At 55.7% G+C, this 57671-nt stretch carries 47 protein-coding genes and 1 pseudogene (2 of these 48 cut by a window edge); 24 read left to right on the top strand and 24 right to left on the bottom strand.

What is annotated here, in order from left to right; genetic code table 11:
- Nucleotides 1-833, top strand: the end of a protein-coding gene (locus tag L888_RS0105780; protein ID WP_027952197.1) for a carboxypeptidase-like regulatory domain-containing protein. Its footprint begins 1975 nt before the window's first position; only the last 833 of its 2808 coding nucleotides appear in the window; its start codon lies beyond the left edge, outside the window; the stop codon is at nucleotides 831-833.
- Between the two features lie 143 nt (nucleotides 834-976).
- Here L888_RS0105780 and L888_RS0105775 read toward each other — a convergent pair whose 3' ends face one another.
- The 5 genes from L888_RS0105775 to L888_RS0105755 all read right to left on the bottom strand — a co-directional run bounded on the left by L888_RS0105775 (nucleotide 977) and on the right by L888_RS0105755 (nucleotide 14376).
- The gene (locus L888_RS0105775) at nucleotides 977-4450 is read right to left on the bottom strand and encodes a GH92 family glycosyl hydrolase (protein ID WP_027952196.1); all 3474 of its coding nucleotides are present in this window, start codon (nucleotides 4448-4450) and stop codon (nucleotides 977-979) included.
- A gap of 120 nt (nucleotides 4451-4570) precedes the next feature.
- Complete coding sequence (locus L888_RS13440) at nucleotides 4571-7915, bottom strand: GH92 family glycosyl hydrolase (protein WP_027952195.1); 3345 nt, start codon at nucleotides 7913-7915, stop codon at nucleotides 4571-4573.
- Nucleotides 7916-7987: 72 nt separating this feature from the next.
- Nucleotides 7988-9598 (bottom strand): RagB/SusD family nutrient uptake outer membrane protein, encoded by a 1611-nt coding sequence (locus tag L888_RS0105765; RefSeq protein WP_027952194.1) that lies wholly within the window; start codon nucleotides 9596-9598, stop codon nucleotides 7988-7990.
- A 21-nt stretch (nucleotides 9599-9619) separates the two neighbouring features.
- Nucleotides 9620-12613, bottom strand: a complete 2994-nt coding sequence (locus L888_RS0105760; protein ID WP_027952193.1) for a SusC/RagA family TonB-linked outer membrane protein — start codon at nucleotides 12611-12613, stop codon at nucleotides 9620-9622.
- A gap of 440 nt (nucleotides 12614-13053) precedes the next feature.
- Nucleotides 13054-14376: a glycoside hydrolase family 28 protein gene (locus L888_RS0105755; protein WP_027952192.1), complete on the bottom strand. Its 1323-nt coding sequence runs from the start codon at nucleotides 14374-14376 to the stop codon at nucleotides 13054-13056.
- A 402-nt stretch (nucleotides 14377-14778) separates the two neighbouring features.
- On the opposite strand from L888_RS0105755, the gene argR reads away from it, so the two are divergent.
- The 13 genes from argR (at nucleotide 14779) to L888_RS0105690 (ending at nucleotide 27407) form a co-directional block, all read left to right on the top strand.
- Nucleotides 14779-15255, top strand: a complete 477-nt coding sequence (gene argR / locus L888_RS0105750) for an arginine repressor (protein ID WP_005845836.1) — start codon at nucleotides 14779-14781, stop codon at nucleotides 15253-15255.
- A 3-nt stretch (nucleotides 15256-15258) separates the two neighbouring features.
- Nucleotides 15259-15861 carry a GNAT family N-acetyltransferase gene (locus tag L888_RS0105745; RefSeq protein WP_027952191.1) on the top strand — a complete coding sequence of 201 codons (603 nt, stop codon included), beginning with the start codon at nucleotides 15259-15261 and terminating at the stop codon, nucleotides 15859-15861.
- Nucleotides 15862-15921: 60 nt separating this feature from the next.
- Complete coding sequence (locus tag L888_RS0105740; RefSeq protein ID WP_027952190.1) at nucleotides 15922-17127, top strand: argininosuccinate synthase; 1206 nt, start codon at nucleotides 15922-15924, stop codon at nucleotides 17125-17127.
- Nucleotides 17128-17210: 83 nt separating this feature from the next.
- Nucleotides 17211-17399 carry a PspC domain-containing protein gene (locus L888_RS0105735; protein WP_027952189.1) on the top strand — a complete coding sequence of 63 codons (189 nt, stop codon included), beginning with the start codon at nucleotides 17211-17213 and terminating at the stop codon, nucleotides 17397-17399.
- A 6-nt stretch (nucleotides 17400-17405) separates the two neighbouring features.
- Entirely contained in the window at nucleotides 17406-18410 is a 1005-nt protein-coding gene (gene argC / locus L888_RS0105730) for an N-acetyl-gamma-glutamyl-phosphate reductase (RefSeq protein ID WP_027952188.1), read from the top strand.
- Between the two features lie 12 nt (nucleotides 18411-18422).
- The gene (locus L888_RS0105725; RefSeq protein WP_027952187.1) at nucleotides 18423-19562 is read left to right on the top strand and encodes an aspartate aminotransferase family protein; all 1140 of its coding nucleotides are present in this window, start codon (nucleotides 18423-18425) and stop codon (nucleotides 19560-19562) included.
- A gap of 225 nt (nucleotides 19563-19787) precedes the next feature.
- Entirely contained in the window at nucleotides 19788-20576 is a 789-nt protein-coding gene (locus tag L888_RS0105720) for a pyrroline-5-carboxylate reductase family protein (RefSeq protein WP_005845824.1), read from the top strand.
- A 140-nt stretch (nucleotides 20577-20716) separates the two neighbouring features.
- Nucleotides 20717-21271 carry a helix-turn-helix domain-containing protein gene (locus L888_RS0105715; protein WP_005845822.1) on the top strand — a complete coding sequence of 185 codons (555 nt, stop codon included), beginning with the start codon at nucleotides 20717-20719 and terminating at the stop codon, nucleotides 21269-21271.
- Between the two features lie 11 nt (nucleotides 21272-21282).
- Nucleotides 21283-22947 (top strand): AMP-binding protein, encoded by a 1665-nt coding sequence (locus tag L888_RS0105710; protein WP_027952186.1) that lies wholly within the window; start codon nucleotides 21283-21285, stop codon nucleotides 22945-22947.
- Nucleotides 22948-22981: 34 nt separating this feature from the next.
- Nucleotides 22982-24055, top strand: a complete 1074-nt coding sequence (gene proB / locus L888_RS0105705) for a glutamate 5-kinase (protein ID WP_027952185.1) — start codon at nucleotides 22982-22984, stop codon at nucleotides 24053-24055.
- 7 nt (nucleotides 24056-24062) lie between these two features.
- A complete protein-coding gene (locus tag L888_RS0105700; RefSeq protein WP_027952184.1) occupies nucleotides 24063-25313 on the top strand; it encodes a glutamate-5-semialdehyde dehydrogenase in 1251 nt (416 codons plus the stop codon).
- Nucleotides 25314-25365: 52 nt separating this feature from the next.
- Nucleotides 25366-26331, top strand: a complete 966-nt coding sequence (locus L888_RS0105695) for a Rossmann-fold NAD(P)-binding domain-containing protein (protein WP_027952183.1) — start codon at nucleotides 25366-25368, stop codon at nucleotides 26329-26331.
- 44 nt (nucleotides 26332-26375) lie between these two features.
- On the top strand, nucleotides 26376-27407 hold the full coding sequence (locus L888_RS0105690; RefSeq protein ID WP_005845812.1) for a threonine aldolase family protein: 1032 nt from the start codon (nucleotides 26376-26378) through the stop codon (nucleotides 27405-27407).
- On the opposite strand, the gene L888_RS0105685 is transcribed toward L888_RS0105690, so the two are convergent.
- From L888_RS0105685 to L888_RS0105665, 5 genes are all read right to left on the bottom strand, one after another.
- On the bottom strand, nucleotides 27404-28081 hold the full coding sequence (locus L888_RS0105685) for a NigD1/NigD2 family lipoprotein (protein WP_027952182.1): 678 nt from the start codon (nucleotides 28079-28081) through the stop codon (nucleotides 27404-27406). The two genes, L888_RS0105690 and L888_RS0105685, sit on opposite strands and share 4 nt — an antisense overlap.
- On the bottom strand, nucleotides 28044-29195 hold the full coding sequence (locus L888_RS0105680) for a 1-acyl-sn-glycerol-3-phosphate acyltransferase (RefSeq protein ID WP_027952181.1): 1152 nt from the start codon (nucleotides 29193-29195) through the stop codon (nucleotides 28044-28046). Before L888_RS0105680 ends, L888_RS0105685 begins: the two co-directional genes overlap by 38 nt.
- A 322-nt stretch (nucleotides 29196-29517) precedes the next feature.
- Complete coding sequence (locus L888_RS0105675; RefSeq protein WP_027952180.1) at nucleotides 29518-30519, bottom strand: D-alanine--D-alanine ligase; 1002 nt, start codon at nucleotides 30517-30519, stop codon at nucleotides 29518-29520.
- 53 nt (nucleotides 30520-30572) lie between these two features.
- Nucleotides 30573-31676, bottom strand: a complete 1104-nt coding sequence (locus tag L888_RS0105670; protein WP_027952179.1) for an RluA family pseudouridine synthase — start codon at nucleotides 31674-31676, stop codon at nucleotides 30573-30575.
- A 22-nt stretch (nucleotides 31677-31698) separates the two neighbouring features.
- Nucleotides 31699-32418 (bottom strand): PASTA domain-containing protein, encoded by a 720-nt coding sequence (locus L888_RS0105665; protein WP_027952178.1) that lies wholly within the window; start codon nucleotides 32416-32418, stop codon nucleotides 31699-31701.
- A 497-nt stretch (nucleotides 32419-32915) separates the two neighbouring features.
- On the opposite strand from L888_RS0105665, the gene L888_RS0105660 reads away from it, so the two are divergent.
- Nucleotides 32916-34145, top strand: coding sequence for a site-specific integrase (locus tag L888_RS0105660; RefSeq protein ID WP_027952177.1), 1230 nt, complete (start codon nucleotides 32916-32918; stop codon nucleotides 34143-34145).
- A 60-nt stretch (nucleotides 34146-34205) separates the two neighbouring features.
- On the top strand, nucleotides 34206-35546 hold the full coding sequence (locus tag L888_RS0105655) for a site-specific integrase (protein ID WP_027952176.1): 1341 nt from the start codon (nucleotides 34206-34208) through the stop codon (nucleotides 35544-35546).
- Nucleotides 35547-36087: 541 nt separating this feature from the next.
- Here L888_RS0105655 and L888_RS14035 read toward each other — a convergent pair.
- The 6 genes from L888_RS14035 to L888_RS14455 all read right to left on the bottom strand — a co-directional run bounded on the left by L888_RS14035 (nucleotide 36088) and on the right by L888_RS14455 (nucleotide 42753).
- Nucleotides 36088-36507, bottom strand: a complete 420-nt coding sequence (locus L888_RS14035; protein WP_075261847.1) for a very short patch repair endonuclease — start codon at nucleotides 36505-36507, stop codon at nucleotides 36088-36090.
- A gap of 4 nt (nucleotides 36508-36511) precedes the next feature.
- Entirely contained in the window at nucleotides 36512-38044 is a 1533-nt protein-coding gene (locus tag L888_RS0105645; RefSeq protein ID WP_027952175.1) for a response regulator receiver domain, read from the bottom strand.
- A 4-nt stretch (nucleotides 38045-38048) separates the two neighbouring features.
- Nucleotides 38049-41021, bottom strand: a complete 2973-nt coding sequence (locus L888_RS0105640; protein ID WP_027952174.1) for an ATP-binding protein — start codon at nucleotides 41019-41021, stop codon at nucleotides 38049-38051.
- On the bottom strand, nucleotides 41008-42075 hold the full coding sequence (locus tag L888_RS14030) for a DNA cytosine methyltransferase (RefSeq protein ID WP_027952173.1): 1068 nt from the start codon (nucleotides 42073-42075) through the stop codon (nucleotides 41008-41010). The genes L888_RS0105640 and L888_RS14030 overlap by 14 nt, the downstream gene beginning before the upstream one ends.
- Nucleotides 42056-42286, bottom strand: coding sequence for a helix-turn-helix transcriptional regulator (locus L888_RS14025; protein ID WP_075261848.1), 231 nt, complete (start codon nucleotides 42284-42286; stop codon nucleotides 42056-42058). The genes L888_RS14030 and L888_RS14025 overlap by 20 nt, the downstream gene beginning before the upstream one ends.
- A 296-nt stretch (nucleotides 42287-42582) precedes the next feature.
- Nucleotides 42583-42753, bottom strand: coding sequence for a hypothetical protein (locus L888_RS14455; RefSeq protein ID WP_169732669.1), 171 nt, complete (start codon nucleotides 42751-42753; stop codon nucleotides 42583-42585).
- A gap of 314 nt (nucleotides 42754-43067) precedes the next feature.
- On the opposite strand from L888_RS14455, the pseudogene L888_RS0105630 reads away from it, so the two are divergent.
- The 3 genes and pseudogenes from L888_RS0105630 to L888_RS0105620 all read left to right on the top strand — a co-directional run bounded on the left by L888_RS0105630 (nucleotide 43068) and on the right by L888_RS0105620 (nucleotide 45335).
- Nucleotides 43068-43482: pseudogene (locus L888_RS0105630) on the top strand (DUF3408 domain-containing protein).
- A gap of 403 nt (nucleotides 43483-43885) precedes the next feature.
- Nucleotides 43886-44317 (top strand): plasmid mobilization protein, encoded by a 432-nt coding sequence (locus tag L888_RS0105625; protein ID WP_027952171.1) that lies wholly within the window; start codon nucleotides 43886-43888, stop codon nucleotides 44315-44317.
- A complete protein-coding gene (locus L888_RS0105620) occupies nucleotides 44301-45335 on the top strand; it encodes a relaxase/mobilization nuclease domain-containing protein (protein WP_027952170.1) in 1035 nt (344 codons plus the stop codon). Before L888_RS0105625 ends, L888_RS0105620 begins: the two co-directional genes overlap by 17 nt.
- A gap of 375 nt (nucleotides 45336-45710) precedes the next feature.
- Here the strand turns inward: L888_RS0105620 and rpmH are convergent, their stop codons facing one another.
- A complete protein-coding gene (gene rpmH, locus L888_RS0105610; RefSeq protein WP_004351099.1) occupies nucleotides 45711-45866 on the bottom strand; it encodes a 50S ribosomal protein L34 in 156 nt (51 codons plus the stop codon).
- A 213-nt stretch (nucleotides 45867-46079) separates the two neighbouring features.
- Here rpmH and efp point away from each other — a divergent pair, with 213 nt between their 5' ends.
- The 5 genes from efp (at nucleotide 46080) to L888_RS0105585 (ending at nucleotide 50176) form a co-directional block, all read left to right on the top strand.
- Nucleotides 46080-46649: an elongation factor P gene (gene efp / locus L888_RS0105605; RefSeq protein ID WP_005845791.1), complete on the top strand. Its 570-nt coding sequence runs from the start codon at nucleotides 46080-46082 to the stop codon at nucleotides 46647-46649.
- 207 nt (nucleotides 46650-46856) lie between these two features.
- Nucleotides 46857-48008 carry a glycosyltransferase gene (locus L888_RS0105600; protein WP_084567344.1) on the top strand — a complete coding sequence of 384 codons (1152 nt, stop codon included), beginning with the start codon at nucleotides 46857-46859 and terminating at the stop codon, nucleotides 48006-48008.
- Between the two features lie 98 nt (nucleotides 48009-48106).
- Complete coding sequence (gene radC / locus L888_RS0105595; RefSeq protein ID WP_027952167.1) at nucleotides 48107-48793, top strand: RadC family protein; 687 nt, start codon at nucleotides 48107-48109, stop codon at nucleotides 48791-48793.
- A gap of 263 nt (nucleotides 48794-49056) precedes the next feature.
- Nucleotides 49057-49377, top strand: coding sequence for a metal-sulfur cluster assembly factor (locus L888_RS0105590; protein WP_005845783.1), 321 nt, complete (start codon nucleotides 49057-49059; stop codon nucleotides 49375-49377).
- A gap of 34 nt (nucleotides 49378-49411) precedes the next feature.
- Nucleotides 49412-50176 (top strand): UDP-2,3-diacylglucosamine diphosphatase, encoded by a 765-nt coding sequence (locus L888_RS0105585; RefSeq protein WP_027952166.1) that lies wholly within the window; start codon nucleotides 49412-49414, stop codon nucleotides 50174-50176.
- Between the two features lie 21 nt (nucleotides 50177-50197).
- On the opposite strand, the gene L888_RS0105580 is transcribed toward L888_RS0105585, so the two are convergent.
- From L888_RS0105580 to L888_RS0105550, 7 genes are all read right to left on the bottom strand, one after another.
- Entirely contained in the window at nucleotides 50198-51367 is a 1170-nt protein-coding gene (locus L888_RS0105580) for an anaerobic sulfatase maturase (RefSeq protein ID WP_027952165.1), read from the bottom strand.
- 11 nt (nucleotides 51368-51378) lie between these two features.
- Entirely contained in the window at nucleotides 51379-52395 is a 1017-nt protein-coding gene (locus tag L888_RS0105575; RefSeq protein WP_005845779.1) for a sugar kinase, read from the bottom strand.
- A 73-nt stretch (nucleotides 52396-52468) separates the two neighbouring features.
- Nucleotides 52469-53677 carry an acetate kinase gene (locus tag L888_RS0105570; RefSeq protein ID WP_027952164.1) on the bottom strand — a complete coding sequence of 403 codons (1209 nt, stop codon included), beginning with the start codon at nucleotides 53675-53677 and terminating at the stop codon, nucleotides 52469-52471.
- Nucleotides 53678-53707: 30 nt separating this feature from the next.
- Nucleotides 53708-54757 (bottom strand): phosphate acetyltransferase, encoded by a 1050-nt coding sequence (gene pta, locus L888_RS0105565; RefSeq protein WP_027952163.1) that lies wholly within the window; start codon nucleotides 54755-54757, stop codon nucleotides 53708-53710.
- Between the two features lie 114 nt (nucleotides 54758-54871).
- Nucleotides 54872-55651 carry a diadenylate cyclase CdaA gene (gene cdaA / locus L888_RS0105560; RefSeq protein WP_005845776.1) on the bottom strand — a complete coding sequence of 260 codons (780 nt, stop codon included), beginning with the start codon at nucleotides 55649-55651 and terminating at the stop codon, nucleotides 54872-54874.
- A 182-nt stretch (nucleotides 55652-55833) separates the two neighbouring features.
- Complete coding sequence (folP, locus tag L888_RS0105555; RefSeq protein WP_027952162.1) at nucleotides 55834-56691, bottom strand: dihydropteroate synthase; 858 nt, start codon at nucleotides 56689-56691, stop codon at nucleotides 55834-55836.
- Between the two features lie 44 nt (nucleotides 56692-56735).
- On the bottom strand, nucleotides 56736-57671 hold the 3' portion of the coding sequence (locus L888_RS0105550) for an AAA family ATPase (protein ID WP_027952161.1). The gene runs 183 nt beyond the window's last position; the window shows 936 of its 1119 coding nt (coding positions 184-1119); its start codon lies off the right edge, out of view — the gene reads right to left on this strand; the stop codon is at nucleotides 56736-56738.

Below are 57671 nucleotides of genomic sequence, written 5' to 3'. Positions count from 1 at the left end.
GCCGCGAAACGAGCTCGGCCAGCCATACGCGCATCAGCAATCCGGGGCTGAAAAGCCAAAGCTCGCACACGCTGGCAGGGAGCTTCTCCATCAAAACCAAGAAGGCAGGATGGTGGGGCATAGGCACGGGCGTGCACCTGACGCACAACGCCTGGGGCACGCAGACCTGGTATGACCGGCTGACCGGCACCTACACCTACCGCCAGGCCAACGTCGACGGCCACATGGCGGTGCAGTGCCGGGTGGACAACACCAGCACGCTCGACCGTAAACAGCGGCTCACCCTGAACGCGAGCCTGACCGAACTATACGACCACAGCGTGGATTTCGACCTGGGCTACAACCTCGACAAGACACCCGACCTGCGCAAGGTAGACAACTACAGGACCATCGGCGAGGCCCGGCTGACCTACGCCCTGGGCAGCGTCACGGCCGCGGTTCTGGGCAATGCCACCTGGTACAGGGCCTCGAGCCGCAGCCAGAACTTCCAGGCCATCAACGCATGGGACTATACTTGCGGGGCCACGCTCAACTGCACGCTACCCTGGCACCTCACGCTCGGCACCGACATCAAGCTGTTTTCGCGCCGCGGCTATCAGAGCAGCGAGATGAACACCAGCGACCTGGTGTGGAACGCACAGCTCTCGCGCACGTTCGCCAAGGGGCGGCTCACGGCCAAGGTGCAGGCCTTCGACCTGCTGCAACAGCTCTCTTCGACCACCTACACCGTCACCGCGCAGGGCCGCACCGAGGTGTGGGAGAAGAGCCTGCCCCACTATGTAATGGGCACCGTGGCCTGGCGATGGCAGAAAAGTCCGAAGAAGCAACCCTGACCTCGCCACCCCGCCCCAACGTTTACGGGCCCATCGCCGTGCGACGAGCCCGTAAACGCCAAACGTTCAGGCCGTAATCGCGTCGCGATTACGGCCTGTTCTTTGTGCGATGACGGCGCAATGGGCAGAGGACCGCCCGGCGGTCACTGCATCACGTCGGGCGGACAGTCCTCGGGCCGGCTGCCCCACGCCTTGTTGGGACGCGGCCCCATGTCGAGCCGCAACGTGCCGCCGCCGGCCAGCATGTCGTGGGAGATGTAGTTGCGGGTATAGGGACGGCCGTTCCAGGTGGCGCGCTGGATGTAGATGTTCTCGGCCGACGCGTCGGGGGCTTCCATCACCAGGCGGCCGATGCGCGCCCGGCGGAACGTGGGCGAACCCAGAATATAATAAGGTGTGGCCGGACAAACGGGATAGAATCCCAGGGCCGAGAAGATGTACCAGGCCGACATCTGCCCGGCATCGTCGTTGCCCGAGAGGCCGCCCGGCAGGTCGAGGTACTCGGTCTGGAGGATGCGGCGCACCAGCTGCTGCGTCTTCCAGGGCTGGCCGGCCCAGGCATACATGTAGGGAATCTGGTGGCAAGGCTCGTTGCCGTGCCAGTAGAAAGCCTCACCCGAAGCACTGCTCAAAGCTCCATCCGAAGCCTCTCCGGCCCCGTCCCGGCCCTCCCCGGTGGAGGATGGGGAAGAAATGCCGAACAACGTGTCGAGCTTTTGGATGAACTTCTCCCGTCCGCCCATCGCCTCCATGAGGCCGTAGATGTCGTGGGGCACGTAGAACGAGTAGTGAATCACGGCCCCCTCGGTGATGAACGGCACACGATTGGTGAGGTCGCGGTTGCCCAGCCAGCGGCCGCTGCGGTGGCGGCCGTCGGCCCAGCCCGTGCGCGGGTTGATGACGTTGCGCCAGTTGCGGGCCCGCTTCATCAGGGCCTCATAGTCGGCCGTGCGGCCCAAGGCCTTGGCCAGCTGGGCGTCACAGAAGTCGTCGTAGGCATATTCCAGCGTGCGGCTCACCTGCTCGTGGGTGTGGAAAGCCTCCTGCACTGAGTCCTCCATCGGGATATAGCCGTAGCGCAGATAGCTCTCGAGGGCGCGTCGGCCCATGCCGTCCTTGTACTCCGCAAAGGTGGCGGGACGCTCGAAAGCGTTGCGCCGCAGCCCGGCATAGGCCCCGGCGAGGTCGAAGCCGCGCGTGCCCCGCACCCAGCTGTCGGCCAGCGCGGCCGCGGCGTGGTCGCCAATCATGGCCGCTGTGTACGAGTTCCAGCAGGGAAAGATAGGCATCCAGCCGCCCTCGCGGTACATCTGCACCAAGCTCTGCATCATCAGGGGCATGCGCTCGGGAGCCACAAGGCTGAGCAGGGGCAGCTGGGCGCGGTAGATGTCCCACATGGAGAAGTCGCCGTAGGCCGTGGCCCCGCTCACGGGGCGGCCCGTGGCAAAGGCTGGGCGGCGGCCGTCCACGTCGCTCATCTCGTGGGGCAGGAAGCTGGCGCGGTAGAGCGCGCCGTAGAACTGGCTGGCGGCGGCCTCGTCGGCAGCCTCCACCGGGAGGGTTTGCAGCCGCTGCTGCCAGATGCTGTCGAGGGCAAGGCGCGTGCCGAGGAAGTCCCACGCGGGCAGCTCGGCCCGCAGGTTGGCCCACGCCCCGTCCACATCGACAAAGCTCGAGGCCGCCCGCACCAGCACGGGCTCGCCGGCCCGCGCGTCGAGGGTGACGTAGGCCACGGTGTCGCGCACGCCAAAGGCCTTGACGGGCTGCTGGAACTCCACCACGAACCAGCCGCTGAAGCCGGCCCGTTCGCCCCATCCCTGATAGATGCGGTGCACGGGATTGTAGCCCCAAATGCAGCGGCGGGCGGTGTCTACGGCCACGAAGCCCTCGCGCTCGTCGCTGTTGGGATGCACGGCCACGTGCATTTCGCCCGAGCGGCCGGGCGTGAAGCGGAAGAGGGCCGAGTGGCTGCGCGCCGTCATTTCGGCCAGCAGCTGTTCGGCCGGCAGGTTGGCGGCATAGTAATAAGGATGGGCCGTCTCGCCGGTGTGGCTGAAAGGCGTGGCCCGCTCTGCGGGGCGCAGCCGCAGGCGGCCCGTCATGGGCATGAGCGTGAACGAGCCGTAGTCCTGCGTGCAGCCGCCCACGAGCCAGTGGCTGGAGCGGAATCCCTGAAACAGCGAGTCGCGGTAGTAGTAGGGCGCCACGCACTTCTGCTCGGTGTCCTGCGTCTGCGGCGTCCAGAACGTGTGGCCGTGGGGCTCGAGCACGGCCGGCAGCGTCTGCCCGTGCTCCTCGGAGCCCTTGCCGTAACGGCCGGCCGCCTGGGTCACGGCATAGTCGGTGCCCACCAAAGTGTTGATGCCCTGCGTGCGGTCTTTCCACAACTGGCGGTCCAGCCACGGGCGGGCGGCCCGCTTCACGGCCGTCCAGCTGTAATAGTCCACGCCGTCCTGCCGGGCCACGGGCTGCAAGGCGGTGAGCCTGGCGGGCAGCTCGTTCAGCCAGAAGCCCACCAGCACGTCGTCGTCGCCCTGTCCCACGGCGGCGTGGGGGGCGGCGCCGGCCCGCCGGCAGAAGAGCATCTGCAGGTTGGCAGCCATCGGCACAATGCGGTCGAGCTCGCCGCGGCCCTCCGAGGGGTCGGCCACACCGAGCAGGCTGAGCAGCCGGTAGAGGGCCGTGTCGTGGCCAAAGCGCAGCGTGGCCGCCGGCCGGCCCGTGGCGAGGGCGGCGTCGGCCTCAGCCGAAATGTGCCGCCACAGGCGTGCGGCACACAGGGCGGGAATGTCGTGGTTGCCGGGCACGCGCCCGTTCTGCCACTTCATGCGCGTGCAGTTCTGCCGGTAGAGGGCCTCCATCTCCTCACGGGTGAAGAGGTCGAAGAGCGAGACGCGCAGCCCGTCCACGTCCTGCATGTCGGTGGCGATGGTGAACACCTCGGAGAAAAGCCGCTCGGCGTCGGCCACGCGGGCCGGTTCTCGAAACACCGCGGCGGCCCACCGCTGGGGCGAGACGCCGAGAGGCACACGGGTGTCGCGTTGCAACAGCAGTTCGTCGGGCGAGTCGTAGCTCATCCAGCGCATGTCGGCCGAGTCGGTCACGGCGGTCAGACCGATCCCCGGGCAGCGGCGGCCCAGCTCCGTGCAGAAAGCCTCCATGCTGCGGCGGCACCGGCCCACCACGCTCGACCGCGCCTCCACGCGCGCCCCCGACTGCATGAGCAGGGGGAAGCGGGCCGCCATCCTGACGGCCAGGCCCTGCTGCTGACGCTCGCCCACGGGCGTGAGCTCGCCGCCGTGGCCGCGCGCATGGTCCCACACGCGGAGCATGCGGCGGCGCAAACTGCGGCCGCGGCGGGTGAGGTTGGCCTCGTCGGCCAGCTGGGCCACGACCCATTCGTAGCGGCTGTCGCTGGGCAACCAGCGCGAACCGTGGCGGCCATAGTGGCTCACATAGCAGGGCACGTAGCCCTGCGGGGCCGTGGCCGCGGCCGGAACAGGCACGGCAGGATAGGCGTAATACACGCCCCCCAGCTGCTCGGGCGACTTCTGGGCCAAGACCGCAACGGCCAGCAACAGGGAGAGGAGGAGGGGAAAGAGGCGTTTCTGCTTCATGGAAAAGGGTTGGATAAGGCGGACGGCGGGGCCCGCAACGTCAGTTTGTTGGATTCAAAATAAGCCAAAATATCCCGAATGCCGCGTGGGCATTAAGGATATTTAAGGAAAAAGGGCGTTTCAGCGCAGCCCATCGGTGGGGGTGCGGGGAGTCGGCGGGATACGGTTGAGCCGCCAGTCGATGCCCAAGGGATTGCTGGCCATGCGCACCACCCAGGGCAGCGGCCCGCGCCGGGCTATCCACATCTCCGTGCCGTCCACGTCGGCCCGAAGGTGTATCAGGCTGTCCGTGCGCCCCTGCTCGCGCCAGGTGATGCCGTCGTAGACCATTTTTCGCGTGCGCAGGAGGTTGCGCCGGGCCCGTCGCGACACCATGAGGAACGTGCCCCGGCAGTCGTAGCGCTTGCCCGGCCGATAGGCACTGTCCCAGCAGAAGCCGCTCCCCTGCTCCACCTCGCGGCGCAGCATGCGGTAGAGGCAGCCGTTGCAGGTCAGCCGCAGCGTGTCGCCCTGCCAGCGGGCATCGAGCGGCCAGGTGCGGAACTGCCGGTTGAGAGTGAAGAACACCTCGCCCGCCGCTGCTGCAAGCCCCTGCTCCGGCGAAGCTTTCCTTTTCGGATTCGGCTTGGCGGGAGAGGAAGACGTGTCATTCCAAGCAGCATCTTCCTGTATTCTGACCGGAGGAATCGTCAGGTAGTGCGCCCCGCGTCGTTCTCCTCCTCCCACAGGAACGGGCTGGGGAGAGGCCGGATACTTCCCCAACATCGCCCACACGAGCCAGCTCGACATGGCCCCGCTGTCGTCGTTGCCGGGCAGTCCGTCGGGGCGGTCGGAGAAATGGTGGTTCACAATTTGCGTCACACGGCGCGCACTCAGGTCGGGACGGCCGATGTAATGATATAAATAAGGTGTGAGAAACGAGGGCTCGTTGCCCACGTTGTAGTGTCCCCGGTCGAAGAATGTGTCGAGCCGGCGGCGGAAAGCCGAGTCGCCGCCGCAGAGGCTGGCGAGTCCCGGCACGTCGTGGGGCACACAGAGCGAGTATTCCGCCGACAGCGCCTCGTAGAAAAAAGTGTTCCACCAAGGCAGGTTCCACGGGGCCGCGTTGGTGTCGGGACGGTAGGGAATGTGCGGGTGGAACAGCTGCGAGCGGCCCCAGGGCACGGAGTCGAGCCAGCGGCCCCGGGCGTCGCGCGGCATGATGAAGCCGCGCATGCCCTGCCACTCGTAGTCGGCCCGCCACAGGTTGCGCCAGTTGCGCGAGCGCGCCATGTACTTGGCATGGAGGTCTTCGCGGCCCAATCCGCTGGCCAGCAGGGCGATGCACCAGTCGTCGTAGCTGTATTCCACGGTGCGCGTGCCGGCCCGCGGCGTGCCGTAGGGGATGTAGCCCAGCCGGTTGTACTCGGCCAGGCCGCCACGGCCCTCCTTCTCATCGTCGGCGGGCAACACCTCGGCGTCCTTCACCATGGCCTCCAAGGCCAGGCCGTAGTCTATGCCTTTCAGGCCCCGCGCATAGGCGTCGGCCAGCACCACCTCGGCATTCGACCCGCCCTGCGTGCGTCCGTTGCAGTCGCCGCTGCGGGCGTCGGGCAGGTAACCGTCGTGCTTGTAGATCTCGAGCAGGGCCTGAACCATCGGCGCGGCCCGCTCGGGATAGTAGTCCATGAGCAGCGGAAACGACGTGCGGTAGGTGTCCCACAGGGCGTAGTAGTCGTCAAAGTAGGGGCCGCCCTCCCATCGCGGGTTCTCGTTGGTCTTGTCTGTGGGCATGAGCAGCGTGTGATAGAGAGCCGTGTAGAACATGCGCATTTCCTTGCGCGTGCCCTGATAGGGGATGCGCGCCAGCATGCCGGCCCACGTGCGGCGGGTCTCGGCCAGCTGTTCGTCGAAACTACGTGACACGATGTTGCGGCGCGCCTGGTCGATGGAGACGTAGGAGATGCCCACTTTGACGTTGGCCACGGCGGCCGTCCACCGCACGAGGGCATAGAAAGACCGGTTGCGGACGGCCGTGTCGGCGGGCAGCGCAGGATCCGTGCCCACGGGCAGCTCGGGCATGAGGGGCGTGTCACTCTGCAGCCAAAAGTACACGGTGTAGGGCCCGCCGTTGTTCCATCCACCCCGAATGGTGGTGGAGCCGCAGATGTCGCGGTCGCCCCGCAGCTCGATGCGCGAGTCCACGTACTGCTGTGCCTCCCGTTTGTCGGGTATGGTATCCATGCCGAGGAACGACGCTGCGTCCACCAACAGCCCATCGGCACGGTGGAAACGATAGAGGGCGCAGCGGTCGGCGGCCGTCACTTCCGTGCGGATTCCGTTCTCGTAGGTGCAGTCATAACAGGCCAACGCCACCCGCTCGTGCTGGCGTCGGCTGGCATAAACCGGCACCGGTGCCCGGCGGCCGTCGGACAGCAGCAGTTCCTTCATCGCGGGACGGTCGGTCTGCCGTATCGGCTGAATGAGAATATTGCCATATTTCTGCCCGCCGCCCGTGCCGCTCACATGGGTCTGCGAGAATCCCTTCACCGCCTCGGGCATCGGGGCCCATCCGGCGTTGGGCATCGAAACAGCATCGGGCCCAGGCTTGGCCATGCCGAAAGGCATGCACGGCCCCACAAACACCCGCCCCTCTCCCTCGCTGCCAATGAGCGGGTCTACATGGCCGGCACACGACTCTGCCTCGCTCAACAAGCGGGCAAAGACCTCCGGACGGTCCAGATTCACCAAGTCGGCCCCACTGCCAATGACCTGTCGGAACTGGGAAACATCGTCTTCCTGGCACGCCGCCATGACCCGGATGCCCTGCCCATGACAGTAATCCAACAACTCTTGTGTGATGTTTTGAGGAGCCGTCTCCACGTAGGACGGACGGCATCGAGCCTGCCAATACTTCACCCGCGCCACGTCATTGGCATTGACTTTCACCTTCATTTCCGGGGCAAGACGCACGAATTCGTGCAGCATCCGCTCGTCGGCAAACCAGAAAAAACTGCTGTCGGCATAACCTTGGGCACGCACCAGAGCTACCAGCCGAGGGATGGGTGTGCCACGCTTCACGTCAAAAAACACACGGGCACGCCCACGCAGATGGTCGAGCATCTGGGCAATGGTGGGCACGCGCATGCCTCGACACGCCGGCGAAAACCAGCTGCCGGCATCCAGCCGCCTCACAGCGGCGGCGGTCATGCGGGCAATCGGGCCATGCCCGTTGGTGGTGCGGTCGAGCGTTTCGTCGTGCAGATTGAAGAGAACGCCGTCCCGGCTCGGTCTCACATCCACCTCAATCCAATCGGCGCCATACTTCAACGCCGAGTCGGCCGAGGCAATTGTATTTTCCGGAGCCAGTGCATTGGCTCCGCGATGCACCACCACCTCCATCCTTTGGGCCGAGACTCCCAGCGAGACCAACGTCACGTACAGAAAGAAAATAGGCCTCACCATCTGCAAATATATTCTTAACATCAGGTTCACAGCATGAAAGCGGGCTGGCCGGAAAGGCCAGCCCGCAGATTGAAAAGATTGATTTCGTCAGAATTAATAGCCCTCGTTCTGCTTCCAGCGGGGGTTGGAATTCAGCATGTCTCTATGGATGGGGAACACGCGGCACGTCTTGTCGAAGCGGGCCGTGGGGAAATCCTTGTAGTGAGGAAAGTATTCATCCTCGAAGTGTCCGAAGCGAATCATGTCGTTGCGCCGCCAGTTCTCATCGAAAAACTCGCGTCCACGCTCCTCGTAGATTTCTTCGAGCGAGGGGTTGTGGTCGAGCAACGGGGCATGCACATAGGCACGAATCTGGTTGAACAGCTTGCGGGCCTCGGCCTGGTCGCCGTTGCTGCGCACGAGTGCCTCGGCTTTTGTGAGGAGGATGTCGGCGTAACGGAAGATGGGCAAGTCGTTGCTTTGGTTGCGACCGTTCTTGTAATCATCGTTGATGACAAACCACTTCACCGAGCGGTAACCCTGTGACCAGCCGGTCAGATTGTCGCCCACGTCGATCGTAGACTTGTCAAACATCGGATCGAGAGTAATGTCTTGATGGAGCACCAACGGTTTTCCACTGCGGTCGAGACATACCCGACTCGTGGGTAACAGCGTCTCGGGGTCGTACACATGCACCGTATCGCCGATGATGCAAAGGTTTCGCTCGTCGCCCGGCAGGTTGAAGAGCCTGACAAATTCAGGCGTCAACGTCATGTAAGCACCACCCGAATTGGCGAGGTTCATGCCGTAATAGCTGGGCTTCAACGACTTTACATCCTTGTAAGACTTGGATCGACCGTACTGCATGCCCGTGGCATCGTAGGTGTCGTAAGGCATCACATAGATGAAGTCTTTCACGTTGAGGGCCGTGTTGTTGGGGCCGAACTTGAAGCGATAAGCCATGGAACCCAGGTTGAACTTACCCGAATTGATGATGTCGTTGCACACGTTGATGCAGGCTTGGAGCTTCTCATTCCGGGCCGTGGCGGCATCATAGTTCTGCACAGAGTCGGCCGTATAGACGGGCCAATTGATGTAAAGCTTGGCGAGCAGGGCCTGGGCCATGTACTTGGTGGGCTTGCCGTAGGTGTCGCTATTGAGTTCTGTAGGCAGCTTCGGGACAATATCCAACAGCTCACTCTCGATGTACTTGGCCACTTCGGCACGTGGCTGACGCAGCTCGATGTCCAAATCCTTGCGGCTGTGGTCCACAATGGGCACATCGCCCCAGCAGTCCATCATGATGAACTCGAAGAAAGCGCGCATGGCCCGGGCCGAAACCTTGTACTTTTCATCGGCCGTCTCGCTGTCGATGACCTCGTTGGCCTTGACGATTCCTTTGCCAAGCTCGCCCATCCAGTCTATCGTTGCATCCTCTTTGGAATAGGCATGCAACGATGGATGGGCGTAGGCACCACCGTCAACCCAGCCTCCACCGTAGGCCACGGAAGTCCACTCGTCGCTGGAGAGAGCCATGGCCTCCATATAGCGGCGGCCAAACGGACCGCGCATTTGGAAGTAAATATCCGCCATATTGGCCTCGACGGCAGCCTCACTACCCGGTGCAGTCGTGTAAAGCGAGTCTACTTTAACATCCAAATCGGTGCAGCCGGTAGCCAGCACCGCGAGGCCGGCTGCAACAAAAGTCTTTATATTCTTCTTCATTACCGTATCATCATTAAAGAATTAGAAAATCACCTTGACACCCACAAGGAATGAACGCGTGTGGGGATAGTTGCTCCAGCGATACTCTACGCCCGGCGAGGTGCCGCCCATATTGACTTCCGGGTCGATGCCCTTATAGCCGGTGATGGTGAACAGGTTGTTGCAGGTGGCGTAAATCTGGAGACTTTGCAGCCAGTCGTCGAAGTGTTTGAAGGTGTAGCCCACCGTCATCGTGGCCAGGCGCAGGTAAGAACCATTCTCGATGAAGCGTGTCGAGGGGATGTTGTTCAGGTTGTCGGTGACCGGACGGTCGGTGATATACTCTTTCAACACGTTCTTGCCGCCCGAGAAGAAGTCGGGAGCGGTGTAGTGGGCACGCGTTCCATTGTAGATCTTGTTGCCGAACACGCCGGTGAAGAACACGGTGGCCGAGAAATCCTTGTACGCCAAAGTGTTGTTCCAGCCGAGGTTCAGCTTGGGCTGTGCACAGCCCGTGATGGTGCGATCCTTGTACTCCGGCTTGCTGGTTGTCTTGCCGGTGCGCTCCCCTGTCTCGGCATCGCGTTCGTAATAAGCGGGCACACCTTTCTCGTCGTAGCCGGCAAACTCATAGGTATAGAACGTGCCGAGAGGCTGTCCCTCGATAATACGCTGGGTGTAACCCTGCGACGACACGCCGGCAACCATGGGATCGCCCTGGTCGAAAGTGCCCACTTGGTACTTGTCGTTCGACAAACGGTCCACGCAGTTCTTGTTGTGGGCCAGGTTAAGCGTGGTCGTCCAGTTGAAGTTCTTGGTGCGCACGGCATTGATGTTGACGGTGAACTCCACGCCTTTGTTGGTAATTTCGCCCACGTTGGCCGCAATGCTGCCGAATGAATAGATGATTTGCGACACCGGGTAGTCCCAGATAAGGTCTTTCGTTTTCTTGTGATAGAACTCAAGACTACCATTGATTCGGTTGTGCCAGAACGCATAGTCGATACCCACATTGAACATTCCCGTCGTCTCCCATTTCAGGTCGGGGTTGGCCAATTTGGTGGTACCCAGGATGGGCCAACTATTGCCTTTATAGCTGAACACCGAGCCTTTGCCGCCGTAAGTGCTCAAGGCCGTATAGGCTCCAAAGCCCAGCGCATTGCCACTGACACCATAGCCCACGCGCAGCTTCAGGTTGTCGAAGACGTGTTGGTTCTTCATAAATTCCTCCTCCGCGATGTTCCAGGCAGCCGACACCGAGGGGAAGTAGCCCCAACGATGGCCTTTGCCAAACACCGACGAGCCGTCGCGGCGCAGCGTGGCCTGCAGCATGTACTTGCCATTATAGGAATAACTGGCACGGCCATAGAACGAAATGTTGCGCACCGTCTCCTTGGTGCCGCTCTGTACAGCCGGCATACCGTCGATGGCTCCGGCGTAGGTGAGCTGGTTCCACTTCAGATAGTCGTCGAAGAAATTGTGCACCGTCAGGCCAAATCCATCGTTAGAGGTCTTCTCCTCCCATGAATAACCGGCCATGAGCTGGAGCTTGTGCACCTTGGCAAACGTCTTGTCGAAGTTGAGATAGCTCTCGAACGTCTGCTCGTGACCCAGGAAAGTGGAGCGCGTGGCGCGACCGTTATAGTCGCTGATACCCTCCAACTGGGTGTTGTGCGTATCATAGGCGCTGTGGGTGTGCTGATAGTGATTGTAGGAATAGTTGGCATTCCAGAGGAGTCCGTCTATCAATTTCAGCGTGCCCTTGGCGATAAACTGCGTGCGCTTCCAGATATTCTCCGAAGTGTCCTCGTGGATAAGCGACAGCGGATTGTAGTTTTTCGAGCCCGACCCCTTGGACCACGTGCCGTCTTCGTTGGTTACAGGATTCAGCGGCAGGAAGTAGTTCATGGCGTCGAGCACCGAGCCGCCCTCGTTGTTCATGGGTACACCCACGTGTTTGCCGTACATGGAGTTGATGCCCATCGACAGATCGAGCCTGTCTTTGAGCACCTTTGTCGAGATGAGCGAGCGCAGATTCAAGCGGTTCATATAGGAGCCCTTGATGACTCCCTCCCTGTTCATGTAGTCGACGCTGGCCATATACTTGGTCTTTGACGAGCCGCCGTTGATGGCAACATTGTGGTTATGGCTCACGGCCGTGCGCAGCACCTCGTCCTGCCAGTCCACATTGCCGCCCTTGTCGTACTCGTATTTGAGGTTGTTTTTCGCCACATAGTTGCGGATGTCCTCGGCCGAGGCCATGTCGAGGGTCTTGGAAATGTGGTCAAAGGCCACGTAGCCGTTGTAGCTCACGTTGGTGCGCTCGGTCTTTCCACCGCTTTTGGTGGTGATGATGATGACGCCATTGGCGGCCTTGGAACCATAGATGGCTGTGGCTGTGGCGTCGCGCAGCACGTCGATGCTCTCAATATCGTCGGGCGACACCATCGAGATGTCGACGCCGGGAATGCCGTCAATGACGTAGTAGGGCGACATGGCGGCCCCCGACCGCAGCGAGGAAGCGCCGCGAAGGGTGATGCTCGACGAGCCGTTGGGGTCGCCGTTCGACGTCACTACGAGGCCGGCCACCTTGCCTTGCAGCATCTGTGCAGGGTCGGTGAACACTCCTTGGTTCAGGTCTTCGGCCTTGATGGTGGTGATGGACGAGGTGACGTCCTTGCGGCGCATGGTTCCGTAGCCCACCACGACCACCTCGTTGAGCATGGCGTTGTCTTCTTTCAGGCTCACGCTCTGGCCTGGCGTGATGACCTGGTCGGCGTAGCCCACATAGGACACCTTGAGGCGGGCGTTGGGTTTGGTGGTTTTCAGCGTGTAGCGGCCGTTGGCATCGGTCACGGTGCCGTTGTTGGTGCCCTGCTCCATGACGGTCACACCGATGAGCGGTTCGCCGTTGGCATCACTGATGACACCGGTCTTCTGGCTCTGTGCCATCGCCACTGTGCTGCAAAGCAACAGGCCGGCGGGGAGCAAGGTCCGCCACAAGGCTGTCTTCACGGGGTTTTGTACATCTTGCATAATTGCTGGTTTAAAGGTTGTATAAATGTTGTTGGATAGGCGGGGAGGGGGTGAAGGTGAGGCTGGGACAGGCCATGACAGGAGGGGAGGGGCCGGGGGCGAGGCTGGGACAGGCCATGATAGGAGGGGATAGGTGGTGATAAGAGGTTATAGGCTATGATAGGGCGAGGACGACAGACAAGCCCAAGCAGGGCGGCGGACTGACCCAAGGAAAGCGCCAAGCAAGCTCAAGCGGAGCGGCGGACTGGCGGACCAGGGCGATGGAGCGACCACAAGCGGGGCAGAGGGCAAGCTCAAGCGGAGCGGCGGGCTGGCGGGCCAGGGCGATGGAGCGGCCACAAGCGGGGCAGCCGGGGCGCGGGGCGAGCCGATAGAGCGGGTCCAGGCGGGGCGGCAGCCCAGCTGTGCGGGACCAACGGGCGGCGGGCCACGGGGCCGGCTCAGCGCACGAGCTTCACCTCGAGCTCGCAGTCGGTGGCCTTCGACGACCACGAGTCCATGCCGCGAGTCTTGACAAAGCCGTCGCCGCGGCGGGGCCGCAGGTCGAAGAAGCTGTTGTCATAGGAAGTGACACGCACGCGGCGCAGGCGCACATTATTGAAATACACACGGTTCACCTTGCCCATCACGTCGCCGCCCACGAAACATCCGTTCTCGGAGGTGGCGAAGATGTTGGTGAAGTAGATGCGGCTCACCTCGCCGCAACGCCCTTGTGTCTCGCCCTTGGGGAAGCGCCAGTTGGCGTCTTTATGGTTTCCGTCGGCGCGGGGATAGGAAGTAACGTAGATGGGTTCGGCCTTGCCCCACCACACATCACTCCACAGCCGCAGGTCCATGACGATGTTGGAGAACGACACATCGGTCACCGTGCCCTCGTCTCTGTTCTGTATTCCCAGGCCGCGGTTGCTGCCGGTGATGACGCAATTGTCGATGGTGACGTTGCAAATAGAGTCTACATTTTCCGACCCTATCTTGATGGCGCACGAGCGCGACGACATGGTGCAGTTGGTTACAGTGATGTCACGGCAGGGCCCGTAGGCTGCAAACTCACGCCGGTTCTTCAGGCAGATGCAGTCGTCGCCCGAGGTGATGTGGCAGTTGGCTATGCGCACGTTGCGCGAGTGGTCGATGTCGATGCCGTCGCCATTGCGTATCTTCAGGTTGTTGAGCAGGTTGACGCCGTCGATCACCACGTCGTTGCAACCCACGAGATGCACCGTCCAGTAGGCCCCCTCGCGGATGGTGACGCCGTGAATCTGCAGGTTTTCCACCCCGATGAGCGTGAGCACGTGGGGCCGCGGGTCGAAGGTGGTGGTGGGTTTCAGCTCGTAGGAGTCGGCCAACTCGCGGCCCATGAAGCGGATGCCGTTGCCATGGATGGTGCCACGGCCGCTGATGCGCAGGTTGCGCACGTCCTTGGCCCAGAGCCACATCATGCCCTCGCCCTCGTTTTCACCGAATGCACTCTTGTGGTAGACGGCCTCGTCGGGGTTGGCCAACAGCGTGGCATCGACGTCAAGACGGAGCTCCACGTTGGTCTTGAGCTCCACGGGGCCGGCCAAAAACGTGCGGCCCGTGGGGAAGTAGACCTGGCCGCCGCCCGCCGCCGAACAGGCGTCCACGGCACGCTGAATGGCCGCCGCATCGTCTGTGCGGCCGTCGCCGAGGGCGCCATAGGCCGTCACGTCGAACACTTTCACCTGCCCCGAGACCGAAAGCAGAGGCAGCAAGAGGGTGATTAAAGTTAGTAAAAGTTGTCGCATCAGGGATTGGTTTTGCTTGCAAAAATAAGAAAAAGATATGGTCCTGCAAAGTTTTCGGCCGCTTTTTTCCCGGCCCTGGGCATTGCGCCACGCCGTCGCGTCCCTGCGACGAAGCCACAAATGCCTTGCGACGAAGCCGTAAACGCGACGCGACAACGGCGTAAACGCCCTGCGATTGCGGTGCAAACGCGACGCGATGACGGCGCAATCGCAAGGCCGCAACGTCCCCTTCACAGGACCGCCATTCGGTCACGGCGCAGCTGTGGCCGAATAATTATGCCCCATAAAAATGCAATTCGCTCACAAATTATCCGCTAAACGCGCAAAAATATACCGTTTCGTTTGGAAGATTCCCCAATATTTTGTAATTTTGCAAGCAGATAAAGCATAAAAATACGACGCATGAAGATCAAAGACCGACGGCTGGAAGCCATCAAGATGATTATATCGAGCAAAGAGCTGGGCAGCCAGGAGGAGGTGCTGCGCGAGCTGAAACGCGAGGGTTTCCAGCTGACACAGGCCACGCTGAGCCGCGACCTGAAACAGCTCAAGGTGGCCAAGGCGGCCAGCATGAACGGCCAGTACGTCTACGTGCTGCCCAACGAAACGATGTACCGGCGCGTGCGCAAGCCCCTCTCGGTGGCCGAAATGATGCAGACGCCCGGGTTCCAGTCGATCAATTTCTCGGGCAACATCGGCGTGATACGCACGCGGCCGGGCTATGCCAGCAGCATCGCCTACAACATAGACAACAGCAACGTGCCCGAGATACTGGGCACCATCGCCGGAGACGACACCATCTTCATCGTCCTCAAAGAGGGCGTAGACCATGAGGCCCTCATCCAGGGAATCAACGACATCGTAGACATTCAGAGCTGACAAATGGAAGAAGTGAAGGTGATGGTGGCCGACGAGTCTCACGTGAGATACGTCGACACCATCCTGACAACCATAGCCGAGGCCGCCAAAGTGCGGGGCACGGGCATTGCCAAGCGGTCGCCGGAGTACGTAGCCACGAAGATTCGCGAGGCCAAGGCCGTCATCGCCCTGCAGGGAGAGAAGTTTGCAGGCTTCAGCTATATCGAGACTTGGGGCAACAAAACCTACGTCACCACCTCGGGTCTCATCGTCCATCCCGACTTCAGGGGGCTGGGACTGGCCAAGCGCATCAAGAACCTGACGTTCACGCTGGCGCGCATGCGCTGGCCCCACGCCAAGATATTCTCGCTCACGAGCGGGTCGGCCGTGATGAAAATGAACACCCAACTGGGCTACCACCCCGTGACCTTCAACGACCTGACCAACGACGAGGCCTTCTGGCGGGGCTGCGAAGGCTGCATCAACAAGGACGTGCTGCACCGCACGGGCCGCAAGTTCTGCATCTGCACGGCCATGCTCTTCGACCCCGAAGAGCACCTCCCGGCCAAGCTGCCCGAGGAGGTGATGCAGCGGATAAGGCGCATCGACGGAAAGGCAACCCCCTGAAAGCCGGAAAAAACCGGGCAGCAAACAACGAAAAGAGCAAACAACGAAACAACAAAAGATATGGAACAGAAAAAGAAAGTGGTCGTGGCCTTCTCGGGAGGACTGGACACATCGTACACCGTGATGAAACTCGCGCAGGACGGCTGGGAGGTCTACGCCGCCTGTGCCAACACCGGCGGATTCAGCGACGAGCAGCTGAAGCAGAACGAGGAGAACGCCTACCGCCTGGGAGCCACTCGCTACGCCACGCTCGACGTGACGCAGGAGTACTACGAGAAGTCGCTGAAATACATGATTTTCGGCAACGTGCTGCGCAACAACTGCTACCCCATCTCGGTGAGTTCGGAGCGCATCTTCCAGGCCATAGCCATTGCACGCTACGCCAAGGAGGTGGGGGCCGACGCCATTGCCCACGGCTCCACGGGGGCGGGCAACGACCAGATACGCTTCGACATGACGTTCCTGGTGATGGCCCCGGGCGTGGAAATCATCACCCTCACCCGCGACCACGCCCTCTCGCGGCAGGAAGAGGTGGACTATCTGAACCGGTACGGCTTCGAGGCCGACTTCACAAAGCTGAAGTATTCGTACAACGTGGGCATCTGGGGCACCAGCATCTGTGGCGGCGAACTGCTCGACCCCACGCAGGGACTGCCCGAGGAAGCCTATCTGAAACACGTGACGGCCACGGACCCGGAGGCCGAGCTGCACATCGGATTCAAGGAGGGCGAGATCGTGAGCGTGAACGGAGAGCCGTTCAGCGACAAGGTGAAGGCCATCCAACGCATTGAGGAAATAGGCGCCAGCTACGCCATCGGGCGCGACTGCAACGTGGGCGACACCATCATTGGCATCAAGGGACGCGTGGGCTTCGAGGCCGCCGCGCCCATGCTCATCATCGAGGCCCACCGGCTGCTGGAGAAGTCGGTGCTCTCCAAGTGGCAGCAATACTGGAAAGACCAGCTGGGCAACTGGTACGGCATGTTCCTGCACGAGAGCCAGTATCTGGAGCCCGTGATGCCCGACATGGAGGCCTTCCTGCAGAGTTCGCAGCGCCACGTCAACGGCACGGCCATCCTGAAGCTGCGCCCCTACGGCTTCCAGACGGTGGGCGTGGACTCCGACGACGACCTCACCAAGTCGAAACTGGGCGAGTATGGCGAGATGCAGCACGGCTGGACGGCCGAGGACGCCAAGGGCTTCATCAAGCTCACGGCCACGCCGCTGCGCGTGTTCTACGGCATGCACCCCGACGAAGAACGGTAGGGCGCGGCCGTTTGGCCCCCGGGCTGCAACTTCCCGAGAGTGCCGCGCGTCAAAAGCGAAACAACCATTAACATGCAACGAAGATGACAGGAAAGAAACTGATACGTTCAAACGACAAGTGGATAGCAGGCGTCTGCGGAGGCATCGCCGAGTATTTCGACTGGGACCCGGCCGTGGTGAGGCTGGCCTGGGTGCTGCTCACGCTCTGCACCACCGGCTTTCCGGGCTTCATTGGCTACATCATCCTGTGGATGTGCATGCCTAAACAATGACACGACATGATTAGAATAGGTATATTAGGCGCAGCCGGCTACACGGGCGGAGAGCTCATCCGGTTGCTCATCCACCATCCCGAGGCCGAGATTGTGTTTGCCAACTCAGAGAGCAATGCGGGCAACCGCGTGGCCGACGTGCACGAAGGACTCTATGGCGAGACCAACTTGCAGTTTACGGCCGACATGCCTTTCGACCAGGTGGACGTGGTGTTCTTCTGTTTCGGGCACGGCAAGAGCGAGGCTTTCCTCAAGGAACACCAGCTGCCCGAACGGGTGAAAATCATCGACCTGGCCCAAGACTTCCGCCTCGCGCCGCAGACGGCAGCGGGCGGCCACGACTTCGTCTACGGTCTGCCCGAAATACACAAGGCCGCCATCGCCCGTGCCCGCCACGTGGCCAACCCCGGCTGCTTCGCCACCTGCATCCAGCTGGGTCTGCTGCCCTTGGCCCAGGCCGGCCTGATTGCTCACGACGTGAGCGTGAATGCCATCACGGGCAGCACCGGCGCGGGGCAGAAACCGGGTGCCACCACCCACTTCTCGTGGCGCACGGGCAACATGAGCGTCTACAAAGTGTTCACCCACCAGCACCTGGCCGAGATACGCCAGAGCCTGGCCGAGCTGCAGGGCAGCCTGGAGGCCAGCATCGACTTCATCCCCTACCGTGGCGACTTTGCCCGCGGCATCTTCTGCACCGAGGTGGTGACGTTCGACGGCGACGAGGGCTCGCCCACCAATCCCACGGCCGAACAGCTGGCCACGATGTACGAGACGTTCTACCGCGACGCACCTTTCACCTATTATATATATAAGGCCCTCGACCTGAAGCAGGTGGTGAACACCAACAAGGCACTGGTCCACATCGACAAGTTCGGGCGTAAGGCCGTCATCACCTGTGCCGTCGACAACCTGCTCAAAGGTGCCGTGGGCCAGGCCGTGCAGAACATGAACCTCATGTTCGGCCTCGACGAGACGGCAGGACTGGGGCTCAAAGCCATGGCTTTTTAACAGCAATACATGATGAAACTATTCGACGTTTATCCTCTCTTCGACATCAATATCGTCAAGGGAAAGGGCTGCCGGGTCTGGGACGATAAGGGGCAGGAGTATCTGGATCTCTATGGAGGCCACGCCGTCATCAGCGTGGGGCACTGCCATCCGCACTATGTGGAGGCCATCGCCAGGCAGTCGGCGCAGTTGGGTTTCTACTCCAACAGCGTCGTCAACACCCTGCAACAGCAGTTCGCCGAGCGGCTGGGACGCATCAGCGGCTACGAAGACTACAGCCTGTTTCTGGTCAACAGCGGGGCCGAAGCCAACGAAAACGCACTGAAGCTGGCCAGCTTCACCAACGGCCGCAAGCGTGTGCTCTCGGCGGAACACGCCTTTCACGGCCGCACGTCGCTGGCTGTCGAGACGACGGACAACCGCAAAATCGTGGCCCCCATCAACGACAACGGCCACGTGACTTTCCTGCCCATGAACGACCTCGAGGCATGGGAGCGCGAGCTGGCCAAGGGCGACGTATGCGCCTGCATGCTGGAGTGCATCCAGGGCATCGGCGGATGCGTCGTGGCCACACCCGAATTTGCACAGGGCCTGGCCGCCGCCTGCAAGCGTCATGGAGCCATGCTCGTGTGCGATGAGATACAGTGCGGCTACGGGCGCAGCGGCAAATTCTTCGCCCATCAGTGGCTCGGCATACGCCCGGACCTCATCACCGTGGCCAAGGGCATCGCCAACGGCTACCCCATGAGCGGGCTGCTCGTCTCGCCGGCGTTCCAGCCGGTGTACGGCCAGCTGGGCACCACGTTTGGCGGCAACCACCTGGGATGCGCGGCTGCACTGGCTGTGCTCGACATCTTCGAGCAGGAACAGCTGGTGGACAATGCCCGCAACGTGGGCGAATACCTCATCGCCCGACTCAAGGAACTGCAGCTGTCGGCACCCCACATCACCGAGGTGCGAGGCCGGGGACTGATGGTCGGGGTGGTGCTCGACGTGCCCCACAAGGACGTGCGCTCAAGCCTCATCCACGAGAGACACGTCTTTACCGGCTGCGCGGGCACCAACATCCTGCGCATTCTCCCACCCCTCTGCCTCACATGGGCCGACGTGGACGACTTCGTGTTCCGGCTCGGGAAAGTGCTGCGGGAGTGAATTTAATATGGAGTTAGGGAGTGAAGGAGTTATGGAGTGAAGACATCACGGACAAGAAAACTGGTTTCAACTCCATGCCTCCCCCCTGATTGGCAGAACAATTCCCAGCCATTCGTCTTCACTCCATACCCCCAACCATTTGTCTTAACTCCATAACTCCCTCACTCCATAACTCCATGTCCTTAACTCCATCACTCCTTCACTCCCCAACTCCTATATAAACCCATGAAGATAACCATTATCGGGGCCGGTGCCATGGGCGGCGCACTGGCCGAAGGACTGCTCAAGGCCGAGACCATCAAGCCCTCAGACATCACCGTGGCCAACCCGCATGCCGGGAAGCTCGCCCGTTTTGCCCAGATGGGAGCCGGTGTCACCACCGACAATACCGTGGCCGTCGAGGGGGCCGACCTCGTGGCCATCGTCGTGAAACCATGGCTGACAGAGCAGGTTGTGCGCGAAATCGCACCCCATCTGGACTACGACCACCAGATGGTGCTCAACCTGGCCGCAAGCGTCAAGGCCGAGCAGCTCGACCGTTGGCTCGACCGCGGCGACGGCCGGTTGCCCGCCCTGTTCCAAGTGATTCCCAACATCGCCATCGCCGTGCGGGCTTCCATGACTTTCATGGTGCCCTGCCGGGCCACAGAGGAGCAGACGGCCGCGGTGCAAGCGGTGTTCGACGGGCTGGGCCAAACCTGTCTCACCGACGAGCAACACCTCGCAGCCGGCACCATGCTGGCCAGTTGCGGCATTGCCTACGCCATGCGCTATTTCCGCGCGGCGGCCGAGGGCGGCGTGGAGCTGGGCTTCAAGGCCGACGCGGCCAAGGACATCGTGCTGCAAACTGTCAAGGGCGCCGTGGAGCTGTTACAGGCCAACGGCAACCACCCCGAGGCCGAAATCGACAAGGTGACCACGCCCGGCGGACTCACCATCAGGGGGCTGAACGAAATGGAGCACGCCGGATTCACCAGTGCTGTGATACGCGGACTCAAAGCGGGGCTGCGGTAGCACGGCTTTGCACACCGCCCACAGGGGTGTGCAATTTGGTTCGGTAATTTGGCCTCCACCGCCCAAAAAAGGTTAAAAGAGAACAGAAAAAAGGGAATATTGAGTAACTTTGGCGCGATAAAACTTCAAAAATACAAGACATGGAAGAAGCTATCAAGCAAATCGGCGAGCGGCTGAGAGGCCTGCGCGAAGTGCTCAACATTCCGGCTGAAGAGGTGGCAGAACTCTGCAACATCAGTCTGGAACACTATCTGAAGATAGAAAACGGAGAGGCAGATCCCTCCGTCTATCGTTTGTCCAAGATTTCAAAACGCTACGGCATCGACCTCGACGTGCTCCTGTTCGGCGAAGAACCCCGCATGAGCACCTACTACCTCACCCGCCATGGACAGGGTCCAGAGATCGATCGCGGCGACAAATACAAGTACCAAAGTCTGGCCGGCGGCTTCCGTGGACGCAAGGCAGATCCTTTCCTTGCCGAGGTGGACCCACTGCCGGGAGACAAGAATTACAGCAAGAACACCCACAACGGACAGGAGTTCGACGTGGTGATCGAAGGCACTCTGGAGGTGACCATAGACAACAAAGTGCTCGTGCTGGAGAAAGGAGACAGCATCTATTTCGACGGGCGGCACCCGCACTGCATGCGCGCCCTGCACGGCAAACCTGCCAAATTTCTCTGTGTTGTCATTTAATGCACGCCGCCATGATTGAAAGATTTCTGACACAAACACATTTCTCTTCAGAGGAAGACTACAACCGGAACCTGCACTTCAAGGTGCCCGAAAACTTTAATTTCGCCTACGATGTGATGGATGCGTGGGCACAGGAAGCCCCCGACAAGACGGCCTTGCTCTGGACAAGCGACCGCGGCGAGGAGCAGCGCTTCTCGTTTCGAGACCTGAAAGAGCAGAGCGACCAGACGGCAGCCTACTACCAGCAACTGGGCATCGGCCGGGGAAACAAGGTGATGCTCATCCTGAAACGCCACTACCAGTGGTGGCTCAGCATGCTGGCCCTGCACAAACTGGGGGCTGTTGCCATCCCCGCAACCCACATGCTCACCAAGCACGACATCGTTTACCGCAACAATAGTGCCAGTGTCAAGGCCATCATCTGCGCCGGAGACGACTACGTGGTGCACCAAATCCTTGAGGCCATGCCCGAGAGCCCCACGGTGAAGACCCTCGTGAGCGTGGGCCCCAACGTACCCGAGGAGTTCCATGACTGGAACAAAGAGTGGCGCATGGCCCCGGCTTTCAAGCGGCCCGAGCACGTGAACAACAACGAAGACACCATGCTCATGTACTTCACCAGCGGTACCAGCGGCGAGCCGAAGATGGTGGCCCACGACTATCTCTATGCCCTGGGGCATCTCACGACGGGAGTGTTCTGGCACCATCTGCACGAAAACAGCATCCATCTCACCGTGGCCGACACGGGTTGGGGCAAGGCCGTGTGGGGCAAATTGTACGGTCAATGGTTTGCCGGAGCAACGGTATTCGTGTACGACCACGAGAAGTTCACGGCCGAAAAGATTATGCGGCAGATGGAGAAATACCGCATCACGTCGTTCTGTGCCCCGCCCACCATCTACCGGTTCATGATACACGAGGACTTCTCGAAGTACGACTTGAGCAGCCTCGAATACTGCACCACGGCCGGCGAAGCCCTCAACCCCTCGGTGGCCGACAAGTTCTACAAGCTCACCGGCGTGAAGCTGATGGAGGGATTCGGGCAGACCGAGACTACCATGACGATAGGCACCTTCCCCTGGAACAAGCCCAAGCCCGGCTCGATGGGCAAGCCCAACGGACAGTACGACGTGCGGCTGCTGCGCAACGACGGTACGGAGTGCGAAGATGGAGAGAAAGGTGAGATATGTATTAAGGTGGGCGACAAGAAGCCCATCGGCCTCTTCAAGGGCTATTACCGCGACGAGGCACGCACCAAGGAGGTGTGGCACGGCGGCGTCTACCACACCGGCGACATGGCCTGGCGCGACGAAGACGGCTATTATTGGTTCGTGGGACGCACCGACGACGTCATCAAGAGCAGCGGTTACCGCATCGGGCCGTTCGAGATTGAGAATGCACTGATGACCCATCCAGCCGTCATGGAATGCGCCATCACCGGTGTACCCGATCCCATCCGCGGCATGATTGTCAAGGCCACCGTGGTATTGGCCGAGGCCTGGAAAGCCAAACAGGGCGAGGAACTCGTTAAAGAGCTGCAGGCTCACGTGAAGCACGAGACAGCACCTTACAAATATCCGCGTCTCATTGAGTTCGTGGACGAGCTGCCCAAAACCATCTCCGGTAAGATACGCCGCGTGGAAATCCGCGAGAACGACCTCAAAAAGAAATCATGACACCCCCTCCCACATGGGAAACGAACGGCAAAAGATGAAAAGAATCGCAGTCAAAGTGGGCAGCAACGTGCTCACACGCGACAACGGCAAGCTCGACGTGACACGTATGTCGGCCATTGTAGACCAGATCGCCTGGCTGCGGCGTAACGGATATGAGGTGATTCTCATATCTTCGGGTGCCGTGGCTTGCGGACGCAATGAGCTGTCAGTGAGCCACAAACTCGACGGCGTGGAGCAGCGACAACTCTTTTCAGCCATCGGTCAAGTGAAGCTCATCGGCCTCTATTACGACCTCTTTCGCGAGGCCGGACTCCATGTGGGGCAGGTGCTTACCATGAAAGAGAGCTTCGCTACACGCGGTGAATACCTCAATCAGAGGGCGTGCATGAGTGTGATGCTGGCCAACGGCGTCATCCCGATAGTCAATGAAAACGACACCGTGAGCGTCACGGAGCTGATGTTTACCGACAACGACGAGTTGTCTGGACTCATTGCAGCCATGATGGACTGCAACACATTGGTCATCCTGACCAACGTGGACGGCATCTTTAACGGCGACCCTCGCGAAGCAAACACCCGTGTCATCCCGTCCGTGAACTACGACCGCGACCTGCGGGAATACATTCAAGACGAGAAGAGCGGCTTCGGACGGGGCGGCATGATTACGAAAGCTCGCATTGCCGGAAAGGTTGCCGACGAAGGCATCAAGGTGATGATTGCCAACGGCAAGACCGACAACATCCTCGTAGACCTGGCCACACATCCCATGGAGACCATGCACACGGAGTTCCGTCCCAACCCCAACCCCACCTCGACGGTGAAGAAATGGATTGCTCACAGCGAGAGCTTTGCCAAGGGTGTGGTGCGAATCAATGCCAAGGCCACCGAGGCTCTGCGCGGCAACAAGGCCGTGAGCCTGCTGCTGGTGGGTGTCGTCGGCATCGAGGGAGACTTTGAAGAGGGCGACATCATCAGCATCATGGACGAGGATGGACGGCTGGTGGCCGTGGGGCGCAGCGGCTACAGCTCCGCCGAGGCCGCGCGCCACATCGGAGCCCACGGCATGAAACCGCTCGTGCACTACGACTATATGGTGATGGAAACTTAAGAAAGATATGGCTTTAGAACAGATATTCAAGCGGGTGAAGGCGGCCAGCAAGCCACTTGCCCTGATGGAAGACGAGCGGCGCAACGAGATACTACGCCTGGTGGCTCGGGCTATCATCGAACGGCAGGACGAGATTCTGGCGGCCAACGCCCACGACTTGAGCCGCATGGATGCGGCCAACCCAATGTACGACCGGCTGCAACTCACACCCAGCCGACTGCAATCCATTGCCGCCGACATGCGCAACGTGGCTACACTACCCTCTCCCCTGGGGCGGGTGTTGCGCCATCGCGTGCTCGACAACGGGCTGGAGCTGCGCCGTGTAAGCGTGCCCTACGGCGTGATCGGCATGATTTACGAGGCACGTCCCAACGTGACGTTCGACGTTTTCTCGCTCTGCTTCAAGAGCGGCAATGCCTGCGTGCTCAAGGGCGGACGCGATGCCGACGAGACCAATCGCGCCGAAACGGCCCTCATCCACGACGTGCTGCGCCGGCAAGGAGTGGACACAGCCATCGTGGAACTGCTGCCCGCCACCCATGAAGCCACAGCCGAGATGCTCAGTGCCGTGGGCTACATCGACCTCTGCATCCCCCGAGGCGGCAAGCAACTCATTGACTTTGTGCGCAATACAGCCAGGATTCCCGTCATCGAGACGGGGGCGGGGGTGGTGCACTGCTACTTCGACGCTGCCGGCGACACGGCTATGGGCAGCCGCATCATCGAGAATGCCAAGACGCGACGGTGCAGTGTTTGCAACACGCTCGATACGCTGCTCATCCACCGCAGCCGGCTGGCCAACCTACCGGCACTCTGCCGCCCGCTCGCCAACCACGGCGTGAGGCTCCACGCCGACCCCGAGGCCCTCGCTGTCCTGACGGGCCAATACCCTGCCGCCCTGCTCCTGCCCGCCACCGACGACGACTGGGATACCGAATGGCTCAGTCTGCAAATGGGCATCTGCACCGTGGGTTCCACCGCCGAAGCCATCGCCCACATCGACGCGCATGGCAGCGGTCACAGCGAGTGCATCGTCACGGGGGACGGCGAAGCCGCCCAAAACTTCCGCACAAGGGTCGATGCCGCCTGTGTCTACGTGAACGCACCCACCAGCTTCACCGACGGAGCGCAGTTCGGACTCGGGGCCGAAATAGGCATCAGCACGCAGAAACTCGGGGCCCGAGGGCCCATGGCCCTCGAAGAAATGACCACCTACAAGTGGCTCATCGACGGCCGGGGGCAGCTGCGGGAGGCATAGAAACGGCTGCCATGGACACGACACACATGATGCAAAACATAAACTACAGAACATGAGAACTTTCTTCCACGCCAACGACCTGGGCGACCTCGGCCAGGCTCTTCAGGAGGCCCGGCAAGTCAAGGCCGACCGCTACGCCTATCAGCACCTTGGCAAGAACAAGACGCTGCTGATAATTTTCTTCAACAACTCCCTGCGCACGCGCCTCTCCACCCAAAAAGCGGCCATGAACCTGGGCATGAATGTCATCGTGCTCGACGTGAATGCCGGCGCATGGAAACTGGAGACCGAGCGGGGTGTCATCATGGATGGCGACAAGAGCGAGCACTTGCTGGAGGCCATTCCCGTCATGGGCAGCTACTGTGACATCATTGCCGTGCGCTCGTTTGCCGGTCTCGCCGACCGCGAATTCGACTATGCCGAAACCATTGTCAACCAGTTTGTAGAGCACTCGGGCCGTCCCGTCGTGGCCATGGAAACGGCCACCGTGCACCCGCTGCAGGCTTTTGCCGACCTCATCACCATCGAGGAGCACCGCCAGGCCGCCGTCCGCCCCAAGGTTGTACTCACTTGGGCACCCCACTGCCGCGCTTTGCCGCAAGCCGTGCCCAACTCGTTTGCCGAGTGGATGAACGCCGCCGACGTGGATTTTGTGATTACCCACCCCGAAGGCTACGAGCTCGACCCGCGTTTTGTAGGCCCGGCCCGCGTGGAGTACGACCAGCGCAAGGCCCTCGAGGGAGCCGACTTCGTGTATGCCAAGAACTGGAGCTGCCCCGGCGTAACGCGCCCGGCCGACTACGGCCAGATACTCTCCAGGGACACGTCGTGGACCATCGACGCGGAGCACATGTCGTGGACCAACGACGGCCACTTCATGCACTGTCTGCCTGTGCGCCGCGGCCTCATCGTGACAGACGACGTCATCGAGAGTCCGCGCTCGCTCGTCATCCCCGAAGCAGCCAACAGGGAAATATCGGCCCAAGTGGTATTGAAACGCGTGCTCGAGGCTTTGTAAGCTGTTTCTTTTTTGTAACTTTGCAGTTACAAACCAAGAACACAATGATTACATTAGAGTCTGACTACAACAACGGGTGTCATCCCCAAGTGCTCCAGCACCTCATGGAGACCAACAACTGCAAGAGCATGACCTACGGCTACGACGAATGGTCGGAGCGTGCCAAGCAGAAAATCAAGGCGCTCTGCGAAGCCCCCGAGGCCCAGATATGGTTCCTCGTGGGCGGAACGCAGACCAATGCCACCGTCATCGACTCGATGCTGCACACCTATGAGGGCGTGGTGGCCGTGGGTTCGGCCCACATCAACACCCACGAAGCCGGTGCCATCGAGTTCACAGAACACAAGATTATCACCATCGAGGGGCGGCAGGGCAAGATGGATGCCGCCGATCTGGACCACTACATGGACGAGTTCCTGCACGACGGCAACGCCGACCACTGCGTGTTTCCAGGCATGGCCTACATCACTTTCCCTACGGAATACGGCACGCTCTACACGGCCGCCGAGCTGGATGCTCTCTACCAAGTGTGCCGCAAATACGACATGCCGCTCTACGTGGACGGGGCCCGACTGGGCTACGGCCTCATGGCGCCGGGCAACGACATCACTCTGCCCTACCTGGCCCGCCACTGCGACGCGTTCTACATTGGCGGCACCAAGGTGGGCGCACTCTGCGGCGAAGCCGTGGTTTTTACCCATGCCAACGCCCATCCCCACTTCTTCAGCATCATCAAACAGCACGGAGCGCTCGTGGCCAAAGGCCGCGTGACAGGCGTGCAGTTCGATGCTCTCTTCACCGACAACCTCTACTTCGACATCTCGCGCCGGGCCATCGACCGGGCGATGGAGATGAAACGCATCTTCGAGCAACGGGGCTACCCCTTCTATATCGACTCGCCCACCAATCAGCAGTTCGTTGTTCTCGACAACGACGAGGTGGAACGGCTGGGCCGGCACGTGAGGTTCACCGTGTGGGGCAAGTACGACGAGCACCACACCATCTGCCGTTTCGTCACCAGCTGGGCGACGACCGAAGAAGAAATCGAAGCTTTGCGCACGGCCGTGCTGGGCTAAAGCTCCACCGTGTAAGTCTTGCGGCCGGCATAGGTATTTGCCGAAAGCCGCACCGTGCATGCCCGTAGGCCTTTGTCTACGGGCATGCTCATATATCCCCGCGTGGTGTAATACTGGGGCACGCCGTTCTGGGCGTGGGTCAGCAACAGGGTCACATAGCGATGACCGTCGGCCGAAACAGTCACCGTGTCGAGCACAAGGCCCAGCTGTTGCCGGGCATCCAGCCCCTCGGCACGCCCTGTTTTCAGGGCGAACCCTATGTTCAGGAATCCTCCTCCCACCCACAGCGACTCGATGGTCAACGGATCATCGGGAAGGCTGCCGGCCGTCTTTTTCGGCAGAGGCTCGGCCACCACAACCGGTGTGGCCGAGAAAACGGTACGCGCCTGGCTGTCGTAATAGACCAGTGCCCGGTAGAAAGTGTCGGCCTTGGCGGCCCAGCCCACCCTCACCGGCGAGGCAAAGCGCACGGAGTCGCCCCCGTCGGTGAGCAGCCAGTCGGCCCGGACCGAATCGGCCGTGTGCACCAGTCCGAAGTCGGCCCGCAGGTAAGAGTAGCGGCCGTCGCCCGACTGGTAGGTGTCGGTGGTGCATGCCGCCAGCGTCGCGGCCAGCAGCCCGGCGAGCCACAGCCGCCTACTGCGCACGCAAGAAGTTGATGGCAGGGTTGGCATACATCGTAAGAATGCGCTCGCGCAGGTAGGGCTCATCCTTGGCGGGCAGTTCCACCTTGGCCAGTTGCCCGGCCAAATACTTGTCGAAGAAAGCCTTGTCGGCCTCGGTATAGCGGTCGGCATGGGCCCGTTCGCCCCGCAACTCGTCGAGAGCAACGTAGTTGCAGGGGTAGATCCGGTAGCGACGATGGATCTCGCGGTCGATATGGTCGGCCACCACACGGTAAAAATCGGCCTTGGGCAGGTCGGCGGGCAGCTGCGTCAGGAAGTCGTCGATGCACGGTGCACAGTGGTAATGCACGTGGCCCTTATAGCCAAAGATGCCGGTCTGCATGGACACGAGGTCGTCCTGCGGCCCCTTTTTCCAGTCCTTGTTGTCGCGCCGCAGCTGGAACTCGCGTGCCTTGAGCCAGTCGCAGGGGTCGTATTCATACGAGATGGCCAGCGGCACGATGTGCAGCTGCCGCAGCCTCTCGGCGGGCGAACCCGTTCCACCCATGGTGAGCATCTTGAGCACGCCGTCGGACGTGCGGTCGTCGGAATCCTTGGCACGGCCCGAACGCTGGGCCACCCAAACGTTTTCGTGCTTCTCGGCCACGGCATAGTGCATGTATTCGGACAGCAGCCGGCCAGCCTCCAGCATCTCCCGCATGGGCAAGCCACGCTTCACGATGAAGCTCTTGTTCACCCGCACGAAGTCTTTCACCCACGGCAGTCCCAGCAGGTTGTCGCCGATGGCAATCTCGCAAGTGGTGGTGAAGCCCGCATCCATGAGCAGTACGTCGAGGATGGCCGAGTCGAGCACGATGTCGCGGTGGTTGCTCACAAAGGTGTAGCGGCGCGAGGTGTCCACGGCCGCGACGTCCATCTCGCAGCCTCGGGCGGCCTTGGCCAGCACTCCCTTGATGAAATCGTAGCAGAAAGCTTTCTGGAAGTCGAGGTTTGTGCGACAAGCCCGCATCTTTCGGGCCACCATTTCCAGCGGCACCTCGGGGTACAGATACTTCAATACGGCCTGAAACTGCTCATTGGCCAGCAGCCGATCGTACACCTCGGGCAGTTCTTCCGGCTCAAAGGGACGAATGCCATCAAACTTTTTTAATTCAAAATTCATAATTCAAAATTCAAAATTAGCTGCGCAATCAAAGCAAAATTAACCGCAAGACCAGACTAAATTAACTGCGAGAACAAACTTAAATTAACTGAGAGACCAAACGACATCAACTGCACCACTGAGTGAAATTAACCGTGTGACAGGAACATTACCTTGCTACGAGCGGGAGACAGACATGATTTTAATTCAAAATTCACAATTCAAAATTCAAAATGGGCTACGCACAACACTTTCTTTCCCCGTCGTTTCCTCCCTCATCACAAGGCATCGTTCCGCGCAGCCAATTTTGAATTATGAATTTTGAATTATGAATTGCCCCCCGCTATCCCAGCTGATTCTCCACAATATCGGTCAAGACATCCTTGATGTCGAGGCCGGCAGCGCGCACTTGCTGCGGGATGAAGCTGGTGACGGTCATGCCCGGAGTGGTGTTAATCTCCAGCATGTTCACCTGGTCGCGTCCCTCGGCGTCCTTGGAGATGATGTAATCAATGCGAATCATGCCGTTGCAGTGCAGGATGTCGTAGATGCGGCTCGTCTCCTCGGCCACGCGGCGGGCCGTCTCCGGATCCAGCCGGGCGGGCGTAATCTCCTGCACCTGACCGTTGTACTTCGCGTCGTAGTCGAAGAATTCACGGCTCGTCACCACCTCGGTGGCGGGCAGCACCACGGTCTTCATCTGCGTTTTGTAGCATCCAATAGAGATCTCCGTGCCCTGAATGTAACGCTCTATCATCACCTCATCGCTCTCCATAAAGGCCATACGCAGGGCGGGAGCCAGCTGGTCGGCGCACTTCACCTTGGACACACCGAAGCTGGAACCGTCGGCAACCGGCTTCACAAACACGGGCATGCCCAGCCGTTCCTCGACAGCCTGCTCGTCGTAAGCCTCGCCGCGGCGCAACAGCATGCTGTCGGCCACGTTCACACCAAACGAGCGCAGGTAGTTGTTGAGCACATACTTGTTGAAGGTCATGGCCTCGACCAGCACGCCACTCGTGGAGTAAGGCAAGTGAATCAGGTCGAAATAGCCCTGCATCAGACCGTTCTCGCCCGGTGTGCCATGGATGGTAATGTAGGCATAGTCGAAGACAACGGCCTTGCCGTCCTGGCCTACAAACGAGAAGTCGTTGCGGTCGATGGTGGCCACGTCGCCGTTGTCGAAGTTCACATGCCAGTTCTGTCCCCTCACGTCAACAATGTAGACATTGTAACGCTCCTTGTCGAAGAAGGAGTAGAGTCCCTGTGCCGAGCGCATGGACACATCGTGCTCGGACGAGTCGCCGCCGCAGACGATGGCGATATTTCTCTTTAAATTTTTCATCAGTTATGTTGCATTGAATGGTTAATCATTGTTCACGGGGTGCTGCCGGCGCATCAGCCGGCAAAGGTGTCCTGCGTGGTGCCTTGGACAAAGGCGCGCCATTTTTCCACGAGCAGCGTCAGATCCTCGGGCCATTCGGAGTCGAAATCCATCTGCCGGCCCGTGCGCGGATGGCGGAACCCGAGGGTCTTGGCGTGCAACGCCTGCCGGGGACAGAGCCCGAAGCAGTTCTGGATGAAAGCCTTGTAGCTGGAGCTGCGCTGGCCGCGCAGTATCTCCGTGCCGCCGTACCGCTCGTCGCCGAAGAGCGGGTGGCCGATGGCCTTCATGTGGGCGCGTATCTGATGGGTACGTCCCGTCTCGAGAATGCACTGCAGCAGTGTGACGTAGCCGAAGCGTTCGAGCACCCGATAATGGGTCACGGCGGGCTTGCCGACACCCGACTGCGGGTCGAACACCTTCATGCGCAGCCGGTCCTTGGGGTCGCGCCCGATGTTACCCTCGACACGTCCCTCGTCGTCCACGAGGTTGCCCCACACCAGGGCGTGGTACGAGCGGTGGGTGGTCTTCTCGAAAAACTGCCGTCCCAGGCCCGTCTTGGCCTCGGGCGTCTTGGCCACCACAAGGAGGCCGCTGGTGTCTTTGTCTATCCGATGCACCAGCCCCACCTCGGGATCGTTGGGGTCGAAGCTCTCCAGATGGCGCAGATGCCAGGCCACGGCATTGATGAGCGTGCCGCTGAAGTTGCCCGCACCGGGGTGCACCACCATGCCGGCTTCCTTGTTCACGACCATCAGATCGTCGTCTTCGTAGACCACGCGCAGCGGAATCTCCTCCGGCTGTATCGACGACTCGTGGCGCGGGCGGTCGAGCATCAGCGTGATGACATCGAGGGGCCGCACCTTGTAGTTGCTTTTCACGGCGCGTCCGTTCACGTGGATGCAACCCGCGTCGGCCGCCGTCTGTATGCGGTTGCGGCTGGAGTGCTGCATCTTGTCGGCCAGATACTTGTCTATGCGCACGGGTGCCTGGCCGGCATCCACCTCCACCCGCCAGTGCTCGTAGAGCTGGCCGTCAGCCTCGGTAGCGGCCGGAGGGGCGGCGGGCAGCAGGTCGTCGTCGCCCAGCAGGTCTGCGTCTTCGGGATATGTCGTCATGTTTTTTCTGTCTTGCAAGGGTTCATTCGGTCTTGGGAGCGGGCTCGGCCGGCGGGGTGCCGCCGGGCTCGGCATGGTCGGCGGGGGGTGCCGGCACCTCCTCGAACACGTCCATGTCTTCCGATTCGTCGAAGTCGCCGCCCCGGGGATATTCCGGATCCACGTAGTTCACCGAGTCGCCGCTGTCGCGCTGGCCGTTGCCCGCCTGGATAATGAGCCGGGCGTCCACGGGTATCTTGTCGCCATAGGCCACGTGGCGGCCGTTCACCAGAATGCCGTACACCCAGTCTTTCTCGCCCGGCACAAACTCCGGCGCAGCCAGCTTAAAGCCCATGGCTGTGAGCTTGGCCATGGCCTCGCGCAGCGAGGAGTTGTCGATCACGTCGGGAAGGGTGATCGTTGGTGAGTGCAGGGCGTTGATGGTGACGTAGATGACGTGCCCCGACTTCACGCGTTCGCCGGGTGCAGGGGTCTGCTCCAGGATGCAGTCGGGCGGCAGGGTCTTCACGTAGCCCGTGTCGCTCACCACGATTTGCAGTCCCAGATTGTCGAGAATCTCCTCGGCGTCGGCGTATTTCTTGTGAACCAGGTCGGGTATGGGTATCGACTCGCCGTGGTGGGTGTAGATGGCCAAGCCGTATTTCACGCCCATGGTCAGCCCGACAGCCACGACGGCCATGGCCGCCAGGTTGCCCCAGAGATAGCTGCTCTTGAACTTGCCCATGAATTCTGAAATGGTCATCCGCGTCGTAATTTTTCTACAAAGATAGTGTAAATCGCCCGATGGACAAAGGATTGCAGCCTGTTTTTTGTGCTCTTTTTTTCGGCTGTACCCGTGCGGATGCACACGGGCAGCCGCAAGCCGCACGGCCGCCGCACCGTCATCGCATGGCCGTCACGCCGTAATCGCACCGCCGTTACGGCGTAAACGCGTGGCCGTTACACCGTAACTAATCAACGAAAATGGAGAAAAATCGATATTGATGTAAACTAGCTGATAATGAGTATGAAATGCTCTGATTTGCATGATACATCTCTATTCGTAAAAGGCAGGAAAGTGCAGATTTAGGCAGAAGTTCAGTTACCAAAGCATTAACTTGTTTTGATGTAGGTAACGATGGTGCAGTATTCGGTAACTGAATTATTTTCGCTCGTGTGGCTGTTGCTGCGGTCGGCAGTTTTCTGCGTAAGTGAGGAACGCTTTAATTCGGGTAACTTTACCCACAAATATTAAAGCGTATGAAAACAGAGAAAATGAAGGTGTTACTCTACCTTAAAAAGAGCAGTTTGGATAAGTCGGGCAAGGCTCCGATTATGGGACGAATAACGATTGGACGTTCCATTGCCCAATTCAGTTGTAAACTCTCCTGCAATCCTAACTTTTGGAATCCCCGTGAGAGCAGGATGGATGGTAAGAGCCGCGATGCGGTGGAGATTAACGGGAAGTTGGAGAATTTGCTACTCTCCATTCAATCGGCTTACCAATCATTGATTGCCAAAGGTTGCCCATTTGATGCAACCGATGTAAAGGAGCAGTTTCAAGGCAGCGTGCAGGCAAGATGTATGCTTATCGAAAGATTGGATATGCTCATCAAGGAGAAAGAAAGTCATATCGGTATAGACATCAAGAAAGAGTCTATGTCCACCTATTATTCCACTCGAAAACGATTACAGGAGTTTATTCTGAAGAAGTATAATGTTTCAGACATGGCGTTCTCCCAATTGACCGAGAACTTCATATATGAGTTCCGCCAATACTACTTGGGGGTATGTGGCTTCCAAGAAAGTTCTTTCTTCGCAGTGGCATCACATTTGAAAACGGTTTGCAGGTTGGCTTACCGTGAGGGAATAGCCTATACACTGATGTTTGACAAAGCCCACATAGAAAGAGGAGATAAGAAAACGTCGAAGGCACTCAACAGGGAAGCCTTGGAGAAGTTAAAGGTTCTCCGCTTTGATGATTTGGAGGAGGAAATGGAAACGGCAAGGGATATTTTTCTCTTTGCCTGTTATACCGGTGCTGCGTATTGCGATTTGATGGAACTAAGCAAATCTTATCTTGTCCGTGATGACGAGGGAAATTTATGGCTGAAGTTCTATCGTCAGAAGACAGGGGTACTATGCCGCATCAAATTGCTGCCCGAAGCCATCAGGTTGATAAAAAAGTTTCACAGCGATGAAAGGGAAACATTGCTCCCCTATGTCAAGTACAAGAACTATCAGACCTGCCTGAAAGCCCTACGGCTACGTGCAGGTATCCCGTTTCTCTTTACCACGCATACAGCAAGGCACACCTTTGCCACCCTTATTACCTTAGAACAGGGCGTACCGATTGAAACGGTGAGTAAGATGCTCGGGCATACCAATGTAAGCATGACCGAACGCTACGCAAAGGTAACACCCCAAAAGCTCTTTGAGGAGTTCGCTCGCTTCCTTTCTTTCACAGAAGATATGCAGTTGGTGATTTGACCAATTGCTTTCATTCAACAGCATTTTCAATAAAAATATACATACAAAACCATCAAGACAATGAGAAGTACATTCAAGATACTGTTCTATATCAACAGACAGAAGACAAAGGCAGACGGAAGGACTACCATTCTCTGCCGTATTACCATAGATGGGAAGAGTTCCGCCATAACCACAGGCGAGGAATGCCTGCCGGCAGAGTGGAATGCCAAACAAGGACAGACTACCGACAAAAGGATAAACAAAAAGCTAACAGCGTTCAGAGAACTTGTAGAAAATACTTATCGGGATTTGCTCGTAAGTGATGGAGTGGTAAGCGTGGAACTTATCAAGAACCGCTTGCAAGGTATTGCCATCCATCCGACAACGTTGCTTGCCATGAGCAAGACGGAATTGCAATCCGTCAAAGAGTGCGTGGGTAAATCAAAAGCAGAAAGCACGTACCAAAATCTTTGCTATTCCGACAAGCTGTTATGCGAGTTTGTCAAGGATAAAGGTGTCAAGGATATACCTGTAACCATCATTACGGAAGATTTGTTTGAAGAATATCGTTTCTTTCTTAAAAAGCAAGGGTTGGCAGCTGCAACCATCAACCGCTATCTTTGCTGGCTAAGCAGGTTGATGTACCGTGCGGTCAGGCAAAGGCTTATTCGTTGTAATCCCTTTGAAAAAGCCAAGTACGAGAAAACGGAACAGAAGATACGCTTCCTGCAAAAGAGTGATGTGGCCAAGCTCATGGCTTTGAAAGTAAACGACAAGGAGGCAGAACAGGCAAGGCGAATGTTCATCTTCGCTTGCTTTACAGGCTTGGCTGTTTCCGACATGGAATGCCTGCAATATGGACATATCCAAACGGCAGCGGACGGGCAGAAGTATATCCGCAAGGAACGGCAGAAGACAAAGGTGGAGTTTGTCGTGCCCTTACATCCGATAGCGGAAGCCATCATCGAACATTGCAAGGCTGAACAGGAAAGAAATGGAGGAATAATGCAATCGGTGAAAGAAAAAGGTGAAACTGAAACAAGGACAGATTACCTTGTCTTTCCCTGTGATTGCAGCCGAAGCGTAATGAGTGCAAAGCTAAGCATTGTGGGCAAAGCTTGCGGCATTAGAGAGCGGTTATCCTACCATATGGCGCGACATACGTTCGGCACGATGAGTCTGAGTGCTGGCATTCCCATAGAGAGCATTGCCAAGATGATGGGACACGCATCTATCGCCAGCACACAAATCTATGCGCAAGTAACCGATAATAAGATTTCGGAGGACATGGACAGGCTCATCGCCAAGTACAAGGCTAAGGACAAAAATATGGAAAATGCAGATGTGGAAGCAGCAACAAACACTAAGACAATACCATTGGTTGTCAGTTCAAATGAAAGAAAGGAGGAGGCGGTATGAAAGCAATCAATACTCACAAAAAAAAGCACGCATAACCAATCAGCGCAGTTACCTTGATTGGGGAGACAATATGCATGTTGTCCGAAAAGAAAACGGAGGCATTACCATGACGGAGGGCGAACTCGTGAGGTTCTTCGGTGTAATGTGGATGAAGCTCAATCGCAGACTGCATACGCAGATGCCCCCTAACCTACACCCCGAAGAAAGGAATGCAGGCGAAGAGGAAGTTCTTGGCAATGGACAGTTTCGGGGAGCACCGCTCTATCCGTCCAATAAAAGTGTGTAAGCCCATTATTTTATATCTTTGTAGCATGAAGTTACGAAAAGAGTGTAATTTATAGGAAATGAGTGTAGGTTAATCGCTCTTGATAGTAATAGGTTACGATTTAGTTAGTTATCTACTGCATTATCCTTCTGCGCTTTGCGTAACCTTCAAAGAACTCTTTACTGCAAAGATAAGACCAAAACCCGAACCATAGAATAAGTTTTTCATATATTTTCTCGATTAATGCATTTGTATTTTAGATTTAATATCTCGTGATTATTGTTGTTTGATATCTTCCAGTAACTTATTAAGTATTTTTATCCTATTATCAATCTTACTAACTTCACATTGCCATATAATTATAACTTTCCAGCCGAGTTTTACAAGTAAATCGGAATTTTTATCATCACGTGATTTGTTGTTTGATATTTTTTCCTTCCAAAAATCTATATTTGAGGATGGTAATTTCCCCTTTTTACAATTATGTCCATGCCAAAAACATCCGTTTATAAATATTACTGTTTTATATTTAGGTAAAACTATATCAGGTTTACCCGGCAATGTTTTGACATTAATACGATATCTGAATCCTTTTGAAAATAAAAACTTACGAACTAAAATCTCCGGTTTTGTGTTTTTTCCACTGATTTTAGACATAATATCCGATCGCTTTTGAGAAGAGAAAATATCAGACATTGTGTTATTTAGCTTGTAATCTCAACCATTCGGATTCATTTAATCCTACACGGGACAACTGCGCACAATAATTATTCACAATACGTTGGGCATGCATTTCTTTTAAGTCTACAACCCATTCATATTGTTCTTGATGGATGGAAGTAAATAAATATTTACCATTATCATTCTTTACTGCATATATCGCCTGTTCATCATTATTTGCTCTGAATTTGATGGTTTTTAGAGCATACGAAGATTCGTTTATTCTAAATTTAGATTCTTTGCTGACTATAATTGAGCAATGATCTTCATTTTGTTCTAACGGCAAGAATAAGAATCGTCTTTCTCCTTGTATTCGAACGGAATCACATCTTTGTTGCATACAAATGTAATAAAGATTAGAGCTAATTATCTTGATAATTGTACCAAGCGTAAGCATCGGCCTTTTTTGTTGTGGAAGAAATATATTCTTATGATGAGTTAGTTTTGCAAAAGAAATATCGGAATCTTCTATTTGAATATCTCCATACTGGAAAAGTTGTGACGCAAGTTTAGGAGCCTTTTTCCCTAAACTTATTTTGGTCGCAGAGGCAATTTTGGTATTTAAATCAGGCGAATCGGCACTAATAATTTGACACAAAATTTCTTGATTGACGGTTAAATTTTTCCCGGCAAGGTTTATAGTCTTTTCCTCTATTCGATTGTGTATCCAATTCTCAACCCATGTATTTGTATCGATATTTTCGCTTCCAATTAATTCGGCTATCGCATCACCAAACAGTTGCACTAAAAGTTCTTTAGCGTCATTCGGATTAGGAAGATTTACTCGATGTCCTAAATAAGCCGGATCTAACTCAGGAGAAAAACTGCCTAATATTTTGGATGTATTATTTCTAATTGTGGTTATTGCCGATAAAGCAAAGTTGGATAAAAGTCCGTTAGTTAGATTAGTAAACTCCGTCAATATTAACTCCGGAAGTTTATCATATTCTACAATCAATGGCTTGTATTCCGGTATGTGTTCGAATTTTTTTCCGGCTTTTGCACGGATTATGATACAGACATTTGAAGACTTTATCGTATAATCGTTAACTTTAAATGATTTCGAATCAATATTGGTTATAATGTCATCCTTAATGTCTGAAATCCTTGTTTCTCCCGTATATACTATGATTAATTTTAATTTATCAGTCCCGGCATCACTTGTAAGTTGTTTTAGTAATTTTAAAGTAAATTCTCCTCGAGGTTCATCATTATCTGCATCTTCATCAGGATCTAACTGTTGTTCCGCGTCTCTTTCAATATTTAAATACCAATCTAAAATAACCACATCAGCTTTTTTCAAAATAACATTGTAGCTATCTATATCCGAAACGGATTTGGGCGCGTATATGGCACAAATTTTACCTGTTTTTGCAAATGCATTTGATACATCCAACGCACTAAAGGCATTATTGGTGGAGTCTTCTTTATATGCCTTGTCGTCAATAAATACTATATTTTGTATAAAGTTGTTTGCAATCTCTTTCGATTGTTCGATAAATCTGTCAGCCATATTTTTATTGCATTTTTTGAATTTTAAAAGTAACTGTAGAACCTTCCTTAGGTTGTGCCACAAATATATCATAGTTCTCTGCATTCAAAACCTCTTTACTGATACTCAACCCCAATCCTCTTCCATTGGGCTTTCTGGAAAATCTCAATTCAAAGATTCGTTCCTTATCTTGGGGCTTTATTTCAATACCGTTATTGGAAATGTATATTCCCGTATCATCCGCATGCAGCCGAATAACTTTTTCAGGAACATCACTTTGTTTCAACCAATAAATGGCATTATCAATGATATTAACAAATACAGGATAGAATGTAGAACGAAATCCGTGTATTTTTCGACCTGCAAACCCGTTAGTATGTTTAAAAGCTATATTGTGTCGTTCAAGGCGAGATTTGAACAAATCTATTAAAAATGTTTTAATATCCAATAAAGAAATGTCTTCTCTACGTCGATTCAATCGTCGGTTTAACGGGGTAAATAAATTTAAATAGCCATCCAAATGTTCGAAATTTACCTTGATATTTTTGTATATCCCTTCCAATTTGATGTCTACATCCGACCATGCTTTTAGATCTTTCAGACTATGTCGAATCGAATTAACCGTACCGTTGAACTCATGGTGCAATATCCCGACAGCCAGTCCTAATTGGCTTAATTCAACGTCCGATTGTAATCGTTCCCGTAATTCCTCCAATTCTTCCGAAGCGGCTTCCGCTATTTGGTCATTTGTAATTATTTGACCGTCTTCGTTTTTTTCAACATAAAAACTTTCAAATTGTCGAATTATACGTTCCATAACATCCGTATTTCGACTGCTTATGGATTCTATTTCAGCTTCCATTCTCTTGCGTTCCGTTACCAAATCAAAGTTATCGGCTTTATCGGTTGCTAATAATTTGAATTGATCCTTTACGCTTCGTATTTGATTATCCAAATCGATTATCAGCTCATTCGTAAGATCCTTAATTTTACGAGAAACATCGGAAACAACATCATTAGTTTCGCTTTTCTTCTTCTTATTAAGAGACAAAGCCTCGGCTGAAATCAATTCCACTGCTTGCTCTAACCGCTTTCGCTTACTTATTTCCAGATTCAGCTGTGCCGTATAATCATCAATTAGCTGATCGATACTTTCATTGATATTTTTAAATATCGTTTGTTCCAAAATTTTGAACTCATTAAGGTATGTATCAAAATCTGCTCTCATTGATTTTGACATCGCAAATCCTTTGGGACTTGTTACCGATATTCTTTTTTTATAATCGGCAACTTTTTGTCTCATGGCGAATTCCAGATCAATTATCTTCTGGCTTGCTTCATCCGCATCGTTAATGTATAAAACAGAATGTAAATCATTCCTAAAATTCGTAAGTAGCCCTTCCAGTTCGTTTTCGAATTTATGTTCCGTTAAACCGGCAAAAAAGATATCGAGCTCACGAGCAAATCTTTCCTTTTTCGATTTAGCTAATTTGTCCCGACGTTCAAGCGCGTTATGGTACGCATTGAACTCGTCTTTCTTCTGATTGAAAAATTCTGATTGTGCAGTTTTGTTTTTTTCGCTGAAAAAATCAGCGGCAAGTTGTACAAAGAAGTTCTTTAAAATTGCTTGAAGTTGACGATATGCTTTATTTTCAATAAAACCTTCGCGTCCGGCTTTCTCCACCAAACCGCTATGTTCTCGATCCGCTATTTCAATAGCACCGAACATTCGTCGATAAGAAAAAAAATATGTTGATGCTCGTTTCGAACGATTTTTTTCAATATCCAGAAAATCATAATCGGAGTCCCCATACGGTAGAACTCGAATATTATCTCTATATATGTATAAACCTCCGAATTTATCTCCTTTGGCTTTAATTCTGGCATAATTTTCGACATCTACACGAGAACTTTTCAATTCTCCTTGTAAATACGCCAAGTTGATTTTAAACGGACCGCATTCGGTTTCTCTATAAGAGTTATCCCGCCAATTTACAATGTGATCGTATGTTTTTTCTCCATATATTTTTACTAATCCCTTAAATTGTCCGAATTCATCAAATCGCCCTTGAAAATGGTGATCTGCCAATTCAAATTCTTCTGTTGTAAAAAAATGTTCTTTATCTATGATGCTGACAAAACTTCCATCGTTCGTCCTATAGTCTCTAAATGAAATGTCAACGACGGGAAAAGGATGATCGGGGGTCATTGTATTGTGAAATCCCATCAACATTTTCTCGATTTTTGTAGCTTCGTCCGAATTGCCGTCTCCCTCTATATCGGAAATAATCGTATCGTAAACCGGGGAGATGAAAAATTGAGTTCCACCGCAACCATTGGTTAATTCAAATCCTTGTTGTAGTTGTAAGGAAAGTTGGCATGGGTCAACTTGAAAGGACGTGATAGAACTTTTTATTTTTTCAAAATCCTTGTCATCAATAAGTCCTTTTTGGTTTAATTTTTCAAGGGATTGTATTACTTCATTTTTAATATTGTCAATATCGGCAGCATTCGGCATATGAGAGTATTCTCTTACCGGAATAACTATATCCTCCAAGTTAATCCCTGGCAACTCGAATATCTCCCAGTTAATGAAAGCCACAACAATATCATATTCTTTAGATCTTAATTTTGCTTTCGATACAATCAAAACCTGACTTCCTATTGATGCAATAGCCAATCTTCCGATACCTTTTTCTCCCATGATAGGACGTCTTGGCTTTGATATGTCAATGGGCGGTAAACTGTTTTTTTTATTTGCCAATTTACTTTCGGTCCCGAGCGTAAGCCAACGAGTTTCAAATTCCTCCTTTGTCATACCGAGCCCGTCGTCGCGTAATACCAGCAGATTATTACATCGGAGAAAATCGATATCGAATTTATCCGCATACGCATCATGCGCATTTTTTATAAGCTCGTTAATGGCTGTAGGGATACCGGCAATTTGTTGTCGCCCCAATAAGTCGAGAGCTCTTGCCCGAGTTTTAAATTGTGCCATTGTTTTCCTGTGCTTTTATCGTTTCACCTAATCGCCGAGCATATTCACACGGAACAGCATTGCCGATTAATTTTGCCGTTGCGGCAATACTATTTGTTTTAAACACATAGGTTTTCGGGAATGTTTGCAATGTTGCACCTTCCCGTAAAGAAAGAGCCCGATCTTCTTCCGGATGTCCGAAACGTCCGTTTGAGATACTATAAAATTTAGTTGTAATAGTCGAAGCCGGTCGATGCCACCACATACGCCCGAATGTATCTTTAAAGCAATCGTCTTTTCCTACAAAGCAAGGTAATTGCAATTCCGGATCGTTTGCCCAATCAAGTCTGTTCCCGCCGTCGTGTTTGGTCTTTGCCAATCGTTTAAGGCATATATCACTTAATCTGGCAACCGTATGGTTAAACACACTACCGTCTTTATGTCCTGCGCTAACTTTGGGAAAACCATTCCCTTCACCTAAATAATCGGCTAATACGGTCTCTTTATCGTCCGCTTTAGGTAAATGTATATTGACATTTTCCAATCGTGTTGCGATAAGAGTAAATCTTCGACGACTTTGAGGTACGCCGTAATGGCTCATATCTACAACCTTATAAACAGGATTTTTATATCCGAGGTTTTCCAATTTTCGTAGAAAATAAGGTAAAATACTATCTTTATTTGTGATTATACCCGGAACATTTTCCACTAATACATATCCCGGTCTATAATATTCGATGAACCGAGCAAAATTTTTTAATAAATCCTTCGATTTTAAAGCTTTATTCTTATCCGTATTAATTATACTGTAAAATTGGCAGGGACTGCATCCTACCAAAATCAAAAAGTCGTCATTTTTCCGTATCCCGAATTTTCGCTCAAAATAATTGCTCCGTAAATTCTTTATATTAGTTTGAATGAAAACACTTCCGGGATTATTGTGTTCGTACGTTTCTTTGGCATCTTGATCAAAGTCCACACCTGCTATAACGTTAATCCCTGCCTGTCTTAAACCGCAAGTCATTCCGCCTCCTCCGCAGAAAAAATCGATTGCTTTATATTTGGATACTATCATCTTGATTACACATATGCGTAGAACAAAGTAATTCTTTAATATCAACTTTTAAAGTTTCGGCAATCGTCAGTAGTGTTTCTACCGAAGGCTGAACTTCGTTTGTACACCAACGAGAGACTGTCGATTCATTTTTACCTAATGCATGCGCCAACCATTTCCCGGTTTTACCTTGTTTCGCAAGCACTATTTTCAGTCGATTTATCCGCTTCATTTGCATAACTATTGCTATAATCTGCAAATTTAATAAAGATAGTCCGAATGACAAAATGATTAGCGTGTTTTTATAATTATAATAATAAATATTACCAATATAAACATAACAACATTCCGTAAAATCGGTTTTTGTCTGTCGGCACACCATCGCCCAAAAGGATTTTGAACGAACGTGTGCCGACTACTGCATAAGCGGAGAAAAGGGCTTTGTCTCACGCCTAAACAACAGTTTAGACTGATGAGGCAAAGCCCATTTCTTTTGTGCTTATGCCAAAGAGGTGCTTTTACGGCTTTTCAGATGATTTTTATTTTTTGCTGTTCCTTTGAGCCGAAAGCGGAAAGCCGTGTATGACCGCCCGATCCGACACGTCTGGCCAGACAGATAAAGCCATACTTCCTTGCAGGTGGTTTGCCCAATTTCACGCAACTGGCTATGCTCTTTTTGTTGGGGGGTACTTTTTTCATGGATTTCTCTTTTGAAGTTTTCTATCTAATCTGCCTCTACTTCCGTTTACCTCCATTTTCGCGCCTTTCAGTGAGCCACATCAGACAGTCATTTTCGTTCTGGGCGTAAAGGTAACTCCGGGATTTGACGGGAAAGCAAGGCCAAGTCTCCTGTCTTCGGGAAAAATCTCTAGTCCTGCGGGTAGTATTTTCCCGAAAAACCTTGCATTCCCTAATCCCTACCTTTTTAAGCACCCGAAACGAAAACGGCTGGACCCAAACAAGTCAAACTTAAAATAAGATAGAGTGATGAGAAAGGAAAAAACACAGAAGAAATGGATCGTTTCATCGAAGAATCTTTTGGTTATAAGCCAAGCTCAAAGTTCAAGTGAAGAAACCATCGCCGAATTTCAGGCAAAGAGAATGAATTTTATTCAAAAGCAACAAGAGGTGGAACATGCCACGCCATCCGAACCTGCACAGCACACAGAGAATGCAACCATTCAACGGCGCATCAGTGCCAAGATGAGACGGGGAACGCTTGAAGCTTACAAACAGGCGTTCCTTGTTCCGTCCAAATTGAACGACCGAAAGGCGGTTTATCTGAGCAGGGAGACACAGAAACGTGCCGACTTCGTCGTCCGCAGGTTGGGTGACAGGCGCAGCAACCTCTCAAGTTTCGTGGAGAACATCGTACGCCTCCATCTGGAGGAGTACGGTGAGGACATAGAGAAATGGAAGAGGTTATAAACCGCAGGGGAGGGGCGAGGGATGAATTTCAAAAGATTTATTTCCCGCTCTAATCCTACTATCGCATTAAAATATGATGTCATATTCTCGTAAATGAGACGTCATATTTGGACAAATATGACATCATATTTTTAGCAAGCAGACATCTGAATGATGAGAACACCACGAACACAGTTAAACACAGAATGCACGACATTCACTTTTCGGCTGTAAAACGCCTCTTGCGTAAATGGTCTTATCACTGACATTGCAAGACGTCAGTTTGTACCCACAAACTGCGCCCTGCTCCCCTCGTCAGACTGTCGGGGAGATAAGACCGTAATCACTCCGTTCTCATCGGTCAGTGTCCAGAAATTAAGCAACAACAAATCATCTAAAATGATTAACTTTCAAAGAAACTTATATGGACAGATATAATAGAAAGCCAGCCAAGTGGCAGCAACAGAATAAGGAAGAGCAGAAGATGAACAAGACAGAGTTTATCAAGGTAAGGTGTACCTCAGAGGAAAAGCAGCGTATCAAGTCAAAGGCGGAAAGTGCGGGGCGTAAGTTCTCCGATTACTGCCGTGAGATACTCTTAAATGGAGAGGTGGCAGCCGTTCCCAAGATGACCGCCAATGAAAGGGAAGCCATTTGTATACTTCAGCATACAGGACGGTTCTATGGGCAGGTTTCCAACCTCATCAAGGTCAAGGACGAGGATTGGCTACATATCACAAAGAACCTTTCCCTATGTGCCAAAGAGGCATTTAAGCGATTTTACGACCCCAATTTTCGTGTAGACGATGAGATATATAAGGTCTTAAATATGAGAAGAGATGATAGGAAAGTGTAAGGCGATAGCGCATGGCAGCACGGCTTTAGACTATATCTTCAGAGAAGGCAAGCTCGGGCATCACCTTGTTTCCAATCATCTCTACGGGACTACCCCGAAGGAGATTTACGAAGAAATGAAAGTGGTCAGCGATTACAACACACATTGCAGGAACAAGTTCCTCCGCATTGAAATCGGTATCGCACCACAAGACGAAAGAAAGCTACCTGTGTCAGAACTTATGAGGATACCCCATCTGTTTGCCAAACAAATGGGACTTGACAACCACCAATGGGTAGCGGTAACGCACAAGGATACCGATAACAGACACATCCATATCATTGCCAACCGCATCAGCCTATATGGAGAAGTGTATGATACCACCTTCGTGAGCAACAGGGCAGCAAGAGTGGCAGAGGAAATCAGCAGGGAGAAAAACGAAAGGAAACACCAAAAGGTAAAAGCCAATCCCACGAGAGAACAGACAAAGACAGAGGTGCAACAAATCTGCTATGCCTTACTCAGCAAATACAAGGGCAGTGGCATATCTGGATATTCCATGTTTCTCTACGACCTTAGCAAGAGTGGCGTAACCATTGACCGCTTGAAGAACAAGCAGGGCAAGGTCTATGGGTTGAAGTTCTCATACGCAGGACAATCCTTCAAGGCATCCGAAATCGGCAGGGAGTTCGGTTACCATTCCTTGCAGAAGAACTTTGAAGCAACTAACAAGGAAGAAACAAGGAAACCACATCTAACAGTACAAGAATCAACAGAAAAGAACGAACAACCTGATACAGGTTATCATCTTGTACCCAAAAGCCGTTCCACAGTCTCACGGGACAATGACACCTCACAAGTGCAAAATCCTATTGGTGCGGTGATAGACACCATTGTTAGTGCAGCCAATGAAGTAGTGGAAGGGTTAGGAGATTTGATTACACCAACTACGCAAGGTTATGACTATGCCGAGACAGCGTGGCAGCGCAAACTCAGAAACCAAGCAAACAGAAAGAAGAAGCGAGGACGAGGATTATAACCCTATCAAAAATCGCATTAGAAAAGTGCAGAAAGAAGAATATCTCATTAAAAACGCTTGTTATTCGCCAGCAAAGTATTATCTTTGCAAACAGAATAACAAGCGTTCTTTGTTAGGCAGAAAACAGCGGAGCCAAGTAGTTTGCTCGTTTCTAAGTCGTTACCAGTTTAGTTGTATCAATAAGATAACTTCTTTATTTTCAATTAGATACACTTTAATAAATATCTTACCGCGTAAACGCGCGGCGATTGTGCCGTCATCGCACGGCCCCTGCACGGCCGCCGCAGACGCACCGGCCGGTATAAAAGCAAAGGAGGGCGCGCCATCCTTGGATGACACACCCTCCTTCTGCTGCCGCATTGCGGTGGCAACGGGTTACTTTCCGTGGTGCTCGTCAGACACGGTCAACTTCTTGCGGCCATGGGCGCGGCGCGAAGCCAGCACGCGACGACCGTTCTTGGTTGCCATTCTCTCGCGGAAACCGTGCTTGTTCACGCGGCGGCGGTTGTGAGGCTGAAATGTTCTTTTCATCTTATTTGTCCTTATTTTAATTTATTGTAGTTGCAAAACCGTGTGGCGATACCAGCTACCGGTACCCCCATTCGGGCTGCAAAATTACTCAAAAAAATCCGAATGGCAAAGAATCGAGCGATTTTTCGTGGCCGTTTCGGCGTTTTTTTCTAAATTTATAGTAACTTTGCAGCTGCAAAATCGACAATAACAAGTTTAATAATAAGACACAAAATGATTAACTCTCAGGAAATCAAGATTGGGACATGTATCCGTATGGACGGTGGCATTTGGAAGTGCGTGGACTTCCAACACCGCAAGCCGGGCAAAGGAAACACCGTGATGAACACCAAGTTGAAGAACGTGGCCGACGGCCGTGTGCTGGAGCGCACGTTCCAGGTGGGCTTCAAACTCGACGACGTCCGCGTGGAGCACCGCCCCTATCAATACCTCTATGAGGACGGTACGGGCTGCATTTTCATGAACCAGGAGACCTTTGAACAGATCCCCATCGCCAAGGATATGATTACCGGCGTGGAGTTCATGAAGGAGGGCGACGTGGTGGACGTGGTGACCGACACCTCTGACGGCACCATCCTCTCGGCCGAAATGCCGGTGAAGACCAACCTCGTCATCACCCACAGCGAGCCGGGCGTGAAGGGAAACACCGCCACCAACGCCACCAAGCCGGCCACACTGGAGACGGGTGCCGAGGTACGCGTGCCGCTCTTCATCAACGAGGGCGAGACCATTACCGTCGACACGCGCGACGGCAGCTATGTGGGCCGCGTGACGGAGAAGTAAGACCGCCCCGCCCCCTTCACCCCGGGGGAAGCCCCGCACACCCCTTTCGAGTCTCCCCAAGCCCCTCCGAGCAAGGGGATGGTCCCGCCCGCCATCGGGCAACGGCCGTCCTTCCTCTTCGTGGAAAGGCTTGGGGAGGCTTGCTTCTCACCGGCAGCCTTGCCGCCCGATACAGCCCTTAACGCCTGACCATCCACCGTTTCTATCATGGACAACACCTGCGACACCACCCATTCCCCCGCCACTCCTGACACTTTGGGGAAAACACCCACCTACTCTTTCATCATTCCCGTCTACAACCGCCCCGACGAGGTGGACGAACTGCTCGACAGCCTCACCCGGCAGACCGTCCGCAACTTCGAGGTGATCGTCGTCGAGGACGGCTCGCAGCAACCCTGCCGCGAGGTGTGCGACCGCTACGCCGGGAGCCTCGACCTGAAGTATTTCTGGAAATCCAACAGCGGACCCGGCCAGAGCCGCAACTACGGCGTGGAGCGGGCACGGGGCGAATACATGATTGTGCTCGACTCCGACGTGGTGCTGCCCCCGGGCTACCTGCACGCCGTGGCCGAGGAGCTGCGGCGTGAGCCCAGCGATGCCTTCGGCGGCCCCGACCGGGCGCACGACTCCTTCACGTCCACACAGAAAGCCATATCCTATGCCATGACCTCGTTCTTCACCACGGGCGGCATCCGCGGCGGCAAGAAGAAGCTCGACAAGTTCTATCCACGCTCGTTCAATATGGGCATTCGCCGCGACGTGTACCTGCAGCTGGGCGGATTCAGCAGGATGCGTTTCGGCGAGGACATCGACTTTTCCATCCGCATCTTCAAGGCAGGATGCCGGTGCCGGCTGTTCCCCGGCGCGTGGGTCTACCACAAGCGGCGCACCGACTTCCGCAAGTTCTGGCGGCAAGTCTACAACAGCGGCATCGCCCGCATCAACCTTTACAAGAAGTATCCCGATAGCCTCAAGCTGGTTCACCTGCTTCCCATGGCGTTCACCGTGGGGGTGGGGCTGCTCGCCGCCGTGATGCTCGTGGGGCTGCTACTCGTGCTCGTCGGGCTCATGGCCGTCTCGTCCGCCGGGCATCAGGCCTGCCTGTCGGGCCCCATGGCTTCCGTCATCTCGGGCATGGCCCTCATGGCTTTGGGCGTGTGCCCGCTCCTGCTCTATGCCCTGCTCATCTTTCTGGATGCGTCGGTCGTGTGCAAGAGCCCGCTTGTCGGGTTGCTCAGCATCCGTGCCGCTTTCACCCAGCTCATGGGCTACGGCTGCGGCTTCATCGAGGCTTGGTGGAAACGCTGCGTCAGAAGAAAAGACGAATTTTCCGCCTACGAAAAAAACTTCTACCAATAAGTCCCCTCCCACACCTCCATCCTCTCTCCTATCACCCCCTATAACCTCCTATCACCTCTTATAACTTCCTATCCCCTCCTACAACTTCCCATCACTCCATGGACAAGCTCCCCATCAACACCTGGTCAGAATCCGACCGCCCTCGCGAAAAACTGGAGCGGCTGGGGGCCGCCGCCCTCAGCGACGCCGAGCTTCTGGCCATCCTCATCGGTTCGGGGTCGGCCCGGGAGAGCGCCGTCGACCTGATGCGGCGCGTGCTGGCCGACTGCCACAACAACCTCAACACCCTGGGCAAACGCACCGTCCGCGAGCTGGAGCAGTACCACGGCATGGGCCCTGCCAAGGCCATCACCATCCTTGCGGCCTGCGAACTGGGCAAGCGGCGCAAGGACACAGCACGCGAAGAACGCCCCGACATCGGGTCGGCCACAGCCGTGTACAACTTCATGCACCCCATTTTACAGGATCTCGACGTGGAGGAATTCCACATTCTGCTGCTCAATCAGGCTTTCCGCCTCATCCGTGAAGTGCGTATCAGCCACGGCGGCATCACCGAGACCGCTGTCGACATCCGCATCATCATGAAAGAAGCCCTGCTCTCCGGGGCCACCGTGCTGGCCGTGTGCCACAACCATCCCAGTGGCAACACGCAGCCCAGTCCCCGCGACGACCAGCTCACCCAGCAAATCAAGAAAGCTTGCGACCTGATGCGACTCCACTTTCTCGACCATGTAATCATCACCGACGGCCGCTACTACAGCTACAACGAGGAGGGCCGCCTCTAACCGTCCTCGGACAGAACAACACGCTTGGGATAGGGCTGCGCAGCGAATTTTTAGACAGAACCACATATTATTCACCGCGCGAGCCATATATTTAATATGTAGTTCTGTCTAAAAACCCGCTGCGCAGCTATATGCCCTATATATAGTTCTGTCTAAAAAACCATAGCAGCCTCCCACCCTTTCCACCGTTATTCTGTCCCCAACTCGTTGGCCATCTCGAAATAATTGCTTAAATTCGCAGCATCAATCATAATACGAACACCATGACACAAGAAGAGAAGACCCGGATAGAAGAGCGCATCGTCGATGTGCTCAAGACCGTCTACGACCCGGAAATCCCGGTCAACATCTACGACCTGGGCATGATTTACAAGATCGACATGCAGGACAACGGCACGCTCGACATGGACATGACCTTCACTGCACCCTCTTGTCCCGCCGCCGACTTCATCCTCGAGGACGTGCGCACCAAGGTGGAAAGCGTGGAAGGAGTGAAAAATGCCAACGTCAACCTCGTCTTCGAGCCAGCCTGGGACCAGAGCATGATGAGCGAGGAAGCCCGTGTGGAGCTGGGATTTGAGTGAGAAAAAAGCAATTGGAACAAAAAAATACATGGACATGAAGAACGTCTACTTCTTATCCGACGCCCACCTGGGGTCGCTGGCACTGGAACACAAGCGGACGCAGGAACGCCGCTTGGTGCGGTTTCTCGACAGCATCAAGCACAAGGCAGCCGCCATCTATCTGATGGGCGACATGTTCGACTTCTGGAACGAATACCGCTTTGTGGTGCCCAAGGGCTTCACCCGCTTCCTGGGCAAGCTCTCCGAACTGACCGACATGGGGGTGGAGGTGCACTTCTTCACGGGCAACCACGACATCTGGACCTACGGCTATCTGGAGGAAGAGTGCGGACTCATCGTCCATCGCAAGCCCCTCACCACAGAAATCTACGGCAAAGAGTTCTACTTGGCCCACGGCGACGGGCTCGGCGACCCCGACAACAAGTTCAAAATACTGCGTCGCCTCTTTCACAATCGCACGTGCCAGCGACTGCTCAACTTCGTCCACCCCTGGTGGGGCATGCAACTCGGACTGAACTGGGCCAAGCACAGCCGGCTGAAACGCGCCGACGGCAAGGAAGCTCCCTACATGGGTGAGGAGAGAGAATACCTGGTATGCTGGACCAAGGAGTACATGAAGACACACCCCAACATCGACTATTTCATCTACGGGCACCGGCACATCGAGCTCGACCTCACGCTGGAACGCAAGGCCCGCATGCTCATTTTGGGCGACTGGATATGGCAGTTTACCTATGCTGTCTTCGATGGCGCCCACCTCTTCCTGGAGCAATACATAGAGGGCGAGAGCCGTCCGTAAACAAGAAAAAACGGGGAAAGCTCACGTTGGGAAGACTCCAGCCTGCATGATGCCCGCCGGCGGACGACCGGCCTGCCACTCGTCGCGCATGAAATTCATGGCCGGGGCCACATGCTTCAGATAGGCAAGGTTGCCCTGACACAAGTAATTGACACCCGCATGCGTGCGGTTCCGCGACCCCGAGGGGCCGGTCTCGAAGCGGTCTTTAGGGCAGCCTCCGTTACACGCAAACCGATAGGCGCACTGCTTGCACTGTGGTGGAAGCAGTGCGCCTTTGGCTTGTCCGAAGATCTGCTGGCAGGGACTGAAAGCCAGCGTGGCCAGCGGCGTGTGGCGAAGATTGCCCAAACGGTAGGCGGGCGACACAAAATGGTCGCAACTATAGACCTCGCCGTCGGGCTGCAAGGCCATCGACAGCCCGCAAGCAGGGGCAAACGAGCAGATGCCCGGCTCCACACCGCACCAGCAAGCCAGTGTGGCATCGAAGTGTTCCACGAAGACGGTGCCCACGTCGCACCGCACCCAATCGTCGAAAAGCGTGCAAAGAAAGCGGCCCCACTGCTCGGGCAGCACCGTTTCGGGCGTCATTCGGCCGTCGGGGGCCTGCTCCACAATGGGTGTGAACTGGAGATAGCGACAGCCTATCTCCTTGAAAAAGCGATAGAATGCCAAGGGATGGTCGGCATTGAGGCGGTTGATCGTGGCCATGGCATTCCATTCTACATCGTACTTTTGCAGCAGATCGATGCCCCGCATCACCTGATCCCACGTGGCTCCGCCCTGCCGCGTGCGGCGAAAGGCATCGTGTAGGGGCTGCGGGCCGTCGATGCTGATGCCTACAAGAAACCCGTGTTCGCGCAGAAACTCGGCTGTCTCGGCCGTGAGCAACGTGCCGTTGGTCTGCAGGGCATTGTCTATATGCCGGCCGTGCCCGTACTGCCGCTGCAGCCGAATGACGCGCTTGAAGAAGTCGAGACCCATGAGCAACGGTTCGCCACCGTGCCAAATGAAGAGCACTTCCTCCGTGGGCTGGCTGCCGATATAGTCGCGAATGAACTGTTCCAGCAGCGCATCGCTCATGCGTCCCGAGGCCTTGTCGAGAAAATAGCAGTAACTGCACCGCAGGTTGCAGGCCGAACCGCATGGCTTGGCCAGCATGTAATAAGGACGGACAAGGGGAAACGTAGACATGGCGGGCGGTATTAGCAGAGACCGGCTATGATTTCTGCCTCAGTGACCAGGTTCTGATCGCCGGGCACCGTGTTCTTCAACGCAGAGGCTGCAACCGAGAAATCGAGGCACCGCTGGTCGTCGTCGGGCCAGCGGCGACGGGCATGGATGAAGGCGGCCACCCAGGCGTCGCCCACGCCCATCTGGTCGACGATGGGCTGGATGTCGTAGATACGCGAGGTGTAGATGCGTCCCTCGGCCCAGAGCACTCCGGCATTGACGTGGTGATTGAAGGAAAGCTGGTTGCGGTGGGCGATGAGCATGCGACGGCATCGGGGGAAAAGCGCATGCAAATGATCGAAATAACGGCGGTAGGCATCCCGGTCGAACCGGTAGCTTTCATCGAGTGCAGTAAAGGGGATGGGCTCAAGGCCGCTGGCCACGTACCACTCGTTCTGGTCGCCAAAGATGAACGAACTGTACTGCATCAGCTCGTCGAGCGACCGGCGTGCATCGGCGCCGGGATACCGCCACAGGTTTCCACGGTAGTTGATGTCGCAGGTGAGTTCGATGCCCGAAGCGTCGGCGCGTCGCACAGCATCCATCGTTGTGTCGAGGGCCGCCCGGCTGGTGGCGCAGGTTATGCCAGAGCAATGGAACAGTCCGGCCCCTGCAAAGACGGGCTCCCAGTCGATGTCGCCATGCTCGAGCGTATTGAACGAGGAGTCGTCGCGGTCGTAAACTACCCGCGAGGAGCGCATGGCGGCCGACGGCTCAAAGTAGTAGGTGCCCAGCCGCTTGCCTCCACGCACTGCGTGCCCCACGTTGAGTCCGAGCGAGCGCAGGTGCATGAGGGCGGCCTCACCGATGGAATTGTCGGGAATGCGGGTGACAAACTCCACGTCGTCGCCCAGTTGCGCCAGACTTACAGCCACATTTGCTTCCGATCCGCCATAGTCGGCGCCGAACGTGCTGCCCTGAAACAGTCGCCGGCTGCCCGGCTTGGACAGCCGCAGGAGTATCTCTCCAAACGTAATTATCTTCTTCATCCTGTCAAGTATAAAGGGGACGCTGCCTGCGGCAACATCCCCCTCACGTTATGGTTTGTGCGTTCTTTCGGGTTTATTCGAGGGTCTTGCCCGTGGCCAGAGCGAGTGTATCGCGGGCGATGACAATCTCCTCGTCGGTGGGAATCAGCACCACCTTGACCTTGGAATCGTCTGAAGAAATGACGCGCTCCTCGCCACGCACGTTGTTGCGCTCGGCATCCATCTTCACTCCAAGGTAACCAAGTCCCGCGCAGCTGTCAAGACGCATGCCCGTCTGGTTCTCGCCCACGCCGGCTGTCCAGACAATAACATCCACGCCGTCCATGGCAGCAGCGTAGGCTCCAATGTATTTCTTGATGCGATAAGCGTACATCTTGAGGGCCAGGACAGCCTTCTCGTTGCCCTCGTTGGCCGCATTCTCCACGTCGCGCATGTCGCTTGAGATGCCGGTCATGCCAAGCACGCCGCTCTTCTTGTTGAGATATTCGGACATTTCGTGGGGTGTCATGCCGCTCTTCTCCATCATGAACGTCACGGCCGAGGGGTCGATGTCGCCGCAACGACTGCCCATCATCAGACCGGCCAGCGGGGTGAGGCCCATCGAGGTGTCGATCACCTTGCCGTTTTTGACGGCTGCAATGGAGGCGCCGTTGCCGATATGGCAGGTGATGACCTTGGTCTTCTTGTAGTCGAGACCCAGAAATTCACAGGCGCGCTTCGACACATAGCGGTGCGACGTACCGTGGAAACCGTAGCGGCGAACGTGGTATTTGGTGTACCATTCATAGGGCACGGCGTAGAGATAAGCGTAGTCCGGCATCGTGCTATGGAAAGCATTGTCGAACACTGTCACCTGCGGCACGTCGGGCATAAGCTCGTCTACAGCCTTGATGCCGGCCAGATGGCCCTTGTTGTGCACGGGGGCCAGTTCGATCAGGCTCTCTATTCCTTGCTCCACCTCGGGGGTCACGAGGCAACTCTTCTCGAAGAGGTCGCCGCCTTGCACCACGCGATGCCCCACGGCCCCTATCTCGTCGAGGCTCTTGATGGAGCCCATCTCGGGATCGAGCAGGCATTTGAATACCAGTTGCACGCCCTCCTTGTGGGTGGGCAACTCGGCCATGATTTGCTTTTTGTCGCCATTTGCGAGCTTCACCTTGATGAAAGCCTCATCCAATCCGATACGCTCCACGCCGCCTTGAGCCAGCACACGCTCGTCGGTCATGTCGTACAGCTTGTATTTAATAGAACTGCTTCCACAGTTCAGAACCAATATTTTCATAGTCTTGAATTGTAAATGATGAATCGTGAATTAAGAATTCGCCTTGGCATCCTGGGCCTGACAGGCCGTGATGGCCACCATATAATAGATGTCGTCCACGGAGCAGCCGCGGCTCAGGTCGTTCACCGGACGGGCGATGCCCTGAATAATGGGGCCGATGGCAAGGGCGTTGCCCAGACGCTGAACGAGCTTATAGCCGATGTTGCCCACCTCGAGATTGGGCACCACCAGCACGTTGGCCTTGCCGGCAATGTCGCTTCCGGGGGCTTTCTTGGAGCCCACGGCGGGCACCAAGGCGGCATCGGCCTGTAGTTCGCCGTCCACTTTCAGCTCGGGATACTTCTCATGGGCAATCCTTGTAGCGTCGAGCACCTTGTCGATGATGTAGACACTCTTGCCCGTCTCCTTGTCCTTGGCATCCTGAGCAGAGCCTTTGGTCGAGAAGCTGAGCATGGCCACGCGCGGATCGGAGAAGCCAGCCACGGAGTGTGCGGTTTGTGCAGTGGTGTAGGCTATCTGGGCAAGCTGGTCGGCCGTGGGGTTCGGGGTGACGGCTACGTCGCCCATCACCACGATGCCGTCCTCGCCATACTCTTTCTGATGGGTGATAATCAGCATGGCACCACTCACGCAACTGACACCGGGGGCGCACTTAATGATTTGCAGGGCGGGGCGCAACGTGTCGCCCGTGGTGCTGAGCGCACCCGAAATCTGGCCGTCGGCGTCGCCGGTCTTGATAATCATGCAACCCAGATAAAGATTGTTTTTGGTCACCAGCTCGCGGGCCTGATCCACGGTCATGCCCTTTTTCTTGCGCAGTTCGGCCAGCACTGCGGCATACTCCTCCGTCTTCTCGCAGTGCCGCGGATCCACGATGGTGGCCTTGTCAAGATGGGTCAGGCCCCAAGCCTCGGCCTCTTTCCTGATATTCTCAGGGTTGCCGATGAGAATCAGGTCGGCCAAATCGTCGGCCAATACCTTATCCGCTGCCTTCAATGTGCGTTCTTCCTCTGCTTCGGGAAGCACGATGCGCTGCTTGTCAGCCTTAGCACGCGCCACAATCTGTTCTAATAAACCCATAGTTTGATTCTTATTCCATTAATTGTCTGTTGTATGCTACAAAGTTAGGCAAAGTTTCCGAGGTGGACAAACACAAGGCGTAGAAATTAGGCGTAAACGGTCATAAAAACGCCCTTATACGCTTGCCATCTCACGGGCAAGGATGCTCTCCAGCTCCTCTGCCGAGAGCCGCAGGCGGAACTGCCCCCTGATGGCCACGCTGATGCGCCCGGTCTCCTCCGACACCACCACGGCGATGGCGTCCGAATCCTGGCTGATGCCCATGGCAGCACGGTGGCGCAGCCCCAGTTCCTTGGGAATGTCGAGGCTGTGGCTCACGGGCAGGATGCAGCCGGCAGCCTTGATTCGCTTCTTCGAGACTATCATGGCACCGTCGTGCAAAGGCGAGTTCTTGAAGAAAATGTTCTCTATGAGCAGTTTGTTCACACTGGCATCGATGGTCTCTCCCGTCTGCACGATGTCGTCGAGTGGCGTTGCCCGCTCCACCACGAGGAGTGCACCCACCTTGGCTTTGGCCATATCCATGCACGCCCACACGATGGGCATGATGGTGGCTTTGTCCTCCGTCTGCCCGGCATCTTTCTTTTGCGAGAAGAAGCGCAGCACGTTGCGCACCCGCTCGTGGGCGCCCAACTGATAGAGAAACTTGCGTATCTCTTCCTTGAACAGCACGATGAGGCCGATGACACCCACGCTCACCAGCTTGTCAAGAATGCTTCCCATGAGGCGCATCTCCAGCACTTGCGAGACGAAAAGCCACACCAACACGAAGAACATGATGCCGATAAAGATGTTGAGCGACCGGCTCTCCTTCATCAACCGATAGATATAATAGAGCATCAGGGCGACCAAAAAGATGTCGATGATGTCTTTAATGCCGAATTCAAAAAACATAATATCCTTTGTTTGGAGGAGTTAAGGGGTTATGGAGTTAAGGAGTTATGACAGCGGGTCTGCGGTTGAATGAGCCCCAAGAACCATTTGTCTTAACTCCTTAACTCCATCACTCCTCTAACTCCACACGTTAAACCATCCCCAAGAACCTGTTGTCTCAACTCCGTCACTCCTTCACGCCATCACTCCACACCCATGGTTCGTCCCACGAGCTTCACCGCCTGCACCGCCTCGCGCACGTCGTGCACACGCAGGATGGAGGCTCCCCGCATCAAGGCAACGGTGTTGAGCACGGTCGTTCCGTTGAGCGACTCGTCGGCCGTGATGCCCAACACCTGATGAATCATGCGCTTGCGCGAGATGCCGGCCAGCACAGGCAACCCCAGAACAGACAGCCGATCCATCGTGTCGAGCACGCGGAAGTTCTCGTCCATGGCCTTGCCGAAGCCGAAACCAGGGTCGAGAATGATGTCTTTCACGCCGAGGTCGTGCAGCTGCTGCACCTCGCGGGCAAAGCCAACAAGCATGTCGTGCAGCGTGCCCTGCACCGACATGAGGATGTAGGGCACCCGCAACCGTCCCATCATACGGAAGATGGCGGGGCAGTCGGCGGCGGTCTGCTCCAGCGGCGTGTCCACAATGCCTGTGAGTCCGCCCTCCGACACGTCGTTGATGATGTCGGCCCCATACTCCTCCACCGCCATGCGCGCCACCTCGGGCCGGTAGGTATCTACGGAGACGACGGCGTCGGGCTGCTCGCGGCGCACGATGGGCAGGGCGCGACGCAGCCGTTCCATCTCCTCCTCCTGCGTCACCTCGTGGGCGCCGGGACGCGTGGAGAAGGCCCCCACATCGATGATTGTGCCACCCTCGGCCACGATCTGGTTGGCCCGGTCGGCTATTTCGGCCTCGGTCTGCTTGCGGCTTCCGGCAAAGAAACTGTCGGGCGTGCAGTTCAGTATGCCCATCACCTGCGGGCGTTTCAGGCTGAACAGCCGGCCGCGCACGTTGATGGTATAGTCCGTGCTTGTATTTGTCATTGCTTCTTTCGTCTTCAAAACTTACTATAATAATAGGTGGACGTTCAGCCTCGGGCCAGCCAAATGCCGAAAAATCGGTCGTAGACCTGGTAGGCATCGTCCGTCTGCAGCAGCAGTTCCTTGTCCACCAACACCTTGGCTGCCGACTTCACCGTGCTGGCTGCACCCAGCTGATGGGCCGCGACAAAGGCCTTGCCGAGTATCTCGCGCACCGTCCCCTCCCGGGCCACGGCCCGCAGCAGCCGCCCCTGAGCCGGGGTGACGAGGCGCAGAAAGGTGTGATAGGTGGGGGCGTTCTCCTCTACGATGTCGGCCAGCACACGGTCTACGGCATCGGCCGTGATGTCGGTCGCGCCCGTTTCATAGAGCCGGTTGAGCGTCATCTGCACGTACCACGTGTGCCCGGAAAGCCGCTCGTAGAGCCCGCCGAACACGCCGGGCAGCAGCCTCCGCCCGGCATCGGCCAGCCTGGCCTGGACAAAGGCCTCGTAGGCAGCCGGGGCAATGCTCCCCAAATTCATCATCTGCGCACTCTGATAGAACGGGCGGGCGGCCGAAACAAACATGTTTTCCAACACGTGGCGCTGGCTGCCGGAGAAAATGAAGCGCACCGAGGTGAGGTGTTGGATGTGGGCACGCAGCAGGGCCTCCACCTGTTTGTCAGCATAAGTGGTGACGGTCTGGAACTCGTCAAAGGCTACATAGCAGCGTTTGCCCGACTGCTGCATGTAGTCGAATATCTCGGCCAGCGACCGTTCGGCCAGGTCGGGCTGCACGTCTATCGTGAGCGAGGGCTTCCCCGTCATGGGGTCGATGGTGATAACGGGGCGCAGCGACCTGAAGAAAGTGGCCACCCGCTTCACCAGCCGGGCCTCGGTGGTGTCAAGCGTGCCCAGCACAGCGTCGCCCAGCTTCTTGACGAGCGAGGCCAAACTGTCCGTCTGGTACAGGTCTACATAGTAGCACGCAGCCTCCCCGGC

It is taken from the genome of Hallella seregens ATCC 51272 (assembly GCF_000518545.1).
In the GTDB taxonomy this organism is placed as follows: Bacteria; Bacteroidota; Bacteroidia; order Bacteroidales; family Bacteroidaceae; genus Prevotella; species Prevotella seregens.
This window is presented reverse-complemented; position numbering and strand designations above follow the sequence as displayed.

Coding starts and splice junctions, on each gene's coding strand:
- argR (WP_005845836.1), top strand. CDS start 14,779: ATGAAGATCAAAGACCGACGGCTGGAAGCCATCAAGATGATTATATCG.
- L888_RS0105710 (WP_027952186.1), top strand. CDS start 21,283: ATGATTGAAAGATTTCTGACACAAACACATTTCTCTTCAGAGGAAGAC.
- L888_RS0105745 (WP_027952191.1), top strand. CDS start 15,259: ATGGAAGAAGTGAAGGTGATGGTGGCCGACGAGTCTCACGTGAGATAC.
- radC (WP_027952167.1), top strand. CDS start 48,107: ATGGACAAGCTCCCCATCAACACCTGGTCAGAATCCGACCGCCCTCGC.
- L888_RS0105570 (WP_027952164.1), bottom strand. CDS start 53,677: ATGAAAATATTGGTTCTGAACTGTGGAAGCAGTTCTATTAAATACAAG.
- L888_RS14025 (WP_075261848.1), bottom strand. CDS start 42,286: ATGAAGCGGATAAATCGACTGAAAATAGTGCTTGCGAAACAAGGTAAA.
- L888_RS0105590 (WP_005845783.1), top strand. CDS start 49,057: ATGACACAAGAAGAGAAGACCCGGATAGAAGAGCGCATCGTCGATGTG.
- L888_RS13440 (WP_027952195.1), bottom strand. CDS start 7,915: ATGTTAAGAATATATTTGCAGATGGTGAGGCCTATTTTCTTTCTGTAC.
- L888_RS0105680 (WP_027952181.1), bottom strand. CDS start 29,195: ATGAATTTTGAATTAAAAAAGTTTGATGGCATTCGTCCCTTTGAGCCG.
- L888_RS0105585 (WP_027952166.1), top strand. CDS start 49,412: ATGAAGAACGTCTACTTCTTATCCGACGCCCACCTGGGGTCGCTGGCA.
- L888_RS0105775 (WP_027952196.1), bottom strand. CDS start 4,450: ATGAAGCAGAAACGCCTCTTTCCCCTCCTCCTCTCCCTGTTGCTGGCC.
- L888_RS14455 (WP_169732669.1), bottom strand. CDS start 42,753: ATGAAAAAAGTACCCCCCAACAAAAAGAGCATAGCCAGTTGCGTGAAA.
- L888_RS0105580 (WP_027952165.1), bottom strand. CDS start 51,367: ATGTCTACGTTTCCCCTTGTCCGTCCTTATTACATGCTGGCCAAGCCA.
- efp (WP_005845791.1), top strand. CDS start 46,080: ATGATTAACTCTCAGGAAATCAAGATTGGGACATGTATCCGTATGGAC.
- L888_RS0105670 (WP_027952179.1), bottom strand. CDS start 31,676: ATGACGACATATCCCGAAGACGCAGACCTGCTGGGCGACGACGACCTG.
- L888_RS0105715 (WP_005845822.1), top strand. CDS start 20,717: ATGGAAGAAGCTATCAAGCAAATCGGCGAGCGGCTGAGAGGCCTGCGC.
- L888_RS0105755 (WP_027952192.1), bottom strand. CDS start 14,376: ATGCGACAACTTTTACTAACTTTAATCACCCTCTTGCTGCCTCTGCTT.
- L888_RS0105660 (WP_027952177.1), top strand. CDS start 32,916: ATGAAAACAGAGAAAATGAAGGTGTTACTCTACCTTAAAAAGAGCAGT.
- L888_RS0105735 (WP_027952189.1), top strand. CDS start 17,211: ATGACAGGAAAGAAACTGATACGTTCAAACGACAAGTGGATAGCAGGC.
- L888_RS0105740 (WP_027952190.1), top strand. CDS start 15,922: ATGGAACAGAAAAAGAAAGTGGTCGTGGCCTTCTCGGGAGGACTGGAC.
- L888_RS0105575 (WP_005845779.1), bottom strand. CDS start 52,395: ATGAAGAAGATAATTACGTTTGGAGAGATACTCCTGCGGCTGTCCAAG.
- L888_RS0105645 (WP_027952175.1), bottom strand. CDS start 38,044: ATGGCTGACAGATTTATCGAACAATCGAAAGAGATTGCAAACAACTTT.
- rpmH (WP_004351099.1), bottom strand. CDS start 45,866: ATGAAAAGAACATTTCAGCCTCACAACCGCCGCCGCGTGAACAAGCAC.
- L888_RS0105725 (WP_027952187.1), top strand. CDS start 18,423: ATGAAACTATTCGACGTTTATCCTCTCTTCGACATCAATATCGTCAAG.
- L888_RS0105665 (WP_027952178.1), bottom strand. CDS start 32,418: ATGACCATTTCAGAATTCATGGGCAAGTTCAAGAGCAGCTATCTCTGG.
- L888_RS0105695 (WP_027952183.1), top strand. CDS start 25,366: ATGAGAACTTTCTTCCACGCCAACGACCTGGGCGACCTCGGCCAGGCT.
- L888_RS0105655 (WP_027952176.1), top strand. CDS start 34,206: ATGAGAAGTACATTCAAGATACTGTTCTATATCAACAGACAGAAGACA.
- argC (WP_027952188.1), top strand. CDS start 17,406: ATGATTAGAATAGGTATATTAGGCGCAGCCGGCTACACGGGCGGAGAG.
- L888_RS0105625 (WP_027952171.1), top strand. CDS start 43,886: ATGGACAGATATAATAGAAAGCCAGCCAAGTGGCAGCAACAGAATAAG.
- L888_RS0105720 (WP_005845824.1), top strand. CDS start 19,788: ATGAAGATAACCATTATCGGGGCCGGTGCCATGGGCGGCGCACTGGCC.
- L888_RS0105760 (WP_027952193.1), bottom strand. CDS start 12,613: ATGCAAGATGTACAAAACCCCGTGAAGACAGCCTTGTGGCGGACCTTG.
- L888_RS0105700 (WP_027952184.1), top strand. CDS start 24,063: ATGGCTTTAGAACAGATATTCAAGCGGGTGAAGGCGGCCAGCAAGCCA.
- L888_RS0105640 (WP_027952174.1), bottom strand. CDS start 41,021: ATGGCACAATTTAAAACTCGGGCAAGAGCTCTCGACTTATTGGGGCGA.
- L888_RS14035 (WP_075261847.1), bottom strand. CDS start 36,507: ATGTCTGATATTTTCTCTTCTCAAAAGCGATCGGATATTATGTCTAAA.
- proB (WP_027952185.1), top strand. CDS start 22,982: ATGAAAAGAATCGCAGTCAAAGTGGGCAGCAACGTGCTCACACGCGAC.
- L888_RS0105690 (WP_005845812.1), top strand. CDS start 26,376: ATGATTACATTAGAGTCTGACTACAACAACGGGTGTCATCCCCAAGTG.
- cdaA (WP_005845776.1), bottom strand. CDS start 55,651: ATGTTTTTTGAATTCGGCATTAAAGACATCATCGACATCTTTTTGGTC.
- L888_RS0105675 (WP_027952180.1), bottom strand. CDS start 30,519: ATGAAAAATTTAAAGAGAAATATCGCCATCGTCTGCGGCGGCGACTCG.
- folP (WP_027952162.1), bottom strand. CDS start 56,691: ATGACAAATACAAGCACGGACTATACCATCAACGTGCGCGGCCGGCTG.
- L888_RS14030 (WP_027952173.1), bottom strand. CDS start 42,075: ATGATAGTATCCAAATATAAAGCAATCGATTTTTTCTGCGGAGGAGGC.
- L888_RS0105765 (WP_027952194.1), bottom strand. CDS start 9,598: ATGAAGAAGAATATAAAGACTTTTGTTGCAGCCGGCCTCGCGGTGCTG.
- pta (WP_027952163.1), bottom strand. CDS start 54,757: ATGGGTTTATTAGAACAGATTGTGGCGCGTGCTAAGGCTGACAAGCAG.
- L888_RS0105685 (WP_027952182.1), bottom strand. CDS start 28,081: ATGCCAACCCTGCCATCAACTTCTTGCGTGCGCAGTAGGCGGCTGTGG.
- L888_RS0105600 (WP_084567344.1), top strand. CDS start 46,857: ATGGACAACACCTGCGACACCACCCATTCCCCCGCCACTCCTGACACT.
- L888_RS0105620 (WP_027952170.1), top strand. CDS start 44,301: ATGATAGGAAAGTGTAAGGCGATAGCGCATGGCAGCACGGCTTTAGAC.